Raw genomic sequence first — 57,671 nt, forward strand, 5'->3', positions numbered from 1 at the left:
TTCTTGCTTGGCGTTTTTCTGCCGCCGCAATGGTAGAGAGAAAGATCTTGCGGTGCTGCTTTCAGCGGCCGCCCTGCGCGGCCACCTCAAGCGATCGGTCCGGGCATGCGACGGGGTGGCGTGGTGCCTAGTTGGAAGATCTGCTTGGCCGCGAGTGAGACTTGCGGCGATGATGCGTAGCGCAGGTTTTCTGGCTGCGTATCCGTAGCATGCCCGTGCTCTGGGTCAGAGTTCATCGCCGCGGACGTGATTTGCGCTCATCCTGATGGCGCTACAACGAGTGCCATGCGTGGCATTACGTCAATGTGACTCGAGAGATCTTTTGCCCGGCAACGGTGCCACAGCCGTTGCATGCAGATCCCGAACGCGATTCACGGGTGTGCAGGGCACCCGTGAATCGCAGCCCTGCAAGATCTTTCTCTTCACCCAGGCTGATGCAGAAAAATGCCAAGCAAAAAAACCGTGCCAGCGATGTGACGAGCTTGAGTTACTGCGAGTCGATGCGGGGCAGTGGCTGCGTGGGGGCGCCTCGTGGCCGAGTGGAGCGGACACCGTAGGGAGCGCGCAGGCGCGGACGAGGTGAGCGAACACGGTGTCCGGCGCGCAGGGCGCCGGACCGGCCACGTGAAGCCCCCACGCAGCCACTGCCCCGCATCGACGTCCATAAGTACCAAACCTTCCCCCTCAATCTGCCCCCCCTGATCACCCCGATCAGCAACCGCCAAGGCCAGCCCGAATCACAGCGTCTCGGGCCCTACAAATAAGATTCCCTATTTGCCGCTACGTCTACTCGCTGTAGACCGACGCCGTGGTGTTGCGGTGCGCGTGGAGGCGCGGTTGGCTGTGGAGGTGTCCGCCGATACCGTGTCAACGTTTTCCGCAGCCGCCTGAGCCGCCGCAACTGCAACGGATTTCGCGGCCTTTCTTGTGGCCGGGGCCGTGGCTGACTTGACCGACTTAGCCGCGGGTTTTGTTGCTCGCTTGGCGACAGCCTTGCTATCCGATTTCGCCTTGACCGCCTTTTCCTCATGCGCCAACGCCCGCTGTGCGGCTTCGCGGAAAATGGCTTCGACTTCTTCGAGGCAGGCGCGAGCCCGCTCGCTCAGCGGACCTGTGGCTTCCAGTACGTTGCGCATGGTGCCAAATGCATTGCGGATCTCGTCTGCCGACGCGCCTTCGAGCAGCTTCGGCATGGCTTGCAAGGCGCCTTGGCGGTCCAAACGCATCATCAGAGCTTGGTCGCGAGCGAGATCTTTGAATTCCTGCAAAGCCAGATCGGAATCGGTGTCTGCTCGCAACTTGCGCAGCATGGCAAAACTGCGCTCGTCAAAGCTGCCTTCGGCGCTGGAGACATACAGCATCATGCGGATGGCGGCTTCGGATACGCCGCCCTGATCCAACTGGCTGCGTAATTCGTTTGCCCGTTGTTCCATGAACGCCCGATGTTCGGGAGAAACACCCGGATGATTGCGCGGGGCAACGCCTTTCTTGGCGCCCAGGCCCGCCCAGTCCTGCACTACGGGCGATCCATAGATGTTCATGAACATCTGTTCCCCGGCCGCATCACGCAACTCTTGCCACATATTCAGGCCGGTCACGATGTTCCTGGACACCATGCGCTCCATCATGACAAAGGGATTCGTGGAATCGGCCGGACGGCGATGTTCGCGCGCTCGTTCCGCTATCTGCGCTATCGGCGCGATCCAGGGGTTGGCGTCGGAAATCAGCTCGTAGGGCAGGCGTAGCGGATGCATGCGTTGCATCCATTCGGCGGATTGGGGTGTCACAGCCGCCCGGACCCAGGGCTGGACAAAGCTGCGATACAGGCCCAGATTGATATCCGAAATCCGCGCTACGGCGGCAAAGCGGCGGTCGTCTTCTTCGTTGCGCTGCACGATGGCACGCACGTCGTCGAGCTTGCGGCGCGCGAACGATACGACATAATCGCCCTCGGCGAGGTCCGCATTGAGCGTCTCGGGCGTCTTGTCTGCGATCTCGGCCTGGTAAATGCCAGCAGGCAAGACATCGATCAAGTCGATGTTGGCTGTGAACTCCTGGTGTTCTTTGCGGGCGACGGCGCCCGACACAAAAATGCCCAAGTGCCCGATGCTCTCGTGTACGGCGTACACAATGGTTTGGCCATGCGCCAGCACTTCGGCATCATCCTGGTACAAGTCGGGAATCCAGCCCAGCGCCTGAGGCGGAGGCGTGATGTTGTCGCCCTTGGAGCAGAACACAATGATGGGCGACCGAATATTGCGCAGGTCGATGCGGATGCCATCCGAGGTCACTAGACCCGCCGTCGCCAAGCGATTGCCGATGAACAGGTTATCGACGATGTATTGGATTTCCGGCGCGTTCAGAAAAACGTGGCCGCCCCACCAGCGTTCAAAATCCAGATAGCGCGAGGCCTCGGTATCGACCTTGGCATACAGGTTGTACTGCTTGCTCCACAGCGTATTGGCGGGATTGAGATTCTCGAAATTCTGCACCAGCCAGGCGCCGTCAAAGCGTCCTTGGCCCAGATCGCTGGCCATTTCAGTCAGCCAGCTGCCGCCCAGCAGTCCGCCGCTGTAGCGCATGGGGTTCATGCCACGCCAGCCTGCCCAGTACGATAACGGAGCACCGGCGACGATGATAGGGCCGAACAGTTCGGGCCGCATGGCGGCCGTCATCATGATTTGCCACCCGGCCTGGCAATTGCCGATCACTACCGGTTTGCCTTCGGACTCGGGATGACGCGCGATGATTTCCTCTAGGAACCGTGCCTCGGCGCGCATGACGTCTTCGACGGTTTGCGTGTTGGTGGGCTGCGGCAGAAACGAGGCGAAATAGCACGGGTGGCCGGCACGCAAAGCCACGCCGATCTCACTTTCGGGTTTGAACCCTCCGATACCGGGCCCGTGGCCAGCACGTGGATCCACGACTAGAAAAGGCCGTTTTTGCGGGTCAACTGGCACATCTGCGGGTGGCAGGATGCGCAGCAGGCCATAGTTGACCGGCCGGTCGAGCTCGCGGCCATCGAGTATCAGCTCGGATTTCATGCTGAGTACGTTCGGATGGCGCTTGGCCATGTGACGGTGATACTGGTTGCCCCGCTGACGCATGACGTCGGCGTACAGCACGCTGCGTTGCAGGGTATCAACGGCGTAGTCGTAAGCAGCCGTCCAAGGGGTGGATGGCACAGAAGCGGGGGCGTTGCGATCGTTGGCAGGTTTGGCCACGGCGATCTCCGGTAAAGCAGCTAGCCGGGCGCGGCTGCGCTGACGAGATTGGGTTATCAATGATCCAATTACAGCGCATTAAATGTTGCAACGCAACATCGGTTTGCATTCGTTTGCAGGTATCCCCCGAGGCACGTCGGTGAATATCAATCGCACACAAAAAAGGGACAGGTCAATCTGTCCCGAATGCGTGAAATTCCGGTCGCTGCGGGCGCAATTCACTGATCCTGCCCCGACAGGCGGAAGCTCAATTCGTCATCAATCCCGCGCGTCTTGATTGAATTGCAGCCAAGTTTGAACCGCGGGTCGCTGCCATTGTGCGTCCGCATAGGCTTGCAGGGCGGTAGGCAGCTCATCGGCGCCTGCCAGCCGACGCAGCATCAGGGCGAGTTCGGTGTCTGCTATGGTCCACGAGCCGAATAACAGTGTCTGCCCTTCTGGCAACAGGGTCTGCGCGACACGCAGCAGCTTTGCGGCTGCCGCCTGAGCGGCATCGCTGAGAGGGGCAGGGTGTGCGCCATGAAACACGACATCCGTCGGCCGTGCATCGCGCAGGGCCGCCAGATCGCTGCGCAACCACGCTTGAACCTGCCGCGCGCGCGCCCGCAACTGGGGCGTGTCGGGGTAGAGCGCCGGATACTCGGGTGCGGGAAAAACGTCTTCCAGATATTCGATGATGGCGCTGGATTCGGTCAGGTGAAACGCATCGTGTGTCAGGGCGGGGACGCGACAGGTTGGGGCGCGGCTCGTATAAGGCGCCATGCGCTGTTCGCCCGCCTGCAAATCCACCAGCCGTAGTTCGACAGGCAGGCCTTTTTCCCTCAGCGCGACATAGGCCGACATGGCATAGGGGCTCAGGAACTGGGCGTCGACGTAGAGCGTCAAGGGCGAGGCAAGCGTATCCGACAAGATAAAGTTTCCGTGGCGGCAAACCAGTCAAACTGCAGTGCTGTAGCGGGCCGCTTCCACTATCGAGCACAGTTCACAGCGTAACGCAATCACGCCGTTACGGCATCCGGGTGCCGCTGAGGGCGGGGCGAGCGTTGTGTTCCGCCCACGCCGTGCGGCTGCCGTTCGTCAATCGACGATAAACAGCCGCGCCCCGATGGGCGTGGACGAGCGATGCGCCTCGGCCTGATCGGCGACCTGATAGCTCATGCCCGGGGTCAAGACAAAGCGCCGGCCGTCTTCCAATTCCGTGTGCAGCTCGCCTTCCAGGCAGAGCAGGATATGCCCCTTGCTACACCAATGATCGGCCAGATAACCCGCCGAATAGTCAACCATGCGCACTCGGATATCGCCAAATTGGCAAGTGCGCCAATAAGCCATGCCAGTATCGCCGGGATGTTCGGTAGGTTCGATCGTTTGCCAATCGGTGGTGCCGAACGGGATATCGTGCATTTTCATGTTGCGATCGCTCTCGTTATCGGTGCTATGCCGCTATTTTCTTTTGCCAGAACATGGCTTGGCCGGTGTCGCTGGCCAATTCGTAGCCTTGGTAACCGGTCTTGCGATAAAGCGCTTTGGCAGCCTCATTGCCTTGCAATACCTCGAGCGTGATCTTGCAGCAGCCGCGCGCAAGCGCGGTCTGATCCAGGGCCGCCAACAGCTGTTGCGCAATTCCCTGTCCGCGAAATCGCTCGGACACCATGAAATCATGCAGATTCAATAGCGGTTTACAGGCAAAGGTGGAAAAACCTTCCAGGTAGATTGCCAGGCCGGCTGGCTGGTCGTCTTTCAGAGCAATTAACGCGCCTGCTGTAGGGCGCTTTGCCAGCTCGGAAATCAGGTTGGCGCGCGTGTAGTCGGATAGCGGCTCATTGCCCCCCATGGGACCTTCGGCGTATTCGTTCAGCAGCGAGACGACCATGTCGCCATGAGCGGGGTTGTTGAAATCAGCATTGATGATGGTTAGCACGGTGACATCCAATATCGGCGGCTGCAGGCTAATGATGCAGCTCAGAACAGGTACAGAAGCACATTATGCCGTGTGCCGCTGCAGCGGTCTTTTTGTCCGAAATTGCCGGCAGCCACGCTCCCCCGCCTCGCGAGGGGCTGTGAACTGGATGATGCACCGTGTTCGGCCGTCGAGTAGGTAAACTGCCGGCATACGTTGACTTGCTGCGATTGGAGTTTTCCCATGCCCCATTCATCCGTCCCAGAGCCGCATCTGGCTTTGCCGGGTGGGAATGGCTGGGCGGGCTTAAAGGCCTGCCTGCCCATCATGATCGGTTATTTTCCCGTAGCCGTGACGTTTGGCGTGGCCGGGTTGTCTACCGGGCTGTCTCCTGTACAAGTCGTGTTGATTTCGGTCTTGGTCTATGCAGGGGCCAGCCAGTTTCTGCTGCTGGCCTCGATCAAGGCCGGTACGCCGTGGCTATGGGTTGTCGCCCTTTGCTCGCTGCTGAATGCGCGCCATCTGCTGTATGGTCCGTTGCTCTCGCGCTTTCTGCCCGAGCGGCTCGGAACGCGCTTGAGGCTCGCGTTTTTGCTGACTGACGAAGTATTTGCCACGGCCTTGAATCGTATTGGACCTGTCTCTCCCGAGCACCGAAACCGATGGATGACGTTGCTCGGTTTGGGCGCCTGGTTGACCTGGATTGCGGGCACTGCCGTGGGCGTCTATGCCGGTGATGGTCTGGAGCATCACTTTCCCATGTTGTCCCAGGTCATGCGTTTTGCCCTGCCGGCGCTGTTCCTGGCCCTGGTCTGTCAAAGCGTTACGCGTCCTCTGAGAGGCGCCATCATTGCTGCGCTGCTTGTCGGCGCGGCATGTTCCGCCCTGGGCCATACGACTCTCGCGATCTTGGCCGCCGCTGTGGTGGGGTGCGTGACTCATCGATTGCAGAGCGCATGATGATAGGCAGCCAACTTGACTTCTGGGTGGCCGTTATTGCGATGGCTGTCATTACCTACCTGACGCGCGCGTTGCCGTTTTTGCTCTCGAGCCGTAGTCGATGGCTGCGGCGGCTGACAGAGGGGTCGTCTTTGGCCGCTTTAGGGCCTGCTTTGCTGGCGGGCATTGCGACGGCTGTCATCATGCCTGATGTGATGGCGTTGTCGGGGGTGTCCGAGATTTTGCCTTATGCGGGAGGATTACTGGCGACGGCCCTATCTGCGCGTCGGTTGGGGAATGCTGGGGTGGCGGTGATCGTGGGGGTGGTTGTGTATGGGGGGTTGTTGTTGGTGGTGGGGCGGTAGGCGTTTGATTGTTGGGAGGGTGGGGTTCTTGAGACGCCGGACATCGCTGGACAAAGGCCATGCCGGCCCTATCGCCCGGTCTGGCCGCCTGCGCGGCCAGACTTCCCTTCACCTGCCTAGTCAGGCGGGGCGGCTGGGCAAACTCGCTCCGCTACGCTCCACTCAAACATGCCCAGCCGACTACCCCCCGCCTGACTAGGCAGGTTCGGCGGGCTCTACGGGCCGGCATGGCCTTTGTCCAGCGATGCCCGGCTCGCGTAATCTTCAAGCCACGTTCAAAGCAGTCGGCATCCGAGGCCAGCCGTTGCTGTGAGTTCCTGTCGCGTACCGGAGTGCCGTGCCGGGCCGTTGAGCGCGGATTTAGCCTCGCGTAGCGAGGCCGAGCCCCCTGCTCATGGGGCGAGTCCGTGCGATAGGCCCGGCACGGCACTCCGGTACGCGGCAGGAACGCCTTAAAAGAGATGCTCTGTACTGAACGTACTGAACGAAACCCTGAACATTTCCCTAGCGTACTTCTCGGTTACCCCGAAATCTGCACGCCAATCCAGAATAACGCCGCCGCCAACAGCATCGAAGCCGGCAAGGTCAGCACCCAGGCCAGCAGGATATTGCGCACGGTGCTGCCCTGCAGGCCGCTTCTGTTGGCAATCATCGTCCCCGCCACGCCGGACGACAGCACGTGTGTCGTGGAAACAGGCAAACTGAAAACGTTAGCCATGCCGATGGCCGCCACGGCCGTGAGCTGTGCCGACATGCCCTGCGCGTAGGTCATGCCTTGTTTGCCGATCTTTTCGCCGACGGTCAGCACTACGCGACGCCAGCCCACCATGGTGCCGATGCCCAGGGCCAGGGCGACTGCCACGATGACCCAGAACGGTGCATATTCGGTGGTGGCGGTGAGGTCCGCACGTAGCCGATGCAAGTCTGCGCGATCACGGCTTTCCAGGCCATCGAGGGCCGCGACTTTCTTGGCCGTGTCGTCCAGGCACAGCAGATAGCGGCGCACCGTGATGCGTTTTTCGGGCGAGAGCTCGTCGTAGTGTGTGACACCCTGCAGGTCGTTTTGCAAAGCGTCAATCGTGGCCAGCGTCAGCTGCGGATGGCAGTGAAATTGTTCGGGCAGATCCGTGCTCTCGTTCCTGTTCTTGGAGATGGCCAGGAAGTCGTCCAGGGTGGGCTGGTGCCGCATATAGAACGCGCTCAGGTGTGTCGCGGCATCGCGTGTGCGGTCGATCTGATAGGAGGTGCTGTTTTCGTTCAGCACAAACTGCGCGGGCACGATGCCGATCAGCACCAGCATGATCAGGCCTATCCCTTTCTGGCCGTCATTCGATCCGTGGACAAAGCTCACTCCCATGGCCGACAGTACCAAAATCAGACGATTCCAGAAGGGAGGGTGCTTTTTTGAGTCGAGTTCGCGGCGCTGTTCCGGGGTCTTGTGCATTTTGGAGGCAGGCCACCAGCGCTTGAATAGCAGCAACAAGCATCCCGCTGCCAGAAAGCCGGCAATCGGCGAGGCGACGAGCGACAGGCCTATGTCGATGGCCTTGCCCCAATTGACGCCCGCGGCGAGCGGCAGATCGGTCATCAGGGCATTGGCCAGACCCACACCCAGGATCGAGCCGATCAAGGTATGCGAACTGGAGGCAGGGATGCCGAAATACCATGTGCCCAGATTCCAGGCGATGGCGGCTGCCAGCATGGCAAACACCATGGCGAGCCCGCGGCCGGTGTCGACATTGATCAGCAATTCGACCGGCAGCAAGTGGACGATGGCATAGGCAACGCCGACCCCGCCCAGTAATACGCCTAGAAAATTGAAAATTCCCGACAGCATCACAGCCAGATGCGGCGGCATGGCCTTGGTGTAGATGACGGTGGCGACGGCATTGGCGGTGTCGTGAAAGCCATTGATGAATTCGAAGGCCAACACGAATGTCAGGGCCAGAACCAGGCTGACGCCAATCCAGAAATCCAGACCAGAGAAGAGATGAAACATGGGAGGGGAGGGGGTAAGAGGCGGTGAGCGTAGGCGCAATTATTGCAGATTTGTGACCTGTCACTGGCCGCGCCCTGGGGTGTCCATAATGCGATAGCATCACTTTTTCCATCCATCCTTCATGCTTGCCGCCATGTCTACCTCTGCCCAGCCTCTCGCCCGCCGCCATCCCGATGACCTCCTTGTGGGTCTGGTCTCGATTTCCGATCGCGCCTCGTCCGGGGTGTACCAGGACGAGGGCCTGCCGGCCTTGCGAGATTGGCTGGGGACTGCGCTGTCCTCATCCTGGCAGGCGTCTGAGCGCCTGGTGCCCGACGATGCCGCAGCCATTTCCGCCGCGCTGATTGAGTTGGTGGATGTGGTGGGCTGCGATCTGGTCCTTACGACAGGCGGCACTGGTCCGGCGCGCCGTGATGTGACCCCTGAGGCCACGCTGGCGGTGGCCACCAAGGAAATGCCGGGTTTTGGCGAGCAAATGCGTCAAGTCAGCCTGAAATTCGTTCCCACTGCGATTCTGTCACGGCAGGTCGCTGTCATCCGGGAGACGGCGGATCATGCCGCATTGATCATCAATCTGCCCGGCCAGCCCAAAGCCATTCGAGAGACCCTCGAGGGGCTGCGCGATGCCTCCGGCGGCGTGGTCGTGCAGGGCGTTTTCGCCGCTGTGCCGTATTGCATCGATCTGATCGGCGGGCCGTATTCAGAAACGCACGAATCTGTGGTGAAAGTCTTTCGGCCCAAGTCAGCATTGCGCAAGCCTGCTGCCTGAACCCTGCAAAGCGAACCGGGGCGCGGTCGTCGGCGGTGTGGGCTCGGCCAGGCAGCCTGCTTTGCGGCTCGACGATTGGCCAGTCGATGCGGCACACCATGATCTTGCGGACATACTCGACGCGTCATCTACCGACAGCACGCAGACCATGCGTCATGTGGTGCGCTATAGTTGCCCGGGTCCTGCTTTTTTCTTGGAATACAGTGTCATGAATTTGAAAGTCCCTGCGCTCTTGGTTTGTGTCGGCGCCCTGGCGGGTTGTGCTTCCGTAAAAGACATCACCGCACGCGAGCCCGTGTTTTATGGATCGACGTCGCGTCCCGCAGAGGAATACGTGCAATGCGTGGCGTCTGCCTGGAAGGGGCAGGGCACGGACGCCGTGCGGCAGCCGGTGCGTAATGGCTACGAGTTGGTCGTGCACGGCAGCATGGGCGTCGAGGCCGTGCTGACGGCAACGACATGGAAAGGCAAGACCGACGCGAGTCTCTCGACACGTATTCAACGCTCGAGCACCGCGTTGGCCGAGGCTGCAAACCTGTGCCTGTAAACATGGTGAATTACCGCACGATGATGCAAGCGATGGTTGGACATAAGATGAGCCGCGTAACGCCGACGCGGGCGACTCGTCCGCTGACAGGCCGCCGCACTATCCTGCAAAGGTGTGCTCGTTTGGCGAGCCAGGTGGCGTTGTTGGCTGCGGCTTGCTGCGCGGCGGTTGCTCAGGCGCAGGGCTACATCAGCCGTACGCTCGACGTGCCTGTGCCGGGCGGCGTGGCTGTGGTGCCCTTGGGGGCTGCAGATAAAGCGCCCCAGGCTAGCTTCAACGGCCATCGCGTCATGGTCATTCGAGACAGCGATCAACAATGGATTGCCGTGGTCGGAATTCCTCTGGGCACCAAAACCGGGACACAAACGTTGCAAGTGCAGGGCCGTCCCGCGGCTCAGTTCAATGTCGGCACCAAGGAATATGCTGCGCAGCACATCACGCTGAAAAACAAGCGACAGGTGTCTCCCAATCCCGACGATCTGAAACGCATTGAGCGCGAGCTCGAAGAGCAAGTTTCCGCCTATCGCATCTATCGCGATGGTGTGACACCGAGCAATGTGATTCTGGATCGCCCGGTGGACGGAGGACGTTTGTCCAGCCCCTTTGGGTTGCGGCGATTTTTCAATGGCGAAGAGCGCAATCCCCATTCGGGCCTGGATTTTGCCGTGCCTACCGGAACGCCGGTGAAAGCACCCGCAGCCGGGCGTGTCGTTCTTGTCGGGAATTTTTTCTTTAACGGCAACACGGTTTTTGTCGATCATGGACAGGGCTTTATCAGCATGTTCTGCCATTTGTCGGCGATCGACGTCAAGGTGGGCGATGAGGTCGCACGCGGCGCCGTGGTCGGTAAAGTCGGTTCTACAGGGCGCGCGACAGGGCCTCACCTGCATTGGAACGTCAGTTTGAACGATGCGCGGGTCGATCCTGCTATCTTCATCGGCGCGGCGAACAAGCGCTGAGCACGGCGTACAACTGGTACGTTCCCGACCGCGCCGTGCGCCGCTCAGGGCAATGGCACAGTGAGCCGCGGCGCTCCGGCTCGCATGGTGGTCATCAGGGGCTGTGGCGATACGCCGGTGTTTCAGTGCGTACTCTCTTGCAATGCGGTATCCAGAAAGCGCCTGAGCAACGGCGCCTGATCGTCCGCACGATAGGCCAGCAATACCCGGCTGGCGGCATCGGGCGTGGCGAGCTCGCAATAGGCGACGCCGGGAATGCCGGTTTTCATATAGGTCTCTGGCAATACAGAGACTCCCATTCCGGCAGCGACCAGACCCACAATGGTGGCGCCTTCGCGCGCCTCTTGCCGGACGTGCGGCGCAAAGCCGGCCCGGCTGGCCAGGACCGTCACGTGTTCAAACAGCCCGCATCCCAGGCCGCGGGGGAACAAGATAAATGACTCATCAGCCAACGCGGACATAGGCAGCGGTCGGCACGGCCGGGCCAACGGATGATCGCTCGGCAGCACGGCCACCAGCCGGTCTTGCCAGAGTTGCGACACCGCAATATTGGCGGGCGGTTCGAACAATGGCGACGGGCGCAAAAAGCCAATATCCACCGTTTTCTCTGCCAGCGCCCGCAATTGTTGGCCGGTAGACATATGCGTCAGGTCGGCGCGCGCACCAGGGTGACGTCCGCGAAATGTCTGCACGATGTGCGGAAAGGCCTCGAACATCGGGACCGAGGCTGTGAACGAGATCCGCAACTCGCCCGCCTCGCCACGAGCGGCTTGACGCACCACATCGCCGGCGCGGTCCAGATAGCTCAGCGCATGTCGGGCTTGTTCCAGAAACAGTGATCCGGCCTCAGTCAGCTCGACTTTGCGATTGGTGCGGTTCAGCAGCGCCGAACCCAATTCCTCTTCCAGCGCTTTGACCTGCAGGCTGAGGGGCGGTTGGCTGACGTGCAGGCGGCGTGCCGCGCCGCTGAAGCTGAGTTCTTCGGCGACGGCGACGAAATAGCGAAGCTGGCGAAAATCCATGGCTATTTGATTTCCAAATAAATAGATGGAAAAAACGGTATTGGACGATATTAATGGGCCAGGCGATCATGTTTCAACCCGGTGCCAGTCGGCAATAGACCGCGACAGCAACCTCCATCGCCACATTGACGTGCGGCGCCATGAAATCACGTCATAAAATCAGGAGACTCACATGATTGAGCCATATTCAGACCAGATCGCCGTGCGCATTGCCATGCCTGCGGGGCGTGTTGCCCGAGGGCTTGGCAGGATGTGGAGCGGATCCTTTGCCAAAATCGCGCTTACCTCTGCCTGCCGCAGCGTCGCGGCAGTGCTTGGGCTTGCTGCGGTGTTATCTAGCGGCCCCGTTTACGCCGCCGATTTTCCGGATAAACCGATTCGTATCGTCGTGCCCTATGCCGCTGGCGGCGGCGTGGATATCGTGACGCGGCTGGTCAGTGAAAAAATGGGCGCAGCCCTGGGCCAGCCCATCATCGTGGACAACCGTCCCGGCGCAGCCACCAATATCGGCATGGCCGCCGTCGCGCAGGCTGATGCCGATGGCTATACCTTGCTCACCGCTTCGAACACCTTGGCGAGCAACGCAGCGCTGTTCTCGAATCTGACCTTCGATCCGGCGCACGATTTTGCGCCGGTCGGCAGCATCGGCTACGCGCCGCTGGTGGTGGTAGTGCCCGAGGCGTCGCCCAACAAAACCCTCAAGGATCTGATCGCCTATGGGAAATCCCATCCGGGCAAGCTGACGTACGCCTCGGCGGGCAGCGGCAGTTCCGGCCATCTGGCCAGCGAGCTGGTCAAAGCCGAAGGCGGATTTGACGCGCTGCATGTGCCGTACAAGGGCGGTGCACCGGCGATTACGGATCTGCTGGGACAGCGCATTGATTTCATGTCGATCAACCCGCTGGAGGTGGTTTCGCATATTCAATCCGGCAAGTTGCGTCCCTTGGCGGTATTGAATGCACAGCCGACGGCCTTGTTGCCTCAGGTACCGACAACGGCGTCTTTGGGCCTGCCCGAGGCTGTTGCCACAGTATGGTGGGGCCTGGTAGGTCCGAAAGACATGCCGGAGCCCGTTGTGAAACAGTTAAACGCGGCCCTGCAGCAAGCCTTGCAGGATCCCGGCGTGCAAAAACGTCTGGCGGACCTGGGTGCGACGGCAACGCCAGGCAGCGCGTCGGCCTTTGGAACATTCGTGGCCGACGAAACTGCGAAATGGACCAAGGTCATCAAGCAGGCCGGCATCAAGGCAGATTAATGAGAAACGCGGCCACTGTCTTTACGCACGGTCAATGCTGTGAGCCTCGGGCACGGTCTTTTATGAATGATCGGCGCAGCCAGCGCCGATCACAGTCTTTACACATGAGCAATAGCGAGAGTCTGTCATGGAAACATCGAAACAAGGATTAGTCGTCAGCGCGCACTCCGCGGATTTTGTCTGGCGGGCGGGAGGAGCGATTGCGCTATATGCCAAGCGCGGCTGGACGATGACGGTCGTATGTCTGTCGTTCGGCGAACGGGGCGAATCGGCCAAGCTGTGGAAACAGCCTGGAATGACCATGGCGCGCGTCAAAGAAGACCGCCGCCGCGAGGCAGAGCGCGCCGCGGAAATCCTGGGTGCGAACATTCGCTTTATGGATCTGGGAGACTATCCCTTGCGCGTATCCGACGAGGCCTTGTTTCAGCTGGCAGATATCTATCGCGAGCTGCGTCCGGAATTCGTGCTGACACACTCGCAGCGCGATCCGTACAACTTCGACCATCCGCTGGCCACGCATGTGGCCCAGGAGGCTCGCGTCATCGCGCAGGCGCATGGCCATGAGCCGGACACGCCCGTATTGGGCGCGCCACCCGTATTTCTATTCGAGCCTCATCAGCCCGAGCAATGCGAGTGGAAACCGCAAGTACTGCTGGATATCTCTGAAGTCTGGGAAAAAAAGCGCCAGGCTTTTGAATTGATGGCGGCGCAGGAGCACCTGTGGGAATACTACACACGCGTGGCATTGCAGCGTGGTGCGCAGGCCTCGCGGAACTCCGATCGGAAGATCCGCTATGCCGAGGCGTATCAGCGCGTGTTCCCGCAAGTGACTGAGGAACTGGCCTGAGCGTAGGGCTCAGGGTCGGGAATTAACGATGGTTGCGTTGCGGGGGACGGGGCGTGCTGGGCGCGCGCTCGTCCTTATGACGGAAATTGATGCGGCCCTTGGTCAGGTCGTAGGGCGACATTTCCAGGGTGACGCGATCGCCAGCCAGAATGCGGATGCGGTGTTTGCGAATACGGCCGGAGGCGTAAGCGCCAACTTCGATACCGTTGTCCAGGGTGACGCGATAGCGGCTGTCAGGCAGCACTTCGTCAACAATGCCGTCGAGTTCGATCAGTTCTTCTTTTGCCATATATGACTCTCCTAGGTCGATGCGCGCGCAGGCCGGTGAGGGCATACGCGCCGCCCGCAGGCGGCAAACGCGGGGGCCCAAGTCTGCTTGGGCCGCGATGGAACATAAACATGTCCCGGCGGGTTCGGGTACAGGCCGGATTTCCTGGCGGAACCCGGGATGGGTACTCATGCCACTGGGGCAACATGCGCGCGAGGCGCGGCTTGGTCGCGATGCCGCGCAAGGTGCGCGCCACCGGAAGAAGCGGGGTAGTACGGGCCGTGCTCAATAATACCGATGCCTGATCGGGGCCTTACCCGGGCAGGGACTTTATGCACAGAACAACTAGACATAATACGCCAATCCTGGCTATTTGACCAGGGTTTTCCCGTATTTCGTTTCCGGCTACGCAGGGCCAGCTTCCGGGTATTGCGGCAAATCGTCCTTGATGTCGTGCCACGGCGCCTTGCTAGCGACGTACACATGGCTCGTGGCCTTGATGCCGGGATCATCGTCCAGCGCGCCCAGCGGCAATCCATAAGTCTCCGGCGTCAGGTCAAGGCGCGACAAGAGCGGCGTGCCGCAGGCGCTGCAAAAACCTCGGTAGCTGCCTGGTGACGAGCTATACCACGTGACATGGTTCTCTCCACGAGTCCAGGCAAAGTCTTTGGCTTGTACGGTGGCGCGGGTGAGAAAGGCCGAACCATGGGCCTTGCGGCACATGACGCAGTGGCAATTCACGGCTTGAGTCAGCGGGCCGGTAATTTCGTAGGCAACACGGCTGCACAAGCAGGAACCTTTCAACATGGAACGCTCCGGGATGAGTAGGAACCCTAATATATACCGGGGCCTGGATCGGGATGCCAGAGGCGCGGCCGTTGCTACATGACGATTTGGTTGCATAGGCCCTCTACGTCACTGTTTTAGGGGCCTCGGCAGTCTTTCTCCAGTCATCACCCTGTCACCGCCGCTGCACAGAATGCCGCCAATGGTTCGACAAGGGGATTTCCTATGACCTACGCGATCGAGGTGCGCGGCCTCAGCAAGTCTTTCCGCGAGGGCGTCAAGGCGCTGGACGACGTCAATCTGACCGTTGCGCCTGGCGAGATGGTGGCATTACTAGGGGCCTCGGGCTCGGGCAAATCGACATTGCTGCGCCATGTGGCCGGTTTCGTGGCGGCTGATCGCGGCCACAACCATGTCATTGTCAACGGGCAGGCCGTGCAGCGCGATGGCCGGATCAATACGCGGGTGCGCGGCGTGCGTGCCGGTATCGGGTTTGTGTTCCAACAATTCAATCTGGTGGGCCGTTTGCCGGTGATCACCAATGTGTTGACCGGCATGCTGCCGCGTGTGCCCATGTGGCGCAGCCTGTTGCGCTATTTCCGCCGCGATGAAGTACAGGCCGGACTCGATGCGCTGGCTCAAGTTGGTATAGACGACTATGCGTTTCAGCGCGCATCGACGCTGTCCGGCGGACAGCAGCAGCGCGCCGCGATTGCCCGCACCTTGGTGCAGAACGCCCGCATCATTCTGGCCGACGAGCCGATTGCTTCGCTCGATCCAGAATCCTCGCGCCGCGTGATGGACACGCTCGCTCATATCAACCGCACGCGCAAGGTGGCCGTGGTGGTGTCGTTGCACCAGGTCGATGTGGCTTTGCGTTATTGCCCGCGCGTCGTGGCACTGCGTCATGGCCGCGTGGTGTATGACGGCCCTGCCGCGGCGCTGACGGAAACCATGCTGCATCAGTTGTATGGCGCCGACGCAGCGGAATTGCTGCCGCAAGAAAACGAGCGTCCCGTTGCGCAGCCCGCTTTGATTACGCCACGGCCCCTGGCGGCCGCGGCCTGAGTTGCCCCTATTCCCTCACGGAGTTTTTACTCATGCTACGCAGAACTTTCCTTGCTCTCGCCGCGACGGCGGCACTGTCGTCGGGCGCGTGGGCGCAAGACGTCAAGACGCTGAACTTCGGGTTCATTTCCACCGAATCGTCCACCAATCTGAAAGCCGCCTGGCAGCCGTTGATCGACGATCTGAGCAAGGCTATCGGTGTGCCCGTCAAACCGTTTTTCGCCTCGGATTACGCAGGCATCATCGAAGGCATGCGCTTTAACAAAGTGCAGCTGGGCTGGTTCGGCAACAAGTCGGCCATGGAGGCAGTAGACCGCGCGCAGGGCGAGGTATTCGCCTCGGTCGTCGACAAAGACGGCAACCCGGGTTATTGGTCCTTGCTGCTGGTCAACAAAGACAGCAACCTGCAGACGCTGGACGACGTGCTGAAAAATGGCAAACAACTGAGCTACGGCGCAGGGGATCCCAACTCGACTTCGGGTACGCTGGTGCCGGGTTATTTCTTGTGGGGCGCCAATCACATCGAGCCCAAGACATTCTTCAAGTCAGTGCGTGCCGCCAACCACGAAGCCAACCTGCTGTCGGTGATCAACAAGCAGGTCGATGTGGCCATCAACAACACCGAGATGCTTGAGCGTTATCGCCGCAATACCGGCAAAGATGCCACCGAGTCGGTGCGTATCCTGTGGAAGTCGCCGTTGATTCCCGCCGATCCCATGGTCGTGCGTAGCGACGTCCCCGCGGACATCAAACAGCGTATTCAGACGTTCTTCGTGAACTACGGCACGGGCCCCGATGCCGAGCGCCAGCAGAAGATTCTGGCCAACCTGACCTACAAGGGTTTCCGTGCATCCAGCAATGCGCAACTGGTGCCGATCCGTCAGATGGAGTTGGCCAAAACCAAGCTCGGCATCGAACGCGACACCACGTTGAGCGAGGCCGACAAGAAAGCCAAGGTAGCCGAGTTGGATCGTCAATTGGCTGAACTGGACAAGCTGGTCGCTAAGCAACAGTAACAGGTATCACGTGCACCGGCCTGTAAATGCGGGCTCGGTGCATGCCAGGGAGTACGGCGATGCGGTCTGACGGTATCGCGCAGGCCGATGCGCCCGATTCGCGGATTTCGCGAATAGCTGTTGCGGCGTGCCCGCCTATAAGAGTCGATTGACTCAATTTTCTCGTGTACGGATTTATTACCGGATATTCTTCTTATGAGCGCTGTCTTGTCCTCTGCCCGTCATCGCGCTGCCGCGCGGTCTTCTTTGCCCAGTCTGTTGGTGTGGGCGGTGGTGTTGGCGCTATTGATGCTGTCATGGCGCGGCGCGGACATGCGCCCGATGGACCTGGTGACGCAATCCAGCAATATGGCGGCCTATGCTGCCGATTTCTTTCCGCCGAATTTCCGCGATTGGCGCATGTATTTGAGCGAGATGCTGATCACGGTGCAGATTGCCTTGTGGGGAACCTTTCTCGCCATCGTGGTCGCGGTGCCGCTTGGCCTGCTGTGTTCGGCCAATATTGTGCCGGCCTGGGTTTACCAGCCTATGCGGCGCCTGATGGATGCTTGCCGCGCGATCAACGAAATGGTGTTCGCCATGCTGTTCATCGTGGCGGTGGGACTGGGGCCTTTTGCCGGGGTGCTGGCGTTGTGGGTGCATACGACGGGCGTGTTGGCAAAACTGTTTGCATAGGCCGTCGAAGCCATTGATCCACGCCCTGTAGAAGGCGTGCGCGCGACGGGCGCCAACGCGGTCGAGGAAGTCGTCTACGGCGTGATCCCTCAGGTCTTGCCGCTGTGGATTTCGTTTGCGTTGTACCGATTCGAATCGAATGTACGTTCGGCTTCGGTGGTGGGCATTGTCGGTGCAGGAGGCATCGGCACGGTATTGTGGGAAATCATCCGCAGTTTTCAATATGCGGAGACCTGCGCAGTGATGATCATCATTGTGGTCTTTGTTGTGGTGATCGACCTGCTGTCGGCGCGGATTCGAAAGGCGCTGATTTAGTTGGGGTGCGAGCCTTACAGGCAAAAGCCGATACTTGTCAATAAAGAAAATCTCAAAATACCCGTCGTTCGCTGGCGTCCGCGCTGTGCGTATCCCGGCGGGTACACGTTTTTGTAAATAGGACGGAACTACACAAAACCCATTGTTACCTATGCTGACGGAACGGGGAACGGATCTCTCGTGCCGTACTGTGCAACTGGAGATGACAAATGGGTTCTAAGTTCCCCGCAGGCGTGCGTATGCGGCCACTGGCTGTACTGATCGGTGTGGCGTTGGCAAGCGGAATGTTTAGCCGGCAGGCAAGCGCGAATTGTGACGCGAATGGAAACGACATAAATTGCACTGGCACGACCACGACGACGGTCCAGGTCGGGTCCGGCGGCAACTTGAACGTCGCCACTGGTGCGAGCATCTCGGTCACGGGCCAGCAAGCAAAAGCGATCAACATAATCGGTGGCGGTAATACCATCGCCAATAGCGGTACGATCTCCAGTGACGAGATGCCGGCGATTTGGTTTGATACCGGGTCAGGCTCGACAAAGAACGTAATCAACAACAGCGGCACAATACAGACGAACGTTATCAACGGCGATGGCTCCCTTGGAAGCGTTATCGGCAGCTCGCATGACCTTGCATTGGAGTTCACGAATAACTCCACTGGGATCGTCACCGGCAGCTTGGTCTTCGCAGGAGGTGACGACGCTCTCATTTTCAATTCAGGCTCAAAAATCACCGGAAATATAGACGGGGGCGCGGGCAATAATGGGTTGCATCTAGACTCGAGCGTCGGCTCTCAAGACACCTTGACGAGCAACGTAAAGAATTTTCAAACGCTCTTCGCCAAGGGGCCGGGGACGTGGACGATGTCGGGGGATATCGTCCAGAATGACGATGGCTCTCTGATATCGATTGAGGTGGGGCCGGGGACTCTGGTACTGACCGGGGCCAGCAAAGCCGTCGGTTCGGTGCAAATCGACGCAAGCGCCACGTTCGAAACAAGCGCGCAGGGCTTGCTGGGTGATATTACTATGGTCGAGGACCTGGGAGTCACCGGCGGAAAAATGATCTTTGCGCAGCCGGACGACGCTACGTACCAGGGCAAGGTGAGCGGCGCCGGATCGGTGACAAAAACCGGCGCCGGCACTCTCACGCTGGAGGGCGACAACACCCATACCGGCGGTACGACGATCTCGGGCGGTACGATTGCGATTAACAAAGATAACGCGCTAGGCGCGAACACCGGTGCGCTCACGCTAGATGGCGGCACGCTGCAGTTAACGAGCAGTGTCGATTTGTCGGCGAACCGTGCAATCAATGTGACCGCGAACAACGGCACGATTGAAACCGCGGCCGGCGTAACCAGCACGGTGAGCCAGGGAATCGGCGGCGACGGTGCGTTCATTAAAAGCGGCGCAGGCACGCTGACGCTTACCGCCGATAGCACCTATATCGGTGGCACAACGGTCGCAGGCGGCACGTTGCAACTCGGCAACGGCGGTAACACGGGCAGCGTCCAGGGCGATGTCTCCATCAACGCTGGCGCGGAGCTCGCTTTCAATCGATCCGACACGGTCACTTTTAATCGCTTGATCACCGGTGATGGGTCGTTGACTCAACAGGGCAGCGGCACAACTATTTTGACCAATGCCAATTCCTATATCGGCGGAACCACTATCTCGGGCGGTACGCTGCAATTGGGCGACGGCACCGAGGCGGCTGGCGGCATTGTCGGTAACGTGACCAATAACAGCAAGCTGGTTTTCAACCGATCCAATGCGGTGACATTTGACGGTGTCATCAGTGGCAGCGGCTCGGTGACCCAGCTGGGTGCTGGCACCACGACGCTGACTGGCAGCAATAGCTATCGCGGCGGCACGACCATCTCGAACGGCGCGATCGCAATCAATGCAGACAGCGCGCTGGGCGACGTGGCAGGAGCGCTCACACTGGACGGCGGCGCGTTGGAATTAAACAGCAGTATCGGCCTATCGCCGACCCGCGCCATCAGCATTACTGCGCGCAACGGAACGATCGCAACGGTGGCGGGCACGAGCAGTATCGTGAACCATGCGATCAATGGCGATGGCGCGCTTACCAAAAGCGGTGCAGGCACGCTGACGCTTGCTGGCCAGAACCAATATAGAGGCACTACGATTACCGGTGGCACATTGCAGCTGGGCAATGGCGGTGCGACAGGTCATATCAAGGGGCACGTGGATATCAAGGCCGGCAGTATGCTGGCCTTCAACCGATCGGATGATGCGTTCGAGCTTGATGGCGTGATCAGCGGCAGCGGTATGGTGGTCCAGCGAGGCACTGGTACCTCTACTCTGACAGGCGTCAATACCTATACCGGCGGAACGGCGATCAATGCTGGCACACTGAGCGTCGCGGCCGATGACAATCTCGGCGCGGCGGCGGGCAGCCTGACATTCGACGGCGGGACGTTATTAAATACAGCGGGCTTCACCACCGCGCGTGATGTCATCCTGTCTGCGGGAGGTGGTACGTTCAATACCACCGCGGCGTTGGTCCATACCGGCTCGCTTTCGGGCAGCGGTCCTTTGACGAAGGTTGGCGATAGCACGCTCACGCTGGCCGGTAATAACAACTACAGCGGCGATGCGCGTGTGCAGGCCGGGACGTTGATGGTCAATAGCACCCTGGGTGGAACGGCGGCCGTCGCTTCCGGCGGTGCGCTGGGCGGCGTGGGGACTGTGGCGGGAGCGGCCACGATCAATGGCACGCTGCTCGGACGCCAGGGGCAAGTGTTGACGTTCGGCAGCGATCTTACGCTGGGCAGTGACGCATTGATAAATGCCGGGCTGGGGGCGCCCGAGGCTACCGGTTTGTTCGAGGTAAAGGGCGACCTCGTTCTGGATGGCCAGTTGAACATCTCTGATCTTGGCGGCTTCAGCGCGGGCGTTTATCGGCTGATCAACTACGACGGTGAATTGACCAACAATGTGCTGAATGTCGGTACTGCCCCGACAGGCCAGGAGGCCGCACAGCTCCAAGTGCAGACAGCAGTGGCCAACCAGGTCAATTTGATCAACGAGACGGGGGTGACGCTGAACTTCTGGGATGGCTCGGCCGTGTCCAACGAGGACAACGGCGTGGTCAATGGCGGTGACGGGACGTGGACCACATCGGATAAGAATTGGACCGCCGCGGATGGCCTCGTCAACGGGTATTGGGAAAACGGCCATTTCGCGATATTCCAAGGCCAGCCCGGCACAGTCACGGTCAACGAAAGTAACGGTATTGCCGTGACCGGTATGCAGTTTGCGGCTGACGGCTATCGCATCCAGGGCAACCCCATTAACCTTTCCGCTGCACCGGCCACGATCCGTGTCGGCGACGGCAGTACTCAGGCAGCCAACTTCACGGCCACCATAGATTCCTTGCTGTCAGGGTCCGGAGGCCTGAGCAAAACCGATTTGGGCACCTTGGTGCTGACCGGCAACAATGCCTATAGCGGCGGTACGACCATTTCGAGCGGCACGCTGCAATTGGGCAATGGCGGTGCAACCGGCATCATCGCCGGCGATGTGGTCAATAACGGCGTGCTGGCTTTCAACCGTTCCGACAATGTCACGTTCGACGGCGCCATCAGCGGCAGCGGTTCGGTGGTGCAACTGGGCAGCGGCACAACAACGCTGACAAGCGGCAATAGTTATCTCGGCGGTACGACCATTTCGAACGGCGCGATCGCGATTAGCGCAGATACCGCGAACACAGACAGCGCGCTAGGCGACGCCGCCGGAGCGCTTACGCTGGACGGCGGTACGCTTCAGTTCAATAGCGGCGTCACGCTATCGCCGAATCGTGCGGTCAGCATTACCGCACGCAACGGTACGATTTCGACCGACGAAGGCACTATCAGCACGGTGGCGCAGGCCATTAAAGGCGATGGCGCGCTGACAAAAAGCGGCGCCGGCACGCTTACGCTGAGCGGCGCAAACACTTATAGCGGCGGCACGATTATTTCAGGCGGCACGCTGCAACTCGGGACAGGGGGAACGACGGGCAGTATTGCGGGCAATGTCGCCAATAACGGTGCACTCGCCTTTAACCGATCCGATAACGTTTCCTTTGATAATGAAATCAGCGGCACCGGTTCGGTAGTTCTGCGGGGTGCAGGTACCGTCACTCTGACTGGAGCCAACACATACAGTGGGGGTACGACCGTCAACGCGGGAACACTGGCCGTTGGGTCCGACGCCAATCTTGGCGCATCTGCCGGCACGCTGACATTGAACGGCGGTACGTTTGTGAACACCGAAAGCTTCATGACGGGACGCGGCGTGACGCTGTCTGCCGGGGGCGGCACATTCAATACCGGCACTGCATTCACCCTCGGTGGTTCGCTTTCCGGCAGCGGTGCGTTGACCAAAATCGGCGGCAGCGTCCTGACGCTGGCTGGCAATAACGACTATAACGGAGACGTACACGTTCAGGCGGGTACACTGATGGTCAACAGCACGCTTGGTGGAACGATGAATGTCGCCACCGGCGCCTCGCTGGGAGGCACGGGCACGGTGGGAGGCGCTACCACGATAGCGGCGAATGCCACCTTGCTCGGGCGGCAAGGACAAATGCTGACATTCCGCGACGACCTTGCGCTTGCCGACGGCTCGTTAATTAACGTTGAGCTCGGTGCCCCCGAGAGCGCCGGGTTGTTCGATGTGACCGGCAATCTGGTCCTCGATGGCCAACTGAACATTTCTGATCTCGGCGGCTTTGGCCCCGGCATTTATCGATTGTTCAACTACGGCGGCAATCTCACCGACAACGGTTTGGATATCAGCACCATTCCGACGGGGATCGACCCCGCGGGTATCACCGTGCAGACGGCACAGGCCAATGAGGTGAATCTGGTCAACACTACGGGAGTGACGCTGCATTTCTGGGACGGTGGAGCGCAGGCGAACCAGGATAACGACGTCGTGGACGGCGGCGATGGGACGTGGAGTACAGGGAATTCGGCTTGGACTGACGCGGATGGCGGCGAGAACGGCGAGTGGATCAACGGCAATTTCGCGGTATTTCAGGGCCGGGCCGGTACGGTGTCTGTCGACAACGATGGCGTTTCTGTTTCCGGGATGCAGTTTTCCACTGACGGTTATCGCGTACAGGGCGGCCCCATCACGCTGGCGCGGCAGGAAACCATTATTCGCACGGGGGCAGGCGCTGCGCATGGTGTTGGTGTGACGACGACGATCGCGTCGGCGTTGACGGGGACTGGCGGTTTGACCAAAACCGATCTCGGCACGCTGGTGCTGACTGGCAGCAACACTTACACGGGCAACACCGCCATACGGGGAGGCACGCTGCAATTAGGCGATGGTGGCGAGGCCGGCAGTATCACGGGTGACGTAGCGATCGCCCGCAATGCCGGACTCGTTTTCAATCGTTCTGATGACGCCTTTGTGCTCGACGGCGCGATCAGTGGCGAGGGATCAGTGACGCAGCAAGGCAGCGGCACGACGACGCTCACCGGCGACAACACCTATAGCGGCGGCACCCACATTTCTAAAGGCGTCCTGCAACTCGGCGACGGTGGGGAGCGCGGCAGCATCACCGGCAAGGTGACAACGGCTAATGACGCGGCGCTTGCTTTTAATCGTTCTAATGATGTGAAGTTCAATGGCGCGATTAGCGGCACCGGGTCGGTCATCCAGCGGGGGAATGGCACGACCATTCTCACGGGCCTCAATACCTACACAGGAGGTACGAACGTCACGCACGGCACATTGCAACTGGGTGATGGCGGCACCGCCGGCAGCATCCAGGGGAATGTCAGCATTGCCGATGGCGCTGCGCTGGCGTTTAAGCGTTCAGATACCCAACGCTTTGACGGCGTGATTTCCGGGGCGGGGCAGATCCGGCATCTCGGCTCAGGCCAAACTACGCTGACTGCAAACAGCGCTGCGTTCGCCGGCACGACGATGATCGAGCGCGGCACGCTGGCGGTCAACGGCAGCCTTTGCGGCGGTATGAACGTCGGTGCGGGCGGACGGCTGCAAGGCACCGGCACGGTGTGCAACACGACCAACAGCGGTACGGTGGCGCCGGGCAATTCGATCGGCACGTTGACGGTCGCTGGCAACTACGTGGGTGCCGGTGGCACGCTGGAGATGGAAACGGCGCTGGGCGGTGACAACTCGCCAACGGACAAGCTCGTGATCACGGGCGACACGTCGGGCGCCACCAACGTGCGGGTGATCAACGACGGCGGCGTGGGTGCGCAGACCGTCGAGGGCATCAAGCTGATCGATGTGGGGGGAAACTCCGCTGGCGATTTCTCACTGGTGGGCGACTACGTCATACAGGGACAACAGGCCGTCGTTGCGGGCGCGTACGCCTATACCTTGCAGAAAGACGGCGTAAGCACGCCTGGTGATGGCGATTGGTACCTGCGCTCGTCGTTGTTGCCCTCTGGGGGCGGCAATGAGCCGCAACCGCCGTCCTCGGGCCCGCTGTATCAGCCCGGTGTGCCGGTTTACGAGGCGTATCCATCCGTGCTGCTCGGCTTGAACGGCTTGTCGACCCTGCAGGAGCGCTTGGGTAACCAGTATGGATATTCGGACAAGGGTACGACGCCGTCCGAGACCGCAGGCCAGTACACGCGGTCTGGTCCGGTAGACGGTGCGTGGGCGCGCGTGGAGGGCGTGAACAGCCGCTTCGAGCCCAAACATTCCGCGACTGGAATAACCACCCATACGGATCAGTACAAAATTCAGGTGGGCGTGGATCAGTCATTGGCCGAGAACACGAGTGGGCGTCTGGTGGGTGGCGTCAATGCGCAGTATGGCAATGCGTCATCCAGTGTCGATTCGTTCTATGGCCGGGGCCGAATCAACGCCGACGCCTACAGTTTAGGCACGTCGCTGACATGGTACGGCGATAATGGTGCTTACGTGGATGGTCAGGCGAAACTGAGCTGGTTCAGCAGCACCTTGTCATCCCGCACCTTGGGCCGCGGCCTGGCCAAGGATAACGACGGCTTTGGCTATGCGTTGGGTGTGGAGACCGGAAAACGTATTGGGTTCGGCAACGGATGGGGCGTGACGCCGCAAGCGCAATTGCAGTATTCGTCGGTGGACTTCGACAGCTTTACCGATCCCTACGGTGCGCGGGTTTCGTTAGAGAGCGGCGACAGCCTGCTGGGACGTGTAGGCGTGGCAGCAGATCATCAGGATGTGGTGCGAGACACGATGGGCAAGGTCGTCCATCGACGCAGTGTCTACGGCATTGCCAACCTCTACTACGAAATGCTGGACGGTACGGCTGTCCGGGTGGCCGGTGACCGGATTGCCAGTTCCGATGATCGAGCGGCCGCAGGATTGGGAGCAGGCGGGACGTATAGCTGGGCCGACGACAAGTATGCCGTGTATGGCGAAGTGATGGCCAAGACCAGCTTGGCGAATTTCGGCGAAAGCTACAGCTATAGCGGTACCGTCGGTCTGCGGATGCGATATTGATGCGAGAGGATTAGCCGTGGTGGCCCGCATGTCATTCGACATGCGGGTTTTTTTCGCCAGTGCGCCTCGCATTGGCGTACTGACGCAGTCTCAGGCCGGCAGCAGACCGCGCGCTATTTTCAGTAATTCACCGGCAGCATCTTCAGGCGCGGTATTGTTGGGCAGCGAGTTGACGCAGCAGGTGGCCGGGATGCGATAGGGTTGCATCGCTTTTTCCAGGCGCGCCTGGATCTGTGCCGACGTTTCGCGGCCGCGTTGACGCAGACGCGCGGCCAATACGTCGGGATGGGTCGTGACCTCGATGGCTGTCAGACGGGGATAGCGCGCGTGAGCCAAGGCCAGATGCGCGCGCGAACCGTTGATGATGACGACGGCGTTACCCGCCATCCACGTATCGATCTCGACGCCGATCCCGTAATGCAAGCCATGGCTATGCCAGTGCAGGGCGAAACAACCCAGGTCGATGCGGCGTTGGAATTCGGCGTTGCTCAATGCGACCGAGGATTCGTCGGCACTGCTGGGCCGGGTGATATAACGGTGCGCGACCAGTACAGGCTCGTCAGGTTGCAAGGTGGTGCGCAGATGGCGCAGCAGCGTGTCTTTTCCGCTGCCGGAAGCACCCATGAGGTAAATCAGCCGTCGTCCGCGCTGTGCCTCTGTTGTGGCCGGGGCCGTAGCCGCTGGTGTGATGAGGATAGGGTCCATGGTCGTTCATGTCTGCTGGGGGCGGAGTTCGCATTACGTGCCGGTTGCTGAGCAGGTGCGGATGCGCTGCGGCAGAGTTGGCGCACTCACGCGTACTGCGCATCAACCTGCGTCGTGAGGAACCGTGCACCCGCCCCGTCACGCGTTGTGCCATCAAATCCGTAGTGGCGCGCCACCACAAAGTCCGCGCCCGGCTCCGGCTCTACGTAGAGGCTGACGGCATTGACGGGCATGGGGCATTGCAAGGCTGCATTTTCCAATGCGTCGAGTTGGGCCTGCGCTTCGCGCATTGCCGCGTCGTCCAATTGCCCCGTCAGCGTGATGTGAAAGGTAAAGGTATCGAATGCATACGGATAGCCCCAGCGAGCGAGCATCTCGCGTTGTGCGGGGCTGAGGCGTTGCGGTTGGCGGCGCGCCAGCTCGGCAGGCTCGGGCGGTGCACGAAACGCATCGAGATCGGCAACGGCGGCGCTGGCCAGCGCGTTCATGCGGGACAGGGCATGTTTATCGTCGATGCACCAGGCCAGAAAACCGCGCAGGGATTCGCGTCGCAGCGGGATGCCGAATGGCGCTTGTTTTGCGGCGAATGCGCGCACCGCCTGATCCAACGCGGCAGCGCTGTGCCCATCGCGCAATCGAAACGGAGCCTTTAGGGTGGCGTGCAGTCCATAGCGGCGTGGCGCACGGGTCCATTCATCCACGCGCGAATCGACGCTGTTCGCGCGTGGCAAGAGCGCGCCGGTGTCTTCGCAACGACCGAGCCAAGTACGGCCTAAGTCGCGCCACGCGCCCACTGGGGCCAGATACAAGGCATAACGATAAGCTGGGATCATGACTAAGTTCGTGCTCGGATGATGAAACGCTGGTGGTTCATGTGCATCGAACGCGCCTGATTTACAGGTATCGCCGCTCGGTGCATGGCTGATCGTGTTTACGCTGCGAGGCGCTCAGCCTCGATAGAGCCAAAGCTACGTGCCGCATAGCGCAACACCCCCCCGACAATCGCCGCGCAGACACGGGGCAGCCCCGGTACGCTGTCATCCACAATGATGGCGTCGGCCGCTTGTCCCGTTGCCAGCGATCCCCGATCAGTCAATCCCGCCGCACGCGCTGGATTGGCCGAGACGAGGTTCCAGGCTTTTTCCAGAGGAAGAATGTTTTGTTCAACCAGGCGCAGCGCGGCGGTCAAGGGGGCGGGATAGTAGTAGTCAGAGGTGAGGATGTCGCACAGGTCAGCGCGTATCATCTCGGTGGCATTGGGCGCGTTGGTATGGCTGCGGCCACGGACGACGTTGGGCGCGCCAAATACCGTGGCATCACCCAGGTCACGCGCCAGGCGCGCGACATCGGCTGTCAGCGGAAACTCAGCAACGCGGCAACCCAGCTGATGGTAATAGCGGCGCGTGGTCGGGTCGGGATCATCATGAGAGGCCACACTCAAACCCGCCGCACGCGCGCACTGCGTCAGATCGCGCATCGCGTCGGCTACCTCGTTGGCGCACGACAGCGCCTGGCGAATGCGCGCCTGAAACGTATCCAGATCGCACTCCGCGCGGTCGGCATATTGCAGAAGCTTACGATCATCTCCCAGGCGGCGCGCCATGCCGGGCAGGTGATCGTTGAGCGCCAGAAACTGAACGCGGCCGGCACGTATCCATTGCTGCGCGATGTCGACACCGCCAATATGATGCGTCTCAAAACGCAAGTGCACGTGATGCCTGGCTCCCATTGCGCGCTGCATGCGTTCCAACGACTCAAACATCCGCTCTGCATAAGGCTCGCCGCGCAAACCGCCTTCCCACGACAGGGTGACACCGTGAAACTCGGTCGTGATGCCGTTGGCCAGCAATTGCCGATCTACGTCGTGAAGCGCGGCATCATAGGGAAAGGTGACGCCAGGCCGGGGCATGATGGCGCGCTCAAAAGCATCGCCATGCAGGTCAATGATGCCGGGCAAGACCAATAGATTGCCGGCATCCAGCCACGACGCGCCCGTGGCGGGCGAATCGCTCGCGTCGGCGATGCGGCCGTCGTGAAAAGTGAGCCGGCCGCGGGCCAAGCCAGCGGGTGTCAGTAGGCGCTGTCCGGAAATGCCCGTCAGCGCTGTGCAAGAGGTGGGTATCGAGTTCATGCCCATACCTTATCGACCGACTATGACAACTGGATGTCTAGATGAATTTTTTGCGGGCGAGGATCATGGCGTTTGCCGGACGAGGCTCAAGCCGTGTCGTTGGCTATCACCAGTTGCACCGAGTCGCCGCCGAAACGCGTGAGGCTGTACTGCAACGGCGTGCCGTCGCTATCCACATTCAACGACTCGACTTGCAGGATCGGGCGGGTTTTGGGCTGGCTCAGCAACCGTGCGACTTCGACGGAGGGCAATATCGCCGTAATGCGCGACCATTTGCGCGTGTAGTCGGTTACTCCGTAATGCGCGTACGCGCGCGAGATGGAACGCAGCGTGCGCAGCCGATCGGCAAAATCGGGAAAACGATTTTCGTCGATGTAGTGGTCCGAGACGTCAATACAACGATTTTCGGCTTTGCCCAGGGACTGCACGCGCAGCAGCGGGGCAGTGCGCGGCAGTTCGAGGTGGCGGGCGATGTCCGCGGCGCGCAGGCTTTGGCAGCCTATGACCTCGATATGGCCGAGCACGCCTTGATTCAACAGGTTTTCGGAAAAACGCGTGCGGCGGCCGATGGCATAGTCGATCGCATGTTCTTGCACAAAGGTCCCGCGGCCCTGTTCAATGCGCACCAATCCGCCTTGCTCCAATTCGCTCATGGCGCGGCGGATGGTATGGCGGTTGACCGAAAATTTGGCGGCCAGCTCCGGCTCGGTCGGCAGGCGTTCACCCGGAGCATAGAGTTTCTTGCGGATGTCCTCCGCCAGCAGTTCGCCGATTTGTCGCCACACAGCGACGCCTGAGCCTCGTTCGACCATATTAAAAATCCGTTCCGGTAATGGCAGCTTCATGTTGCACGGCCATGATTGTGCATCAGCCGCGAGCCGATGTAATGCCAGCGTCGTATCGGGGCAGCGTGTCATAAAAAATTCACGCGCCGGTGTTTAACTGAGCGCTGTTCCAGATTATATTTCATCCAGTCATCTAGACGTATAGATAACAAGTGCATGCCATTTCGCCTTTTCTATTCGTTATCCCCAACACGTCTGCTCTCACTGGAAACCCCTACCTATGTCTGCATCGACTCAATCTTCTACGACCACTCCGCCGCCCGACGCGGCTGCCAGCCGCGCCGCCTGGATGCGGGTTCTGGCGCTGGCTGAGCCTGCCGCGTTGGACCAGGCTGTCAAAACACTGGGGCCCTTGCCCCCGCATCGCCCATTACGGGCGCCGGAGCGCGGCATGGCGATGGTTCGTGCGCGCAGCGGCGGTACCGGCGCGCAGTTCAATCTGGGTGAAATGAGCGTCACGCGCTGTGCGGTCACGCTCGAGGGCGGCATCATGGGCGTGGCGTATGTCCAGGGGCGGGAACGTCAACATGCCGAGCAGGCAGCGGTGCTGGATGCCCTGCTGCAGCGGGATGATTGGCACGATCGCATTCAGTCGCAGGTGATTGCGCCGTTGGCGCAGGCGCATCATGAACGCGCGCAGCATCGCGCGCGTGTTGCCGCTCAAACGCAAGTGGAGTTCTTCACGATGGTGCGGGGGGAAGACTGACATGTTGACGATACCGAATCCTGTACCGAGCGCGCCGCCCGCCGCCGGCTTTGCCGATGCGGTGATGCAGTCGCAGCAGACGTTCCGCGCGGCCCTGCAGGCTCTGGCTCATCCTGGCAGCATTCACGAGATTGCCGTCGAATGCGGTGTGCCGCCTGGGCTATCGCTGGGGATGACGGCCATGTTGCTGGCGTTGACCGACGTGGACACTCCGGTATGGCTGCCTGCCGACACAGACGAATCCGTACGCCACTATTTACGGTTTCATTGCGGATGCCCGCTGGTGAACGAGCCGATGCAGGCGCGTTTTGTCGTGGTGCCTGAGGGTCACAGGGCCCCAAGCCTGGCGCAATGTGATCCCGGCGATCCCGCCTATCCCGATACGTCTACGACATTGCTGCTCGAGGTCGAATCGCTGACCCAAGACGCGGGTACGGCCTCGGTCGTATTGAGCGGGCCCGGGATTGCGACTCAGCAAACGCTGTCGGTGACTGGCCTGCCGGCGGATTTCTGGACGCAGTGGCGGGCCAATCATCAGTTGTTCCCCTTGGGGGTGGACGCATTCTTGATTCAGGGCAGCCTGCTGTGTGGCCTGCCTCGTACTGTAATGGCGGAGGGCTGACATGTACGTCGCTGTCAAGGGAGGCGAACGCGCCATCCTGAATTCCTATCGCATGCTCGATGCCTATCGGCGAGGCGACACCAGCATTCCCGAATTGAGCCTGGCGCAGATTCGCGAGCAGATGCCGTTGGCCGTGTCGCGCGTGATGGCCGAGGGCGCACTTTACGATCCGCACTTGGCCGCACTGGCGATCAAGCAGGCCGCCGGCGATGTGCTCGAGGCCGTCTTCCTGCTCAGAGCCTATCGCACTACGTTGCCGCGCTTTGGCTATACGCAACCGGCAGATACCGCACGGATGCGTTTATCGCGGCGCATATCGTCCACGTTCAAGGATGTGCCGGGCGGGCAGATTCTCGGGCCTACTTACGACTACACCCAACGTTTGCTGGATTTTTCGTTGGAGGCCGACGGCGACGAGGCGCGTGATGAACCCTTGCTTCCCGCCGAACAGCCTGTCGCGGCCTCCATGCCGCGCGTGACGGATCTGCTGCAGCACGACGATCTGATTGATCAAGAGCCTATTCCGCCCGGCGACCCGGCACCGTTCGATTTGACACGCCAGCCGTTGAGCTTTCCCGCCGGCCGCGATGCGCGTTTGCAGAATCTGGCTCGCGCGGATGAGGGGTTCCTGTTGTCGATGGGGTATTCGACGCAACGTGGCTACGGCAATACGCATCCCTTTGCTGCCGAGATCCGCTACGGGTCGCTGGAAGTCGACATGTTCATCGAAGAGCTGGGATTCGCGGTAGCGATAGGCGAGATCGAATTGACCGAATGCCAGATGGTCAGCCAGTTCAGCGGCAATGCTCATGAGGCGCCCAAGTTCACCCGCGGCTATGGATTGACCTTTGGTTACGGCGAACGCAAAGCGATGTCGATGGCCCTGGTCGATCGCGCGCTCAAAGCCGAGGAACTCGGCGAGGCCGCTACGGCGCCTGCCAACGATCACGAGTTTGTGCTGTATCACAGCGATAACGTCGAGGCGTCGGGTTTCGTTCAACACTTGAAATTGCCGCATTACGTGGATTTTCAAGCCAATCTCGAATTGCTGCGCCACATGCGCGACGAGCAAGCCGTGGCGCAGGCTGCCGAGATGTCCCATGTCCTGGCCGATGAGGCGGTTTCATCATGAACGCAGTCAACACCACGGTCGCCCGCGACGACCATTACAACTTCGCGTATCTGGACGAATCCACCAAGCGCATGCTGCGCCGGGCCTTGCTCAAGGCAGTCGCCATTCCGGGTTATCAGGTGCCGTTCGGCAGCCGCGAGATGCCGTTGCCGTATGGCTGGGGCACGGGCGGTATCCAAGTGACGGCGGCGATCATCGGTACGGATGATGTGTTGAAAGTCATTGACCAGGGCTCTGACGACACGACCAACGCGATCAACATCCGCCGATTCTTTGGCCGCGTGACAGGCGTGCGTACAACTGAGTCCACGCGCGAGGCCACCATCGTGCAGACGCGCCACCGTATTCCCGAGACACCGTTGAGCGAGGGGCAGATCATGGTGTATCAAGTGCCGATCCCCGAGCCTTTGCGTTGGCTGGAGCCCAGCGAAACCGAGACACGCACCATGCACGCGTTGGCGGAGTATGGCGGTATGCATGTGAAGCTATACGAAGACATCGCGCAGCATGGGCATATCGCGACGACGTACGACTATCCCGTGATCGTCAACGGCCGCTACATGATGCGTCCTTCGCCGATTCCGAAATTCGATAATCCCAAACTCGACAACAATCCGGCCTTGATGCTGTTCGGTGCGGGCCGCGAGAAACGCGTTTATGCGGTGCCGCCTTATACCCGCGTGAAAAGCCTGGATTTTGAGGATCATCCCTTTCGTGTCGAGCAATGGGATCAATGTTGTGATCTCTGCGGTTCGACGCACACCTATCTGGATGAAATCATTCTGGATGATCAGGGCACGCGGCGCTTCGTTTGCTCGGACACTGAATATTGTGCCGACCGTCAGGCCAACGGCCACACGGGACCGGCTTTTACGGCAGACGCGGAGACCTCGGTATGAATCCCCAACCTTTGCTTTCCGTACGCGACATGACATGTACCTGGGATGGCGTGCACGGTTGCCGCGATATCAGTTTTGACCTGCACCCCGGTGAGGTGCTGTGCGTGGTGGGAGAGTCGGGCTCGGGCAAGAGCACCTTGCTGCAAGCCGTGTCGTGGCAGATGCAGCCCGAATCCGGCAGTGTCTGGTACGACATGCGCAATCGCGGTTTCGTAGACCTGGCGTCTCTGTCTGCCGCGCATTTGCGATTGCTCGCGCGCACGGACTGGGGGTTTGTACGTCAAAACGCCCGTGATGGTTTACGCATGCAGGTCAGTGCAGGCGCCAATATTGCCGAACGCCTGATGGCAGTGGGCGAACGTCACTACGGCGACCTGCGCAGCACGGCAGGCGCCTGGCTTGAAAAAATGGAAATCGATGCGAGCCGGTTGGACGATGCGCCTGCCGCTTTCTCGGGCGGGATGCAGCAGCGCCTGCAGATTGCCCGCAACCTGGTTACGTATCCGCGCATGGTCTTTATGGACGAGCCGACGGCGTCGCTGGATGTTTCGGTGCAGGCGCGATTGCTGGATTTGCTGCGTCAACTCGTTGCCGACCTGAAGCTCGCGGCGATTGTCGTGACGCATGATCTGGCCGTGGCGCGTCTGCTCGCGCATCGCACGCTGGTCATGCGGGGCGGCCGTGTCGTCGAAAGCGGCCTGACCGACCAGATTCTGGATGATCCCCAGCACCCGTATACGCAGTTGCTGGTGTCCTCCATTTTGCAGAGCTGATTCACTATGAACACATCACATGTACCGTCGTCTGCATCAGCGGCAGCGCAATTGGAGTCGAATGCCTCAGCTGCAACCTTGGCGGGCAATGCCGAGGCCATTGAACAGGGCGGGCAGACACAATCAAATTCGCCAGACACGGCCTTGGTCCAGGTGCGCGGGCTGGGAAAAATGTTCACCCTGCATAACCAGGGAGGCGTGCGCCTGCCGGTCCTGCAAAACGTCGATTTCGATGCCGGCCCCGGCGACTGCCTGGTGTTGTCCGGCCCATCCGGCACGGGAAAAAGCACGTTGCTGCGTTGCCTCTATGGCAATTATTTGGCCACCGAGGGCAGCATTCGTATGCGCGATGGCGAACGCTGGGTCGAATTGACTCGTGCACCCGAGCAGCAGATCCTGCGGCTGCGACGCGACGTCATTGGTTATGTCAGCCAGTTCTTGCGCGTGATTCCGCGGGTGTCCACATTGGATGTCGTGGCTGAGCCCTTGCGCGAGCGAGGTCAGGATGCCGAGGCGGCGCGTGAGCAGGCGGCAGCGTTGCTGCACCGTTTGAACGTGCCGCAGCGGTTATGGGGCCTGCCTCCCGCAACCTTTTCCGGCGGAGAGCAGCAACGCGTGAATATCGCACGCGGTTTTATCGGCGGCCATCCGGTATTGCTGCTCGACGAGCCTACGGCATCGCTGGATGCGGATAACCGTGCCGTCGTTGTCGCGCTGATCCGCGAAGCGGTTGCCGCGGGCCGGTGTCTCATTGGCATCTTTCACGACGAAGCGGTACGCGACGAAGTCGCCACGCGTATTTTGCCCATTCAGCCGGCCGTGCCTGCCGGCGCCTCGGAGTAATCCATGTCAGCCCAGTATCTCACCCATGCCCGCATCGTGTTGCCGGACACCGTACTGACCGACAGCGCCATTTTGATCCAAGACGGTGTCATCGCCGCCATCGAGCCCCAGGGGGTGCGCGATGCCGAGATGGTCGATTTGCAAGGCCAGACCTTGCTGCCGGGTCTGATCGACGTGCATTGCGATGCCATCGAGAAAGAAGCCGAGCCGCGCTCGCGTGTGTTGTTTCCGCTGGACTTTGCGGTGGCGCAGGTGGACCGGCGTAACGCGGCGGCGGGCATCACCACTCCTTACCATGCGCTGTCGTTTTCCAATAGCGAATGGGGTGTGCGCAATAACGAGACGGCGTCCAGGCTGGCTCGCGCCGTGCAGGCATTCCGTTCGCACAGCCTGGTGGATAACCGGGTGCACTGCCGCTACGAGATCACCGACGCAGCAGCGATGCCCGTATTGCAGGCGCTGCTGGAGGAGGGCGCTGTCGATCTGCTGTCCGTGATGGACCATTCGCCGGGCCAGGGCCAGTTCAAAACCCTGGAAGCCTATCTGCAATACATGATGGGCAACCACGCAATGAGCCGCGACGAGGCCGAAGAGGTGGCGCGCGCCAAATTGCAGGCGCGCGACGGCGCTGCGCAGCGTGTGGAGACCCTGCTGGCACACGCGCATCGTCTCGGTGTCCCCACAGCCAGCCATGACGATGATTCGGTGCAGCGTATTGCGACCATGCGCAATCTGGGCGTGTCGATGAGCGAGTTCCCGATTAATCTGGATACTGCCACGGCGGCTGTTTCTTGCGGCCTGCCCACGATTTTGGGGGCGCCCAACATCTTGCGCGGCCAAAGCCAGAGCGGATCCATGCGCGCTATTGACGCGGTGCGGGCGGGCGTAGCCGGGTGTTTGTGCTCCGATTACCAGCCGTCGACCTTGATCGCCGCCGCCTTTGCCGTGGCTGCGCAGACTGATCTGACCTTGCCCCAGGCCATTGCCCTGGTGACTGCCAATCCGGCAGACGCTTGCAAACTGAGCGACCGCGGCCGCTTGGTCGAGGGCCTGCGCGCGGATATGGTGGCGGTGACGCTGCTGGGCGACTTACCGATGGTGACACATGCCTGGTCTGCCGGGCGGCTGGTGTTCTCGTCGCATTATCGAGTCACCTCGCCCCGGCACGAGCGGGAAGCGGTCGCCGCCTGAGGAAATCACGCCTAATCGGCAACAAATTGAAAGGTTTGGGGCGGTCTGACACCTCCCGTGACACGCGTCACACAGTGCTTGCCATAATCCCAGCTAAAATCCCGGTATTCAGCAAGGCTCCAACCTATCATTCATCACTCAGGAGGACCACCTCATGGCCCTAGTCTCCATGCGCCAGCTGCTCGACCACGCTGCTGAGCACGGTTACGGCATTCCCGCTTTTAACGTCAATAACCTGGAACAAGTCCAGGCCATCATGGAAGCCGCTGCCGAAACCGACAGCCCGGTGATCATGCAGGCCTCGGCTGGCGCGCGGAAATACGCGGGCGAGGGCTTCCTGAAATACCTGATCCAGGCTGCGGTCGAGTCGTACCCCCATATCCCTGTGGTCATGCACCAGGATCACGGCCAATCCCCCAAGATCTGCCAAGGCGCCATCGACCTGGGATTTTCCAGCGTCATGATGGACGGCTCCCTGAAAGAAGACGGCAAGACCATCGCTGACTACGACTACAACGTCAACGTCACCAAAACCGTCGTCGACGCCGCGCACAAGCTGGGCGTGACCGTCGAAGGCGAACTGGGCTGCCTGGGCTCGCTCGAAACCATGATGGGCGACAAGGAAGACGGTCACGGCGCCGAGGGCACCATGACCCGCGACCAATTGTTGACCGATCCCGAGCAAGCCGCCGACTTCGTGCGCAAGACCCAGCTGGACGCCCTGGCGATCGCCATCGGTACCAGCCACGGCGCGTACAAGTTCACCCGCAAGCCCACCGGCGACATCCTGTCGATCTCCCGCATCAAGGAAATCCACGCCCGCCTGCCGAACACCCACCTGGTGATGCACGGCAGCTCCAGCGTGCCGCAAGACCTGTTGGCCGAAATCCGCGAATTCGGCGGCGACATGAAGGAAACCTACGGCGTGCCCGTCGAGGAAATCCAGGAAGCCATCAAGTACGGCGTGCGCAAGATCAACATCGACACCGACATCCGTCTGGCCATGACCGGCGCGATCCGTCGCTTCTTTGCTGAAAACCCCAGCAAATTCGACCCGCGCGAATACCTGAAGCCGGCCCGTGCCGCTGCCAAGTCGATCTGCGTCCAGCGCTACACCGAATTCGGCACCGCCGGTAACGCGAGCAAGATCAAGCCCATCCCCTTGACCGAGATCGCCCAGCAGTACGCCTCGGGCAAGCTGACGCAAGTCGTACAATAAGGCCTGTTTCTTATTGTCTGTTGCAGACGCCGCCCACCGGGGCGGCGTCTGCATTTGCAGTAATCTATGCTTCTTTTGCGATAGGCCGATCCGTGACTTCCGCTCTGCACCAATCCAGCATCAAATCTCTGCCGCTACTGGGTCGCGGCAAGGTCCGCGACATGTACGCCGTGGGTGACGACAAACTGTTGATCGTCGCGTCCGACCGCATTTCCGCGTTCGATGTCATTCTCGACGACCCCATTCCCGGCAAAGGCCAGGTCCTGACCGAGCTGACGGAGTTTTGGCTGAGCAAGCTCGCGCACATTCTGCCGAACCATTCCACGGGCGTGAAACCCGAGGACGTGGTTGCCCCTGACGAACTGGACCAGGTGCGTGGCCGCGCCGTCGTCGTCAAGCGCCTGAAACCCATCCTGGTCGAGGCCGTAGCGCGCGGCTATTTGATCGGATCGGGCTGGAAAGACTACCAAGCTACCGGCTCTGTGTGCGGGATCAAGCTGCCAGCAGGCCTGAACCAGGCCAGCAAGCTGCCCGAGCCGATTTTCACGCCCGCGGCCAAAGCCGAGTTCGGCACGCACGACGAAAACGTCGATTTCTCCCATGTGGTGAACGAAGTCGGCCAGGAAATGGCCGAGCGTATTCGTGACGTGACCCTGCGTTTGTACGCCGAGGCGTCCGCTTTTGCCGCGACCAAGGGCATCATCATTGCCGACACCAAATTCGAATTCGGCTTGGACGACGACGGCCAGCTGTACCTGATGGACGAGGTCTTGACGCCCGATTCGTCGCGTTTCTGGCCCGCCGACGGCTATCGCGAGGGCATCAGCCCCCCGTCGTTCGACAAGCAATTCGTGCGCGACTGGCTGGAAACCCAGACCTGGGACAAAACCCCGCCGGCCCCGCGCCTGCCCCAAGAAGTCCTGGAAAAAACCGCCGCGAAATACTGCGAGGCGCTGGATCGCCTGATGGTGTAATGTCGGCCGCCTGTGGCGCTGCTATAGCGCCACAGGGCAGGGTTATCGCTGAATACGAGGCTCTGTTTTTGGCGGTTTGATACCCCTCTGTAGCGTTGAACAGTGAGGCTTGGCATGGTACCCCGCCTTGACGAGAGCTTAGGCTCTCGTGCGCTCAGTTCGTGCTGCGGCCCGTAGTACGCGCTGCTGCGGGCTTGCCTGCGGCCAAGTGATCGATGACCACGGGGGGACGGTTCGGAAACTTTGCGACGAGTTCGAGCTTGCCGCCCATGCCTTCTATATAACGCCGCAGCGTTGAGAGCAGCATGTCGCTGCGCTGTTCAAGCCGAGAAATCGTGTCTTGTCCGACATTCAGGGCTTTAGCCAGGTCAATCTGAGTCTTTTCAACGGCCTGGCGCAGGTCTTTGAGGGAGGCAAGTTCCTGGGCACGTTGCTCGATCTTGGCGCGCCGTTGGGCAGGCAGAGACGCCATCACATCATCAAGTTTTTTGGTCATGTTTGCGCTCCTTTTCCTTTTGCGCCGCGAGCGTTGCCAAGTGTTCATCTAAACGCTCGTCGGCAACTGCTATTAGCCGTTTGTAAAACCGTTTCTGGTCCACACCGCCTTTGTCACCGCTCACTAGCAAGATGGCCCGCCGCTTGGGGTCAAAGGCGAAGGCAACGCGCCAGACACCACTCTCCCACCCAAACCGTAGTTCCTTCAGATTCGCATGCTTGGAGCCTTTCAGGCTATCGACAGTAGGTCTGCCTAGATTTGGTCCAAATTCGCTCAATAATTTGGCATGGGCTAACAATTCGTCCTGCAAACTTTCGGGCAGCTCTTGAAGCTCGGCATCGAAAGCATCATGAAAAAGTACAGTCCAGTTCATTTTTCATATGAGTTATTATGGTTTAAAATCCATATGTATTCAAGGCCATATTTTTGCTATCAATTACGGTGTGCATATCGACTGCCTTGGATTTCGTGAGGCTGAATCCTACTTCGACTGATTATCGGAGTTGAGCTTGTGTCAGTATTTGGACAAATGTCAGACCAAGCGCTGTTCGATCTTGCGAAGACAGTGAGAGGCGGAAACTGGCGACTCCAGCGTTGCCTGTTCAAACCGATGCATGACGGCATGCGTGTTGGCGTCGATTTGACGTTACCGCCTAGGGCTCCAGGCTGCCCTGGGCAGTCCGCAGGCAAAGGCCGGGTAAAATACCCGGTTTCCCGCTCGTCGCGCCCTGGCGCGGCGCCTTCTTGCCTTGCGATCTAGCTATGACGACGACTTCTTCTGCCTCTGCGCCGGCTACCCCTGTGGTGGGCGTGATCATGGGTTCTTCCAGTGATTGGGACATCATGAAAAACGCCGTAGACATGCTGGAGGCATTTTGCGTGCCGTATGAGGCGCGCGTCATCTCGGCGCATCGCATGCCGCAGGACATGGCGGAATATGGCGCGGCGGCGCGTTCCCGCGGCCTGCGCGGCATTATTGCCGGGGCAGGGGGCGCTGCCCATCTGCCTGGCATGATGGCTGCGCTGACCGAGGTTCCCGTGTTCGGCGTCCCTGTCCCATCGCGCTACTTGCGCGGCGAGGATTCCCTCTTGTCCATCGTGCAAATGCCCAAGGGCGTGCCGGTCGCGACCTTTGCCATTGGCGAGGCCGGCGCCGCGAACGCCGCCTTGCACGTGATCGCCACCTTGGCCACGACCGACGACGCCTTGCACCGCCAACTGACGGCATTCCGTGCCCGCCAGACCGAGGCGGCACGCAACATGATCGTTCCCCCGCAGCCCTGAACTTGCCAAGAGCCCGCGTGGCGGGCCGCTCATGCGTATGACTTCCTCTACTGATTCTTTCACGATTGCACCTGGCGGCTGGCTGGGTATGCTGGGCGGCGGCCAATTGGGCCGGATGTTCTGCCACGCTGCACAAAGCCTGGGTTACCGGGTCGTCGTACTGGACCCAGACGCCGAGGGTCCTGCTGCCGTGGTGGCAGATCGTCATATTCGAGCGGCCTATGACGACGCGGACGGTTTGGCCGAACTGGCTCGCAGCTGCCGTGCAGTGACGACCGAGTTCGAAAACGTGCCTGCAGACAGCCTGCGCGCATTGGCTGCAGCGCAATGCCGCGTCAGTCCCACAGGCGATGCCGTGGCCATTGTGCAGGATCGCATTGCCGAAAAAACCTTCATCGCCTCGCAGGGCATTCCTGTCGCGCCGCATGCTGCGATCCGCACACAACAGGATTTGCTTGATGCGCCCGATATGCTGTTTCCGGGCATCCTGAAAGTCGCCCGCTTGGGTTACGACGGCAAAGGCCAGGCACGCGTGGCCTCGCGTGCCGAGGCTCAGGCCGCTTTTGCCGAGTTCGACGGTGTGCCGTGTGTACTTGAAGCATTGATGCCGCTGGACTACGAAATTTCCGTCGTTCTGGCGCGCGGTTTTGACGGCGCGGATGTCGTATTCCCGGTCGCGCGTAATCTGCATCGCGATGGGATTCTGGCCGTATCGACAGTGGCGGCTACGGATAGCGATCCCGCACATGCTCAACGGCAAGCCAAGGCTACCGAGGCTGCGCGTGCCATCGCGCAGGGGCTCGGTTATCACGGCGTGTTGTGCGTCGAGTTTTTCGTATTGACCGACGGCAGTCTGATCGTCAACGAAATCGCACCGCGTCCGCACAACAGCGGCCACTACACCATCGATGCGTGTGTCAGCAGCCAATTCGAACAGCAAGCTCGCGTCATGGCGGGTTTGCCCCTGGGCAGCACTGCCTTGCTGGCGCCCGCTGTCATGTTGAATATCCTGGGCGATATCTGGTTCGAGCCTGGCGCGACGACGCCCCGTGAGCCCAACTGGTCGGCTGCGCTGGCCGTGCCATCCGCCAAACTGCATCTGTACGGCAAACACGAAGCCCGCCGGGGCCGCAAAATGGGTCACGTGACCGTAGTCGCCGCGACCCTGGATCAAGCGCGTGCCGATGCCGCGCGCGTTGCCGCTGCGCTGGGCATGGCTGCGCCCGAATAACATCATGTCGACGCGATCGTCTTTTTCGTCCGAGGTGCCTGCTGGTGCCAATGTCGGCCGCGGTGCGGGCAGCGGTAGTTCTGTCGACGAGGTATCGATTTCGCGCGCAGCAGATCGGCTGTTGGCGGGCGAACTGGTCGCGTTCCCCACGGAAACGGTTTATGGCTTGGGCGCCGACGCGGAAAATCCCCATGCCGTCGCACGCATTTATGCCGCGAAGGGACGTCCCTCCAATCATCCCGTGATCGTGCACGTCGCGCCTGGCGCGGATCTGCACTATTGGGCTCGCGAGATTCCCCCGCAGGCCCAACGTTTGATCGAGGCCTTTTGGCCCGGTCCGTTGACGCTGATCCTGCCGCGTGTGGCCGAGCGCGGCGAGGTCGTCAGTGGCGGGCAGGACAGCATCGGGCTGCGTTGCCCCTCGCATCCGGTCGCACAGGCCTTGCTGAGCGCTTTTGCCGCCGGCAAGCCCAATGGACAGGGTGGGGTGGCGGCGCCATCGGCCAATAAATTCGGTCAGGTGTCGCCCACGCATGCGAATCATGTGCGCAGCGAATTTCCGGCAGAGGTGGCCCAGGGCATGCCGGTCCTGGATGGTGGACCATCCGAGGTGGGTATCGAGTCTACGATTCTGGATCTGTCCCGATTGGCGCAGGGCGCAGGGCCGGTCTTGCTGCGTCCCGGGCACATTACGCCCGCGCAGATCGAGGCCGTGCTTGGCGAGCCGGTCGGCATGCCCGATGCCGCTGCGCCACGTGCGTCCGGCACGTTAAAAGCGCATTACGCCCCGCATACTCCGCTGGAACTGGTCACGCTGCAACGTCTGGCCGAGGTGGCGAATGGCCAGGCGCTACCCGCTGGCCAGGTCGCCGTTGTCGCGTTCGATACTGCCCCCCAGGCGTTGGACGATCGCATCATCTGGCATACCGTGGCCAACGATCCCGCCAGCTACGCGCAATCCCTCTACGCCATGTTGCGCGAACTCGATAGCGGCCGTTATGCCCGTATTTTGGTGCAGACGCCGCCGCAGGATGCCTCATGGCGCGCCGTCAATGATCGCATCGGCCGTGCTGCGGCAGCATTTTCGCTGGATACGACAGATCTGTCTGAAACGTGATGCTGCAGGCAGGCGGGGCGCAATCATTCGCTGATGTTTGCAACCCCTTGCCACCCCGATGACCGGCCTTCTCCGTCATCAGCTCTCCGATAGCAGCAACTGCTGCTACGCTTGCCGGCAACGCTGCACAACGACCTTCACTTTGCTCCGCGCCGACTTCAGTTCACGGTGATATGGGCTTCTTTAATGATTTTCGCGTAGCGCTCCGAATCGGTCCGCATCAGTTCCGCAAAAGCCGCTGGCGTGCTGCCAGTCGGTAAAAAGCCCGCATCCAGGAATTTCTGCGTCACGTCAGGCTCGTGGACAATCTCGCTGATCTCCTTGGCCATGCGAGCAATAATGGGTTGCGGCGTGCCGGTCGGCGCCAATAGTCCCGCCCAAGATCCCGTCACGAAACCGGGGATGCCTGCTTCTTCCATGGTGGGCACATCGGGCTCGGTGGGCCAGCGTTTTTTCCCGGTGAACGCCAGCACCTTGAGCTTGTCCTGTTTCACGTACTGCATGGGGACGAGAATCGGGTCGAACACCATGGACACGCGGCCGGCCAGCAGATCGGTCAAGATCGGCGCGCTGCCCTTGTAGGCGACATGTGTCATTTTGACCTTGGATTGCAGGGCAAAATCCGCCCCTGTCAGATGCGCGCTGGATCCCGTGCCGCTGGACGCATAGGTCAACGTGTCGGGATGGGCGCGTCCGTATTCAATCAGCTCGGCCAGTGTTTTGACCGGCAAATCCTTGCTGACAAACAGGAATAGCGGCAGGTCGGCCATGTGGACGACGGGTTCGAGCTGCTTGGGGGAAAACGTGAGCTCGTACAGATGGGTGTTGATGACGTAAGCCGGCAGAATGCTCAAAAAGGTATAGCCATCGGGCTCGGCTTTCGCGGCGATGGCAGAGCCTAGCGTACTGTTGGCGCCCGGCCGGTTCTCGATGATGATGGCCTGGCCCAGTCGCGACGAGAGTTTTTCCATCACGATGCGCGTGACGGTATCGGTAGCGCCGCCCGGGGTATACGGCACGATGACTTTGATCTGCTTGTTGGGCCAGGCATCCGCGGCCTGGACCGGATGGCTCTGCCAGGCGGTGCCGGCGAAGATCACCGAGAGCAGCGTCGTCAGGAGGGCGCGGCGCACCGGCCGTTTACTGCCGCTGCGGGAAAAATGAAATGCCATAAGCTTGTCTCCGCCAGTGAGGTTGGTCTAAGTGTTATGGATCGTGGACCCTGCACAGAGTGCCTGGAAAGTCGCGCGCGCACGACCGGGGTTTCCCCTGAGTGGCTCACACGCCCAGATAGCGCGCCAACTGTTCGGGCTGCGACGCCAGGGCGGGGCTGGCGCCCTGATACACGATACGGCCTTTTTCCATGACCAGACATCGATCGGTGTGCGCCAGTACGGCCCGGTAGTTGCGATCGACGATCAATGTCGACATGCCCGTGGCGCGAATCGCGGCAACGATCTTCCAGATTTCGGCCACAATCAGCGGCGCCAGTCCTTCTGTGGCTTCGTCCAAGATCAGCAGATCGGGGTTCGTGGTCAAGGCGCGGCCGATGGCCAGCATCTGCTGTTCTCCGCCAGACAATTGCTGGCCGCCGTGATGCAGGCGTTCGGCCAGGCGCGGAAACGTGGCGAGTACGCGGTCATAGGTCCAGTCCGTTTGTCCCCGCGTGCCGGGGCGCGCCGCGACAAGCAGGTTTTCGCGCACGCTGAGATTCGCGAACACACCGCGGCCCTCCGGCACATAAGCCAGACCTAGCCGCGCAATCGCGTGCGGCTGCGCACGGGTGCAGTCGCGGCCGGCCACCGCGAATTGCCCCTGCCGGCTGCGTACGTGCCCCATCAGGGTGCGAATGAGGGTGGTCTTGCCCATGCCGTTACGTCCAACCAGGCCGACGGATTCGCCCGCATTGATATGCAGATCGACACCGCGCAGCACGTGGCTGGCACCGTAGTAACTATGCAGGCCGCTCGCGTCGATCAGTGCGTGCATGAGCCGTCTCCCAGATAGGCGTCCTGGACTTGCGCATTGGCCCGAATCTCTGTGGGGCTACCGCTGGCGATGACGCAGCCGTTGACCATCACGGTGATACGGTCGGCGTTGCCGAATACCGCATCCATGTCGTGTTCCACGAGCAAAATCGCGTGGTCGGTCTTCAGGCTTTGCAGTAATGCGAGGATGCGTTCGGTTTCCTCTGGACCCATGCCTGCCAGCGGCTCGTCCAGCAACAGGACTTGAGGTTCGCCGGCCAGGCACATGGCGATTTCCAATTGGCGTTTGTGGCCATGCGGCAGCAGGCCTGCAGCGGTCCCGGCATGGTCGGCCAGACCTGTGCGTTGCAGCGCATGGTGGGCGAGTTCGCGGCTGCGCGCGCAGCCATCGGCTCGCCGCCACCAGTGCCAGAACCGCGGATTGCCAGCTTGCGCCGCGAGCCTGCAGTTCTCGAATGCGCTGAGCGCGGGAAAAATCGTTGAGCGCTGATAGCTGCGGCCCAGGCCTTGGCGCGCCCGCTGAGGTTGTGGCCAGGCGGTAATGTCCTCGCCATTCATCAAGACCTGGCCCGCGCTGGCTGGCAATTCGCCGGACAGAATATTGATGAGCGTGGACTTGCCTGCGCCATTGGTTCCGATCACGGCGTGTACGGTGCCACGGTGCAAATCCAACGACACCTCATTGACGGCGACCAATCCGCCAAAACGGCGCGTGATGCCGCGTGCGGCCAGCATGGTCTCAGGCATGAGGGCCTCCAGGAATGGATAGGGACTGAGCTGCAGCCGCGTTGTTCGACGTGCCTGTTGGCGAGGCGATAGCAAACGAAGAGCTTGCTGTGCGAGAGCGTGAGGCGTCAGCGCGAGGACCTGTGCCGGCACTCACCGACGAGGGGACTGTAGACGCACTGGAATGGGGGGCGGCTGAGGTGCCGGGGCGTGTTTCACGGCGCTCGCGCCACTGAGCAGGCAGCCCTGCCAGGCCATTGGGCAACAGTGCGACCAGCGCGATGATGGTCAGTCCCAAGGGCAGATGCCAATGCTTGGCATAATCGCCAAACAGCGCTTGAGATTGAAAGAGCTCTTGCAACAGGATCAGCGTCACAGTGCCTAACACTGCGCCGCCGAGGCGATGCATGCCACCCAGAATGACCATCAGCAAAACCAATCCAGACTGTTCCCAAGTCAGGAGTTCCGGGGTTACGAAGCCGTCTTTCAACGCATAGAGAAACCCCGCCAGTCCCGCCAACGTGGCGCCAATGACATAAGCCGTCAGCTTGTACGGAAAGGTGGAATAACCGGCGGCGCGCATGCGTTGTTCGTTCAAGCGGATGCCCGTGAGCGCCGCACCGAAAGGCGAGCGTCCGAGCATGGCCAGAAAGCCCCACGTCAATGCCAGACAGACGAGGACAAACAGGTAATAGACACCTGGGTTTTCGAGATCAAAAGGCATCCAGCCTGCCAATGACATCTGTGGGCGGAAATACAGATAAATCCCGTCGCTGCCGCCGCCGATATCCGTGTCGTGAAACACGTAATAGGCCATCTGCGAAAAGGCCAAGGTCACCATGATGAAATAGATCCCGCGCGTGCGCAACGCGAGAGCCCCCGTGATCAATGCATAGATCGCCGCACTGCCCAGCGCTGCCGCCAGCAGCCACAACAGTCCGCCGGCCTCCGATTCCGGCGACAACAATGCTGCGGCATATGCGCCGATGCCAAAGAATGCCGCATGGCCCAGACTGATCAATCCCGCACCGCCTACGAGCAATTGCAGGCTGAGCGCAAAGATCGCATAGATCATGATCTTGATCGCCAGTCCGATGTAGTAGTCATTACCCGACAGCGGAAAAGCAGCCAGTGCGAGCAATACCGCAATGGGGATCAGTTTGCGTGCATAGTTCATCCGTTGCCCCATGTTCAACCTTGTTTGAACAGCCCTTCGGGCTTGCACAAGAGAATGACGGCCATCAGCACGTACACCAGAATGCCGGCCGCCGATGGAAATAACACTTGGCCAAAGGTCTCGACTGTCCCGACCAGCATGGCCGCCAGAAACGCCCCGCGTATCGAGCCGATGCCGCCGATCACCACCACGACAAAGCACATGATCAACACGCTATTGCCCATGCCGGGGTAGACCGACGACACCGGGGCTGCAATCGTGCCCGCCAACGCCGCCAGCGCGACACCTGCCGCGAATACGATGCGGTACAGACGATTGATGTCGATGCCGAGCGAACCGATCATTTCCCGGTTGCTGGCGCCTGCCCGCACCATCATGCCCAGGCGCGTGCGCGTCAGGACCCAGTAAAGCAATATCGCTACGCCGATGCCGATCGCCGAGATGAACAATCGATAAACGGGATACGTGAGAATGTCGCCCAGGGGAACGCTGCCGGCGAGCCAGACGGGTACGGACACGCCATGCACATCATTGCCTACCAGCAGACTGCGGATCTCCTCGAATACCAGGATCAACCCATAGGTCATCAAGACTTGCTGCAGGTGGTCGCGCCGATATAAATAGCTGAAAAAAGCCGCCTCCAACACATAGCCCAGCACGATAGCTACTACGATGCACAGCACGAGCGTGGTGACAAAGCCGCCGCCCAGCCACCGCTCGACCAGCGGATTCAGCGCGAATGCCATATAGGCGCCGATCATGTAAAAACTGCCATGCGCCAGATTGATGATACCCATGATGCCAAAGATCAATGTCAGGCCGCTGGCAACCAGAAACAGCAGCAGACCGTGCTGCAGGGCATTGAGACACTGGATGAGAAAGGTGCTGGTATCCATGATGGCATTCGCGCCCGGTCGTCAGAGCTTGCAACCCTTCGCGGGATCGGCCAGCTGCTTGACTGCGACGTCAACGACTTTGTTTTCTTTGCCGGAGACTTCACGCAGATAGAAATCCTGCACCGGATTGCCGGCTGCTGACAGCGTGAATTTGCCGCGCGGGCTGTCTATCGTGGCGCTGCGTATGGCATCGCGGAACTTGGCCTTATCCGAGATATCGCCCTGTACGGCGGTCAAGCCGCTTTGCATGAGTTGCGCGGCATCGTAGCCCTGCACCGCGTAGACATCGGGTTGCAGGTTGTTATAGGCTTTGGCGTAGGCCGCGCGGAAAGCATTGTCGCGCGGCGTGTTCAGGCCATCGGCATAATGCAGCGTGGTGAGCAGGCCTTGTGCGGCATCGCCCTGGGCGGGCAGCGTGCCATCGGTGAGAAAGCCTGTGCCATAGAGCGGGATGGATTTCTGCAGGCCGGACGCATGGTAGTCCTGGACGAACTTTACCGCGCCGCCGCCGGCAAAAAAGGCAAACACCATGTCGGGCTTGATCGATGCGATTTCCGTCAAGAGCGATTGGAACTCCACATTGGGAAAAGGCAGCGTCAGGTCCTTGACGATCGTGCCGCCGGCTTTTTCAAAGCTCTCGCGAAATCCCGCCATTTGTTCTTCGCCGGAGGCGTATTTCCAGGTGATCGTCACCGCCTTCTTGTGGCCTTTGGCAGCTGCCACCGGACCCATGGCATACCCAGGTTGCCAGTTCGAAAACGAGGTGCGGAAAATGCCAGGGCCGCACATCGCGCCGGTGATTGCATCAGCACCGGCGTTCGTGACGATCAGGGTGGTATCGCTGCTCTTGGCCGCTTTGGCCAACGCCATGGCGACACCCGAATGCACTGTGCCGATCACCACATCGACCTGGTCTCGCTTGATCAGGCGGTTGGCGTTTTCAGATGCCTTGGCCGGATTGGACTCGTCATCGACCTTGAAATACTCCAACTCTCGCCCGCCAAGCTTGCCGCCCTGTTCGGCGACATAGAGCTTGAATCCATTTTCAATGGCGGTGCCCAGCGCGGCATAGGTGCCGCTATAGGGCAGCATGAATCCCACTTTGATCTTGTCCGCGGCCAGTACATGGCTGGTGGTCAACGCGAGTGCACTGGCAATCAGGGCACGATTGAGGGCGCGATGCATCATGGTTTGTCTCCTGGTTATTGTTGGCAGGCTCGCGAGCTCAGCCGTGCTTGTTCAGGCCGCCGATGAAATCAGCGACAGCCCTGATGACCACATCGGGTTGGTCTATATGCGGGGAATGACGGCAATCAGGGATTTTCAGTAATTGTGTCTGTGCTGCCGCTTCGCGAATACTGTGAATCTGCGCCATCGTGCCGTACTCATCGTCCTGGCCCTGTATCGCTAATAGGGGGCATTCGATCCGCGGCAAATATTCCTGAATATTCCAGGCGCGAAAGGCAGGATTCAGCCAGATATCGTTCCATCCCCAGAATGCTGAGTCTGCATCGGCGTGATAGCGCGCCAGTTTGGTAGGCAAGTCTGTGTGTAAATATGCCTGGCGCGCTTGCTCGATATGGGCGATGGTGACGTCTTCGACGAACACGTGAGGGGCTGCCACGACCAGGCCGGCGATGGCATGCGGATGCATGGCGGCATAGAGCAATGCAATCGAGCCGCCATCGCTGTGGCCAAACAAGATAGGACGATCGCGGTCGGCATCGATATGCAGCGCCTTCAATAGTGCCGGCAGGACTTCGCGTGCCTGATCGTGCATGAATGTCACGGGCCATTTTTCTGCCGGGGGGCGCGGCGTGGATTGCCCGTAGCCATAGCGTGAAAACACCAGGCCACGGCACGCGGCCGCATCGCATACGCGTTGCGGCCAGTCTTTCCACATAGCGACCGAGCCCAAGCCTTCGTGCAGAAATATCAACAACGGCGCATCCTGCCGTTTGGGTGACAGCCAGCGATATTCCAGGCGTATTGTGCGTCCTTGCACATTCAGATTCGCCCAGGCAGTCTGCGTTTCTGGTGTGTCGAGGACCTTGAGGGTGGCGGCCGTATTCATGCAATGCCCCGGGAAATCTCGCTGCTTTCCAATTGGCGCAACCGGAATCGTTGTATTTTCCCTGTCGCCGTTTTGGGCAGGTCCTCGGTGAAGTTGATTTGCCTTGGGTATTTGAACGGCGCCAGATGCTGCTTCACATATTGCTGCAGCGCCTCACCGGTATCGGCGTTGGGTTGAAAGCCCGGGCGCAGTACCACATAGGCCTTGGTTTTGATCAGGCCGTCGTGATCCGGAACGCCGATCACTGCGGCCTCCAGCACAGCTTCGTGTTGAACCAGCACGTTCTCGACTTCTACCGGCGAGACGTACTGGCCGCTGACCTTGATCATGTCGTCGCTGCGGCCCGCATAGGTGTAATAGCCATCCGCATCGCACAGATACTTGTCGCCGCTTTTCAGCCATTCTCCCTGAAAGCACTGCCGCGTTTTATCGCGGTTGTTCCAGTACATCAGCGCCGTGCTGGGCCCTTTGATATACAGATCGCCGATCGTATTGGCGGCGACGATCCGGCCGTCCTCATCGCGTAATTGCACCTCATATCCCGGTACCGGTTTGCCCGTGGTGCCATAGCGCAAACTGCCCGGCTGATTGGACAAGAAAATATGCAGCATTTCGGTCGAGCCGATACCATCCAAAATCTCGCAACCGAAATGGCGCGTAAAACGTTCGCCGATATCGCGCGGCAAGGCTTCGCCGGCAGAGGTACAGATGCGTAAGGCGACTTGTTCACGCGCCGGCAGGTCAGGGCTGGCGAGCATACTGGCGTAGAGCGTGGGCACACCGTAAAACACGGTGGGACGATGTTCGGTCAGCCGCTTGAATACTGCCTGGGGCGTGGGGCGTTCACTCATGACGACCACTGTCGCGCCGACAGCCAACGGAAAGCTCAGCCCATTGCCCAGCCCATAGGCGAAAAACAGCTTCGCTGCTGAAAACACGATATCGTCTTCACGTATGCCCAATACTGGTTTGGCATAGAGCTCTACCGTGTGCCAGAGATTGCCATGAGTATGGACCACGCCTTTTGGCTTGCCGGTCGATCCCGATGAGTACAGCCAGAAGGCAATTTCGTCGGATAGGGTGCGTACGGCAGGCGCAAGCGGCGCATCAGCCAGCCATTGCTCGAAATCCAGGCTGCCCGCCGGCAACACGCCTGTGGGACGGGATACGATGATGTGTTCGATCTCGTGCGGGCCTTTGCCTAAAGCGGTCTGCAATGTGCCCAGCAGCTCGCCCGACACCAATGCCGCGCGCGCACGGCAGTGGCTGGCAATGTAGGCATAATCCTCAGGCGTCAGCAGCGTGTTGACCGCGACCGGCACGATGCCTGCGTGTAGTGCTCCAAGAAACGCGACAGGCCAGTCCACGCTGTCATGCATCAGGAGCAGCACGCGCTCTTCGCGGCGCAATCCCAGTTGCCGCAATGCGCCCGCACATCGAGCGACACGCTCGGCCAATTCGCCATAGGTAATGCGCCGCGAGTCGTCGATATAGGCCAGTTTGGCAGCGCGGGGGGCATTCAATGCGGCCAGATGACTGGCGAAATTCAATTCGGTGGGGCAGGGGTTCATGGGGCGTCTCCGTATTTTTTATGGGCAGTTCTGACGTTGTCGCTTCGCCTGCACGGCATGTATCCAGGCCGCGCGCCGCAGATCGATCAAGCCGCCGTGAATTCAATCTCGCCATTGGGCAACAGATACAGGACGAGCGCCTGCCCATCGCTGACCGTAGGCCGATGCGCGCTACCCGGGCCATAGACCAGCCAGCCGGCACCATGTCCATCGAATTTCGCGCTGTCATCGAGCGGCATGATCAGATCGATCTCGCCTCGCGGATGGACGTGGTGCGGGCCAGCCAGGCGGTTCATGTCCACCACATCCACCGAGAACCCGTCCAGCTCCGTATCGGGCTTGATCACGCGGCCATAGCGGATGCCACCGCCTTCCCGGCTGCACATCCAGCCGTCGGCGACGCCCTGCTTACAGGCGGCAAAGACGGCCTGATAAAGCTCGCTGTCCGGGCCCATCTCCTGATTCAAGCGGGCCTGCAGCGCGTCGTCCAGCGGCAGCCCTGCAATGGGAGAGGTAATACGGCGCATCAAATCGTGGAAGGAAGCTGGCGTACTCATGCTTTGTCTCGTCCTTTACACTGTGGCGCTTCGGCTGCAGCGTATGCAATGAATTGCTTTTTTTGGCGGGCATGCGTGCCGGTTGCGAGCCGGATTAATGGAAAAATAGTGCTTCACACTAATCAAGTCAAGCACTATAGTGCATAAAACTGCAGGTATCAGGGTTTCCTCGGAGCTCAATCAATATGGTTCACCCGCTAGACAAGGAATCCTCGGAATTGCGCCGAGAGCCGTTTTTGATCGCACTGGGCGAGAGAGTGCGGCGCCTGCGCGCCATCCGAGGTATGACGCGCAAAAGCTTGTCGCAAGTCACCGGCGTATCCGAGCGCCATCTGGCAAATCTAGAGCACGGTGTCGGTAACGCGTCGATCCTGGTGTTGCTGCAAATCGCCAAGGCGTTTAATTGCGCCTTGGCAGAGTTAGTGGGCGACGTCACTACCGAGTCGCCGGATTGGTTGTTGATCCGCGAGTTGCTCAGCGGTCGTACCGAATCCGATTTGCAGCGGGCCCGCGAGGCGCTCACGCAGCTGTTCGGCGTGGGCGCCGGGGCGCAACGCCCCAATCGTTTTCAGCGTGTGGCGCTGATCGGCTTGCGTGGCGCGGGCAAATCGACGCTCGGGCCGATGCTGGCAGACGACCTGGGTTATCCGTTTGTGGAACTCAACCGCGAAATCGAGCGCGTTGCAGGTTGCGGCATTCTTGAGATTCACAATCTCTATGGCCCTAACGCGTATCGCCGCTATGAGCGGCGAGCGCTGGAGGAAGCCGTACAGCTTTATCCGGAAATGGTGCTTGCCACGCCTGGCGGTCTGGTGTCCGAGCCGGCGACTCTGAACCTATTGCTGACGCATTGCTACACCATCTGGCTGCGCGCCACCCCGGACGAACATATGTCGCGCGTCATGGCGCAGGGCGACTTCCGCCCCATGTCTGGCAACAGCGAGGCCATGGCGGATTTGAAACGCATTCTGGCGGGGCGCGAGGCCTTTTATGCCAAGGCGGACATGACCTGGATGACGAGCGGCCTGAGTTTGCAAGAAAGCTTTGGAGGGCTGCGCGCGCAGGTTCGCAAGGCTTGCGGGTTGCCCCTTTAAGGCGCGCGATGCTCGCTTCGGTGGGCGCGCCCATTACGCCGTTTTTACTGCTTGTTAGCCCCGAGACGATAAGAAAGACCGCTCGGGGTGTGCGCACCGTCTTCTGTCGAGACGACCCCGGCTAGCGTCTATCTGGATCCTCTGGTGGACCCCCAAGCTGCATTTTTGTGCATCTTTCTCTTGACGCGATTTTTTTTGTGCACTAATCTGCATTTTAATGCATCTGATGCAGTATTATTCCTATCAGGCCCCTCAGGAGACAGAACCATGAGCAGCCCCGAATCCCGCGTGGATTTTCAGACAGACCCCACCCAATACCGCCACTGGAAACTCAGTTTCGAGGGTGCGGTGGCCACTCTGGCCATGGATGTGGCCGAGGACGGCGGGCTGCGGCCAGGCTACAAGCTCAAGCTCAATTCCTATGATCTCGGGGTCGATATCGAACTGCACGACGCCTTGCAGCGCATCCGTTTCGAGCACCCCGAGGTGCGCACCGTCGTGGTCACCAGCATGAAAGACCGGATTTTCTGTTCCGGCGCCAACATCTTCATGCTGGGCTTGTCGTCTCATGCGTGGAAAGTGAATTTCTGCAAATTCACCAACGAAACTCGCAACGGTATCGAAGACTCCAGCCGGCATAGCGGCTTGAAATTCATCGCGGCGCTCAATGGCGCCTGCGCCGGGGGCGGGTATGAGTTGGCCTTGGCGTGCGACGAGATTTTCCTGGTGGATGACCGTTCCTCGGCCGTGGCCCTGCCCGAGGTCCCTTTGCTAGGCGTGCTGCCCGGCACAGGGGGGCTGACGCGCGTGACGGATAAACGCAAGGTGCGGCACGATCATGCCGACATTTTTTGCACCCTGGTCGAGGGCGTGCGCGGTCAGCGTGCAAAGGACTGGCGCCTGGTCGATCAGGTCGTCAAACCCGCGCAATTCCAGGACGCGGTACAGGCGCGTGCCCTCGAATTGGCCGCCGCTAGCGACCGTCCTGCGCAAGCGCAAGGCATCGCCCTGACACCGCTGTCGCGTAGCGAAACGGCGAGCCGATTGTCCTATCAATACGTGGACGTCGCCTACGATCGTGAAAAGCGCCTGGCCACTTGGACGATCCGCGGCCCGCAGGCGTCTGTCGAGCAGGAAATCGAGGCCATCGTAGCCGCGGGTGCTGCCTGGTGGCCGCTACAGATGGCTCGCGAGCTGGATGATGCGATTCTCAATCTGCGCACCAATGAACCCGACCTGGGTACGTGGGTGCTGAAAACCGAGGGCGATATTGCTTCGGTGCTCGCTGCCGATGCCGCCTTGCAGCAGCATGCCGACCACTGGTTCGTGCGCGAAACCGCGGGCATGCTGCGCCGTACTCTGGCGCGTCTGGACGTGACGTCGCGCTCGCTCTTTGCATTGATCGAACCGGGCTCGTGCTTTGCCGGCACCTTGTTTGAATTGGCCTTGGCCGCCGACCGCATCTACATGCTGGATGACGAGGATGCCGATGTGCCTGCCCAGATCGTTGTGGGCGAACGTAATTTCGGTGCGTATCCGCTGGTCAACGGCCAAAGCCGCTTGCAGCGCCGCTTTTACGAAGAAACCCTGCCGCTCGAGGCCGTGCGCGCAGTAGGGGGGCAGTTGTTGCCTGCCACACGTGCCTTGGAACTGGGGCTGGTGACGTTTGCGCCCGATAGCATTGATTGGGATGACGAGGTCCGTCTCGCGCTCGAGGAACGCCGCGCCTTGTCTCCCGATGCATTGACGGGGCTGGAAGCGAACCTGCGCTTTGGCGGACGTGAAACGATGGAGACCCGCATATTCGGTCGTCTCACTGCCTGGCAGAACTGGATTTTCAATCGCCCCAATGCGGCGGGAGAAAAGGGCGCGCTGAAGCTTTACGGCAAAGGCGAACAAGCCACGTTCGATTGGAACCGCGTGTAGCAGCAGCGGGCATTGGCCCGTTCATGGGATCGCGCCGATCGGCCGAATGATTGCGTGTTCACGCCAATGACAGGCGTGAGCACACAGTCAGCGTAACGGTCCGGTACGTTTTCCGGCTATGCGAAAACACCCTTATAACGACTCGGCAGCATCACTACGCCGACCTGGAGAGCAGACATGTCAGGCATCAACTACGGTGAAAAAATCCCCAACAACGTCAACCTGTCCAGCGACCGTGCGCTGCAACGCGCACTCGAACACTGGCAGCCCAACTACCTGCAATGGTGGCAGGACATGGGCCCGGACGGGTCGCATGGTTTTGACGTATACCTGCGCACAGCAGTCAGCGTCGAGCCCGATGGCTGGGCGCATTTCGATCATGTGAAGATGCCTGACTATCGTTGGGGCATTTTCCTCGCACCGCAGGATGGCCAGCGCAAAATTCATTTTGGTGAAAACCTCGGCCGCGATGTCTGGCAAGACGTGCCGGGCGAACACCGCGCCAACCTGCGCCGCATCATCGTGACGCAGGGCGATACCGAGCCGGCGTCGATCGAGCAGCAACGCCATCTGGGCATGACCGCGCCGTCGCAATACGACCTGCGCAACCTATTTCAGATCAACGTCGAAGAGGGCCGCCATCTGTGGGCGATGGTGTATCTGCTGCATCGCTATTTCGGCCGCGATGGCCGCGAAGAAGCCGACGCCTTGCTGCAGCGCAGTTCCGGTGATGCAGACAATCCGCGCATCCTGGGAGCGTTCAACGAAAAGACGCCCGATTGGCTGGCCTTTTATATGTTCACCTATTTCACCGACCGCGATGGGAAATTCCAGTTGTGCGCGTTGGCGGAATCGGGCTTTGATCCCTTGGCCCGCACGACCAAATTCATGCTGACCGAAGAAGCCCATCACATGTTTGTCGGCGAGTCGGGCGTCTCGCGCATCATTCAACGCACCTGCGAAGTCATGCGCGAACTGAAAACTGATGACCCCGCCACGATACGCGCCGCCGGTGTGATCGACCTGCCTACCATTCAGCGCTATCTGAATTTCCACTACAGCGTCACCATCGATTTGTTCGGCGCGGATCAGTCCTCGAACGCCGCCATCTTTTACAGCGCGGGTCTGAAGGGCCGCTACGAAGAAGGCAAGCGCACGGACGATCATCAACTGAAGAACGATACCTATCGCGTGTTGACGGTCGATGGAGGCAAACTGCGCGAAACCGAAGTGCCGATGTTGAACGCTCTGAATGAAGTCCTGCGTGATGATTTCATCAAGGACTCCATGGCGGGTGTGGGACGCTGGAACAAGGTCATCGAGAAAAGCGGATTGCCATATCGTCTATCTGTGCCTCACAAAGCATTCAACCGTCAGATCGGCACGCTGGCCGGCATCCGCGTAGCGCCCGATGGCGAGGTGCTCTCTGAGGCGCAATGGCAGGCCAATCAACACAAATGGCTGCCCACGCCAGAAGACCGCGCATTCGTGGCCTCGCTGATGGGCCGTGTCGTCGAGACCGGCAAGTTCGCCAACTGGATTGCGCCGCCTGTCATGGGCGTGAATCGACAGGCCGTGAACTTCGAGTATGTCCGTTTTAACTGAATCCCGACGCCCGGCATTCATGCCGGGATCTCTCGGAGCAAAAGATGAACGCACCTTTGCCGCCCGAGGTGTTGAAGCAGCACTTGATCGATCCCGAGATCTGCATACGCTGCAACACCTGTGAGGAAACCTGCCCCATCGACGCTATCACGCATGACGGCACCAACTACGTGGTGGATCCCGCCATTTGCAATGGCTGCATGGCTTGCGTGCCGCCTTGTCCGACGGGGTCAATTGACAATTGGCGGCTGGTGCTGAAAACCGAGGCCTATAGTGTCGAGGAGCAATTCGGCTGGGACGAATTGCCAGGCGAAAAAGCGCTGCCCGATACGGTGTCGGCGAATTCCGCATCCGATGCTGAAGAGATCGTTTCCGTGGTGTCCAACGGCGGCGAAGATGCCGATTCCGCAAGCGCGCCCACTCCCGTTTTTTCTCCCTCGGGCGCAACGATTCCTCCCTGGTCCGCGGCGCATCCCTATGTCAATCTCTACGGTCACAAGACGCCTGCTGTCGCAACGGTCGTCGGCAATTATCGCGTGACCGATGAGGATACCGACAGTGATATCCATCACATCGTGCTGGATTTCGGCAATGTGCCGTTTCCCGTGTTGGAAGGCCAGTCCATTGGGATATTGCCGCCCGGCACCGACGCGCAGGGCCGTCCGCATCACGCGCGTCAATATTCGCTGGCCAGCCCACGCGATGGCGAGCGCGCAGGCTACAACAATCTGTCGCTGACGGTGAAGCGTGTCACCGAGGACCATCAAGGGCAGCCGGCACGCGGCGTATGTTCCAACTATCTCTGCGACCTGGCCAGGAACGATACGGTGCAAGTCATCGGGCCGTTTGGGAATACCTTTTTAATGCCTAATCATGCACACGCCAATCTGATGATGATCTGCACGGGAACGGGATCGGCGCCCATGCGTGCGATGACAGAGCGTTATCGGCGCCGGATCGCACGTGGCACGAATGGCCGCCTGATGTTGTTCTTTGGTGCTCGTACGCAACGAGAGCTGCCGTACTTTGGGCCTTTGATGAAGCTTCCGCGCGATTTCATCGATATCAACCTGGCCCTGTCGCGCGATGCAGCACAGCCGCGCCGTTACGTCCAGGACTTGATCCGCGAGCGCGCCGCCGACGTGTTGACGTTGTTGCAGGACCCAAATACCTGTATTTACGTTTGCGGGCTAAAGGGGATGGAAACCGGCGTTTTGGACGCTTTGCGCGATGTGGTCGTGCAATCTGGCGAGGATTGGACTATCCTGCATGATGTGTTGCGCCGCGAGGGGCGGCTGCATTTCGAGACGTACTAGCTGGCAGGGGCTCGGAGCACATCATAGGTAGGGTGCTCTGCATCGCGTCATTTGGCGTAGGCGCTCTGCCTGTCTTGTACTCAAACTACCGGCGTACTCAGGTGCGCCGGTTTTTGCTGAAGACGCCAAAAAAATGAAATTCGCAGAATTCAAGGAAGGCATGTTGATCCATGGTGGTCCGGTCACGGTCACCGAGGCCGAGATCCTGACATTTGCCCGCCAATATGATCCGCAATGGTTTCACACGGATGTGGAACGGGCCGCTCAAGGGCGCTGGGGTGGTTTGATCGCCAGTGGCTGGCATACCTGTGCGCTCGCGATGCGTATGGCGGTTGAGGCAGCGTTGCATGATTCCGAATCGTTTGGTTCGCCCGGGCTGGGAGAAGTCCGTTGGCGAGTGCCGGTGCGGCCGGGGGATACGTTGCGGTTGGATGCGCGTGTGCAAGCTGTGAGGCGGTCTACTTCTCGCGATGATCTAGGGATCATTACGTGGAATTGGACGATTTTGAATCAGCACGATGAGGCGGTGCTGGAGTTGGACGCGACTAGCTTGTTTGACTTGGGGCAGGTTGGTTAGCGCTTGGTTTTCTCGCCGATGCTGGATGGTGTTGGCTTGGGTTGGGCGCCAGGTTTTGTGGGACGTCGGGGGCTTTCGTTTGCTGGCCTTGGGCGTCTCTATTTAGGCGTCCCGGCCGCGTGCCCGAGGGGCGCGCCGGGCCTATCGCACGGACTCGCCCCACGAGCAGGGGGCTCGGCCTCGCTACGCGAGGCTGAATCCGCGCTCTACGGCCCGGCACACCCCTCGGGCACGCGGCCGGGACTCGCAGAGGGGACTCGCCTCCATCTTGATGCAAGTGGGGCCGTGGTCGCTAATTGCGATGTGAGGCACTACGCCGCCTTGTCGGCGCGGTTCCGCTGTCGTCGAGATAGTGGCCCAGACCGACGACGAAACCTGCGGTGGCAGCGTACCTCAGATGGGCCTGTGCGGGTTTATCTGGACGGAAGGTAGTCGTGACGGCTGCTGTGGCGAGGGGTATGGCCCACCCGTATGTGTCTACGGATTTTGCCAAAGACATCGGTGTGCCTGTCATCAGCTCGCCAGTGATACGGCCCAGGGTGTTCGCCGCAGCGCCTA

At 60.4% G+C, this 57,671-nt stretch carries 51 protein-coding genes and 1 pseudogene (1 of these 52 running past the window's edge); 28 read left to right on the top strand and 24 right to left on the bottom strand.

Features of this window, described 5'->3' with window-relative positions; genetic code table 11:
• Positions 1–770: 770 nt before the first annotated feature.
• From CAL20_RS06740 to CAL20_RS06755, 4 genes are all read right to left on the bottom strand, one after another.
• Positions 771–3,224: a DUF3141 domain-containing protein gene (locus CAL20_RS06740; RefSeq protein WP_094821529.1), complete on the bottom strand. Its 2,454-nt coding sequence runs from the start codon at positions 3,222–3,224 to the stop codon at positions 771–773.
• 258 nt (positions 3,225–3,482) lie between these two features.
• Positions 3,483–4,133, bottom strand: coding sequence for a glutathione transferase (yfcF, locus tag CAL20_RS06745; protein ID WP_094837494.1), 651 nt, complete (start codon positions 4,131–4,133; stop codon positions 3,483–3,485).
• 168 nt (positions 4,134–4,301) lie between these two features.
• Positions 4,302–4,631 (bottom strand): DHCW motif cupin fold protein, encoded by a 330-nt coding sequence (locus CAL20_RS06750; protein ID WP_094821527.1) that lies wholly within the window; start codon positions 4,629–4,631, stop codon positions 4,302–4,304.
• 25 nt (positions 4,632–4,656) lie between these two features.
• Complete coding sequence (locus CAL20_RS06755; RefSeq protein WP_094822090.1) at positions 4,657–5,142, bottom strand: GNAT family N-acetyltransferase; 486 nt, start codon at positions 5,140–5,142, stop codon at positions 4,657–4,659.
• Between the two features lie 222 nt (positions 5,143–5,364).
• Between CAL20_RS06755 and CAL20_RS06760 the strand changes: the two genes are divergently transcribed.
• On the top strand, positions 5,365–6,081 hold the full coding sequence (locus CAL20_RS06760) for an AzlC family ABC transporter permease (protein WP_094837495.1): 717 nt from the start codon (positions 5,365–5,367) through the stop codon (positions 6,079–6,081).
• Entirely contained in the window at positions 6,081–6,425 is a 345-nt protein-coding gene (locus CAL20_RS06765) for an AzlD domain-containing protein (RefSeq protein ID WP_094822089.1), read from the top strand. Before CAL20_RS06760 ends, CAL20_RS06765 begins: the two co-directional genes overlap by 1 nt.
• A gap of 520 nt (positions 6,426–6,945) precedes the next feature.
• Here the strand turns inward: CAL20_RS06765 and CAL20_RS06770 are convergent.
• The gene (locus tag CAL20_RS06770; RefSeq protein WP_094821525.1) at positions 6,946–8,424 is read right to left on the bottom strand and encodes an inorganic phosphate transporter; all 1,479 of its coding nucleotides are present in this window, start codon (positions 8,422–8,424) and stop codon (positions 6,946–6,948) included.
• 133 nt (positions 8,425–8,557) lie between these two features.
• On the opposite strand from CAL20_RS06770, the gene mog reads away from it, so the two are divergent.
• The 3 genes from mog to CAL20_RS06785 all read left to right on the top strand — a co-directional run bounded on the left by mog (position 8,558) and on the right by CAL20_RS06785 (position 10,699).
• Positions 8,558–9,193, top strand: a complete 636-nt coding sequence (mog, locus tag CAL20_RS06775; protein WP_094837528.1) for a molybdopterin adenylyltransferase — start codon at positions 8,558–8,560, stop codon at positions 9,191–9,193.
• 208 nt (positions 9,194–9,401) lie between these two features.
• Positions 9,402–9,740 (top strand): hypothetical protein, encoded by a 339-nt coding sequence (locus CAL20_RS06780; RefSeq protein ID WP_094821524.1) that lies wholly within the window; start codon positions 9,402–9,404, stop codon positions 9,738–9,740.
• Between the two features lie 47 nt (positions 9,741–9,787).
• Positions 9,788–10,699 carry a M23 family metallopeptidase gene (locus tag CAL20_RS06785; protein WP_094822087.1) on the top strand — a complete coding sequence of 304 codons (912 nt, stop codon included), beginning with the start codon at positions 9,788–9,790 and terminating at the stop codon, positions 10,697–10,699.
• A 122-nt stretch (positions 10,700–10,821) separates the two neighbouring features.
• On the opposite strand, the gene CAL20_RS06790 is transcribed toward CAL20_RS06785, so the two are convergent.
• Positions 10,822–11,721 carry a LysR family transcriptional regulator gene (locus tag CAL20_RS06790; protein ID WP_094821523.1) on the bottom strand — a complete coding sequence of 300 codons (900 nt, stop codon included), beginning with the start codon at positions 11,719–11,721 and terminating at the stop codon, positions 10,822–10,824.
• A 250-nt stretch (positions 11,722–11,971) separates the two neighbouring features.
• On the opposite strand from CAL20_RS06790, the gene CAL20_RS06795 reads away from it, so the two are divergent.
• Both CAL20_RS06795 and CAL20_RS06800 read left to right on the top strand, forming a co-directional pair.
• Positions 11,972–12,976, top strand: coding sequence for a Bug family tripartite tricarboxylate transporter substrate binding protein (locus CAL20_RS06795; protein WP_094822086.1), 1,005 nt, complete (start codon positions 11,972–11,974; stop codon positions 12,974–12,976).
• A 127-nt stretch (positions 12,977–13,103) separates the two neighbouring features.
• A complete protein-coding gene (locus CAL20_RS06800) occupies positions 13,104–13,823 on the top strand; it encodes a PIG-L deacetylase family protein (RefSeq protein ID WP_094837496.1) in 720 nt (239 codons plus the stop codon).
• 22 nt (positions 13,824–13,845) lie between these two features.
• Here CAL20_RS06800 and infA read toward each other — a convergent pair whose 3' ends face one another.
• Positions 13,846–14,112, bottom strand: a complete 267-nt coding sequence (gene infA, locus CAL20_RS06805; protein WP_094821521.1) for a translation initiation factor IF-1 — start codon at positions 14,110–14,112, stop codon at positions 13,846–13,848.
• A gap of 384 nt (positions 14,113–14,496) precedes the next feature.
• The gene (locus CAL20_RS06810) at positions 14,497–14,898 is read right to left on the bottom strand and encodes a GFA family protein (RefSeq protein WP_094821520.1); all 402 of its coding nucleotides are present in this window, start codon (positions 14,896–14,898) and stop codon (positions 14,497–14,499) included.
• Between the two features lie 204 nt (positions 14,899–15,102).
• Between CAL20_RS06810 and phnC the strand changes: the two genes are divergently transcribed.
• The 4 genes and pseudogenes from phnC to CAL20_RS06830 all read left to right on the top strand — a co-directional run bounded on the left by phnC (position 15,103) and on the right by CAL20_RS06830 (position 25,438).
• Positions 15,103–15,945: a phosphonate ABC transporter ATP-binding protein gene (gene phnC, locus CAL20_RS06815; protein WP_094837497.1), complete on the top strand. Its 843-nt coding sequence runs from the start codon at positions 15,103–15,105 to the stop codon at positions 15,943–15,945.
• 32 nt (positions 15,946–15,977) lie between these two features.
• Positions 15,978–16,961: a phosphonate ABC transporter substrate-binding protein gene (gene phnD, locus CAL20_RS06820; RefSeq protein ID WP_094821518.1), complete on the top strand. Its 984-nt coding sequence runs from the start codon at positions 15,978–15,980 to the stop codon at positions 16,959–16,961.
• A gap of 195 nt (positions 16,962–17,156) precedes the next feature.
• Positions 17,157–17,951: pseudogene (phnE, locus tag CAL20_RS06825) on the top strand (phosphonate ABC transporter, permease protein PhnE).
• A 209-nt stretch (positions 17,952–18,160) separates the two neighbouring features.
• A complete protein-coding gene (locus tag CAL20_RS06830) occupies positions 18,161–25,438 on the top strand; it encodes an autotransporter-associated beta strand repeat-containing protein (RefSeq protein ID WP_094837498.1) in 7,278 nt (2,425 codons plus the stop codon).
• A 90-nt stretch (positions 25,439–25,528) separates the two neighbouring features.
• Here CAL20_RS06830 and phnN read toward each other — a convergent pair whose 3' ends face one another.
• The 4 genes from phnN to phnF form a co-directional block, all read right to left on the bottom strand.
• Positions 25,529–26,143 (bottom strand): phosphonate metabolism protein/1,5-bisphosphokinase (PRPP-forming) PhnN, encoded by a 615-nt coding sequence (gene phnN, locus CAL20_RS06835; RefSeq protein WP_094821515.1) that lies wholly within the window; start codon positions 26,141–26,143, stop codon positions 25,529–25,531.
• A gap of 86 nt (positions 26,144–26,229) precedes the next feature.
• Complete coding sequence (locus CAL20_RS06840) at positions 26,230–26,976, bottom strand: DUF1045 domain-containing protein (protein WP_094821514.1); 747 nt, start codon at positions 26,974–26,976, stop codon at positions 26,230–26,232.
• Positions 26,977–27,074: 98 nt separating this feature from the next.
• On the bottom strand, positions 27,075–28,274 hold the full coding sequence (locus CAL20_RS06845; protein ID WP_094822085.1) for an alpha-D-ribose 1-methylphosphonate 5-triphosphate diphosphatase: 1,200 nt from the start codon (positions 28,272–28,274) through the stop codon (positions 27,075–27,077).
• Between the two features lie 86 nt (positions 28,275–28,360).
• Positions 28,361–29,086 (bottom strand): phosphonate metabolism transcriptional regulator PhnF, encoded by a 726-nt coding sequence (gene phnF, locus CAL20_RS06850; protein WP_094822084.1) that lies wholly within the window; start codon positions 29,084–29,086, stop codon positions 28,361–28,363.
• Positions 29,087–29,339: 253 nt separating this feature from the next.
• Here phnF and phnG point away from each other — a divergent pair, with 253 nt between their 5' ends.
• The 9 genes from phnG (at position 29,340) to CAL20_RS06895 (ending at position 37,478) form a co-directional block, all read left to right on the top strand.
• Positions 29,340–29,825, top strand: a complete 486-nt coding sequence (gene phnG / locus CAL20_RS06855; RefSeq protein ID WP_094821513.1) for a phosphonate C-P lyase system protein PhnG — start codon at positions 29,340–29,342, stop codon at positions 29,823–29,825.
• Between the two features lies 1 nt (position 29,826).
• The gene (gene phnH, locus CAL20_RS06860; RefSeq protein WP_094821512.1) at positions 29,827–30,447 is read left to right on the top strand and encodes a phosphonate C-P lyase system protein PhnH; all 621 of its coding nucleotides are present in this window, start codon (positions 29,827–29,829) and stop codon (positions 30,445–30,447) included.
• Between the two features lies 1 nt (position 30,448).
• On the top strand, positions 30,449–31,579 hold the full coding sequence (locus CAL20_RS06865) for a carbon-phosphorus lyase complex subunit PhnI (RefSeq protein WP_094821511.1): 1,131 nt from the start codon (positions 30,449–30,451) through the stop codon (positions 31,577–31,579).
• Positions 31,576–32,478, top strand: a complete 903-nt coding sequence (locus CAL20_RS06870) for an alpha-D-ribose 1-methylphosphonate 5-phosphate C-P-lyase PhnJ (protein ID WP_094821510.1) — start codon at positions 31,576–31,578, stop codon at positions 32,476–32,478. The genes CAL20_RS06865 and CAL20_RS06870 overlap by 4 nt, the downstream gene beginning before the upstream one ends.
• Positions 32,475–33,251: a phosphonate C-P lyase system protein PhnK gene (phnK, locus tag CAL20_RS06875; protein WP_094821509.1), complete on the top strand. Its 777-nt coding sequence runs from the start codon at positions 32,475–32,477 to the stop codon at positions 33,249–33,251. Before CAL20_RS06870 ends, phnK begins: the two co-directional genes overlap by 4 nt.
• Before the next feature lie 6 nt (positions 33,252–33,257).
• A complete protein-coding gene (gene phnL / locus CAL20_RS06880; protein ID WP_094821508.1) occupies positions 33,258–34,094 on the top strand; it encodes a phosphonate C-P lyase system protein PhnL in 837 nt (278 codons plus the stop codon).
• Positions 34,095–34,097: 3 nt separating this feature from the next.
• Positions 34,098–35,285 (top strand): alpha-D-ribose 1-methylphosphonate 5-triphosphate diphosphatase, encoded by a 1,188-nt coding sequence (locus tag CAL20_RS06885; protein ID WP_094821507.1) that lies wholly within the window; start codon positions 34,098–34,100, stop codon positions 35,283–35,285.
• Positions 35,286–35,439: 154 nt separating this feature from the next.
• On the top strand, positions 35,440–36,504 hold the full coding sequence (gene fba / locus CAL20_RS06890; RefSeq protein WP_094821506.1) for a class II fructose-bisphosphate aldolase: 1,065 nt from the start codon (positions 35,440–35,442) through the stop codon (positions 36,502–36,504).
• 92 nt (positions 36,505–36,596) lie between these two features.
• Positions 36,597–37,478: a phosphoribosylaminoimidazolesuccinocarboxamide synthase gene (locus tag CAL20_RS06895; RefSeq protein ID WP_094837529.1), complete on the top strand. Its 882-nt coding sequence runs from the start codon at positions 36,597–36,599 to the stop codon at positions 37,476–37,478.
• Positions 37,479–37,632: 154 nt separating this feature from the next.
• Here the strand turns inward: CAL20_RS06895 and CAL20_RS06900 are convergent, their stop codons facing one another.
• Positions 37,633–37,974, bottom strand: coding sequence for a helix-turn-helix domain-containing protein (locus CAL20_RS06900; RefSeq protein WP_094821505.1), 342 nt, complete (start codon positions 37,972–37,974; stop codon positions 37,633–37,635).
• Complete coding sequence (locus tag CAL20_RS06905; RefSeq protein WP_094821504.1) at positions 37,958–38,347, bottom strand: type II toxin-antitoxin system RelE/ParE family toxin; 390 nt, start codon at positions 38,345–38,347, stop codon at positions 37,958–37,960. Before CAL20_RS06905 ends, CAL20_RS06900 begins: the two co-directional genes overlap by 17 nt.
• A gap of 389 nt (positions 38,348–38,736) precedes the next feature.
• On the opposite strand from CAL20_RS06905, the gene purE reads away from it, so the two are divergent.
• Genes purE through CAL20_RS06920 form a run of 3 tightly spaced genes read left to right on the top strand, consistent with a single transcriptional unit; the run spans position 38,737 to position 41,606 of the window.
• A complete protein-coding gene (gene purE, locus CAL20_RS06910) occupies positions 38,737–39,258 on the top strand; it encodes a 5-(carboxyamino)imidazole ribonucleotide mutase (protein ID WP_176456515.1) in 522 nt (173 codons plus the stop codon).
• 37 nt (positions 39,259–39,295) lie between these two features.
• Positions 39,296–40,489: a 5-(carboxyamino)imidazole ribonucleotide synthase gene (locus CAL20_RS06915; protein WP_094837530.1), complete on the top strand. Its 1,194-nt coding sequence runs from the start codon at positions 39,296–39,298 to the stop codon at positions 40,487–40,489.
• 4 nt (positions 40,490–40,493) lie between these two features.
• Complete coding sequence (locus tag CAL20_RS06920) at positions 40,494–41,606, top strand: L-threonylcarbamoyladenylate synthase (protein ID WP_094837531.1); 1,113 nt, start codon at positions 40,494–40,496, stop codon at positions 41,604–41,606.
• A 158-nt stretch (positions 41,607–41,764) separates the two neighbouring features.
• On the opposite strand, the gene CAL20_RS06925 is transcribed toward CAL20_RS06920, so the two are convergent.
• The 9 genes from CAL20_RS06925 to CAL20_RS06965 all read right to left on the bottom strand — a co-directional run bounded on the left by CAL20_RS06925 (position 41,765) and on the right by CAL20_RS06965 (position 50,595).
• Positions 41,765–42,778: a Bug family tripartite tricarboxylate transporter substrate binding protein gene (locus tag CAL20_RS06925; RefSeq protein ID WP_094821503.1), complete on the bottom strand. Its 1,014-nt coding sequence runs from the start codon at positions 42,776–42,778 to the stop codon at positions 41,765–41,767.
• Between the two features lie 106 nt (positions 42,779–42,884).
• On the bottom strand, positions 42,885–43,595 hold the full coding sequence (locus CAL20_RS06930) for an ABC transporter ATP-binding protein (protein WP_094821502.1): 711 nt from the start codon (positions 43,593–43,595) through the stop codon (positions 42,885–42,887).
• A complete protein-coding gene (locus CAL20_RS06935; RefSeq protein WP_094821501.1) occupies positions 43,583–44,341 on the bottom strand; it encodes an ABC transporter ATP-binding protein in 759 nt (252 codons plus the stop codon). The genes CAL20_RS06930 and CAL20_RS06935 overlap by 13 nt, the downstream gene beginning before the upstream one ends.
• A complete protein-coding gene (locus tag CAL20_RS06940; RefSeq protein ID WP_094821500.1) occupies positions 44,334–45,497 on the bottom strand; it encodes a branched-chain amino acid ABC transporter permease in 1,164 nt (387 codons plus the stop codon). The genes CAL20_RS06935 and CAL20_RS06940 overlap by 8 nt, the downstream gene beginning before the upstream one ends.
• Before the next feature lie 14 nt (positions 45,498–45,511).
• Entirely contained in the window at positions 45,512–46,393 is an 882-nt protein-coding gene (locus CAL20_RS06945) for a branched-chain amino acid ABC transporter permease (RefSeq protein ID WP_094821499.1), read from the bottom strand.
• 21 nt (positions 46,394–46,414) lie between these two features.
• Complete coding sequence (locus CAL20_RS06950; RefSeq protein WP_094822079.1) at positions 46,415–47,578, bottom strand: ABC transporter substrate-binding protein; 1,164 nt, start codon at positions 47,576–47,578, stop codon at positions 46,415–46,417.
• A gap of 40 nt (positions 47,579–47,618) precedes the next feature.
• Positions 47,619–48,467, bottom strand: coding sequence for an alpha/beta fold hydrolase (locus CAL20_RS06955; RefSeq protein WP_094821498.1), 849 nt, complete (start codon positions 48,465–48,467; stop codon positions 47,619–47,621).
• Positions 48,464–50,038 (bottom strand): benzoate-CoA ligase family protein, encoded by a 1,575-nt coding sequence (locus CAL20_RS06960; RefSeq protein WP_094821497.1) that lies wholly within the window; start codon positions 50,036–50,038, stop codon positions 48,464–48,466. The genes CAL20_RS06955 and CAL20_RS06960 overlap by 4 nt, the downstream gene beginning before the upstream one ends.
• Before the next feature lie 86 nt (positions 50,039–50,124).
• A complete protein-coding gene (locus tag CAL20_RS06965; RefSeq protein ID WP_094821496.1) occupies positions 50,125–50,595 on the bottom strand; it encodes a DUF4863 family protein in 471 nt (156 codons plus the stop codon).
• Between the two features lie 185 nt (positions 50,596–50,780).
• Between CAL20_RS06965 and CAL20_RS06970 the strand changes: the two genes are divergently transcribed.
• From CAL20_RS06970 to CAL20_RS06990, 5 genes are all read left to right on the top strand, one after another.
• Positions 50,781–51,689, top strand: coding sequence for a helix-turn-helix transcriptional regulator (locus CAL20_RS06970; protein WP_094821495.1), 909 nt, complete (start codon positions 50,781–50,783; stop codon positions 51,687–51,689).
• A gap of 267 nt (positions 51,690–51,956) precedes the next feature.
• A complete protein-coding gene (boxC, locus tag CAL20_RS06975) occupies positions 51,957–53,615 on the top strand; it encodes a 2,3-epoxybenzoyl-CoA dihydrolase (protein WP_094821494.1) in 1,659 nt (552 codons plus the stop codon).
• 177 nt (positions 53,616–53,792) lie between these two features.
• Positions 53,793–55,220: a benzoyl-CoA 2,3-epoxidase subunit BoxB gene (gene boxB / locus CAL20_RS06980; protein WP_094821493.1), complete on the top strand. Its 1,428-nt coding sequence runs from the start codon at positions 53,793–53,795 to the stop codon at positions 55,218–55,220.
• Between the two features lie 44 nt (positions 55,221–55,264).
• Positions 55,265–56,536, top strand: a complete 1,272-nt coding sequence (boxA, locus tag CAL20_RS06985; protein WP_094821492.1) for a benzoyl-CoA 2,3-epoxidase subunit BoxA — start codon at positions 55,265–55,267, stop codon at positions 56,534–56,536.
• Positions 56,537–56,669: 133 nt separating this feature from the next.
• A complete protein-coding gene (locus tag CAL20_RS06990) occupies positions 56,670–57,113 on the top strand; it encodes a MaoC family dehydratase (RefSeq protein ID WP_094821491.1) in 444 nt (147 codons plus the stop codon).
• Between the two features lie 292 nt (positions 57,114–57,405).
• Here the strand turns inward: CAL20_RS06990 and CAL20_RS06995 are convergent, their stop codons facing one another.
• Positions 57,406–57,671, bottom strand: the 3' portion of a protein-coding gene (locus CAL20_RS06995) for a hypothetical protein (protein ID WP_094821490.1). Its footprint extends 73 nt past the window's final position; the window shows 266 of its 339 coding nt (coding positions 74–339); its start codon lies beyond the right edge, outside the window; it ends in the stop codon at positions 57,406–57,408.

Source organism: Bordetella genomosp. 4, from assembly GCF_002261185.1.
Lineage (GTDB): Bacteria > Pseudomonadota > Gammaproteobacteria > Burkholderiales > Burkholderiaceae_B > Bordetella_A.

Excerpts from the sequence above, each read along its gene's own strand:
- CAL20_RS06750 (WP_094821527.1), bottom strand. The coding sequence starts at position 4,631 with ATGAAAATGCACGATATCCCGTTCGGCACCACCGATTGGCAAACGATC.
- CAL20_RS06760 (WP_094837495.1), top strand. The coding sequence starts at position 5,365 with ATGCCCCATTCATCCGTCCCAGAGCCGCATCTGGCTTTGCCGGGTGGG.
- CAL20_RS06765 (WP_094822089.1), top strand. The coding sequence starts at position 6,081 with ATGATAGGCAGCCAACTTGACTTCTGGGTGGCCGTTATTGCGATGGCT.
- CAL20_RS06770 (WP_094821525.1), bottom strand. The coding sequence starts at position 8,424 with ATGTTTCATCTCTTCTCTGGTCTGGATTTCTGGATTGGCGTCAGCCTG.
- mog (WP_094837528.1), top strand. The coding sequence starts at position 8,558 with ATGTCTACCTCTGCCCAGCCTCTCGCCCGCCGCCATCCCGATGACCTC.
- CAL20_RS06780 (WP_094821524.1), top strand. The coding sequence starts at position 9,402 with ATGAATTTGAAAGTCCCTGCGCTCTTGGTTTGTGTCGGCGCCCTGGCG.
- CAL20_RS06785 (WP_094822087.1), top strand. The coding sequence starts at position 9,788 with ATGAGCCGCGTAACGCCGACGCGGGCGACTCGTCCGCTGACAGGCCGC.
- CAL20_RS06790 (WP_094821523.1), bottom strand. The coding sequence starts at position 11,721 with ATGGATTTTCGCCAGCTTCGCTATTTCGTCGCCGTCGCCGAAGAACTC.
- CAL20_RS06795 (WP_094822086.1), top strand. The coding sequence starts at position 11,972 with ATGTGGAGCGGATCCTTTGCCAAAATCGCGCTTACCTCTGCCTGCCGC.
- CAL20_RS06800 (WP_094837496.1), top strand. The coding sequence starts at position 13,104 with ATGGAAACATCGAAACAAGGATTAGTCGTCAGCGCGCACTCCGCGGAT.
- infA (WP_094821521.1), bottom strand. The coding sequence starts at position 14,112 with ATGGCAAAAGAAGAACTGATCGAACTCGACGGCATTGTTGACGAAGTG.
- CAL20_RS06810 (WP_094821520.1), bottom strand. The coding sequence starts at position 14,898 with ATGTTGAAAGGTTCCTGCTTGTGCAGCCGTGTTGCCTACGAAATTACC.
- phnC (WP_094837497.1), top strand. The coding sequence starts at position 15,103 with ATGACCTACGCGATCGAGGTGCGCGGCCTCAGCAAGTCTTTCCGCGAG.
- phnD (WP_094821518.1), top strand. The coding sequence starts at position 15,978 with ATGCTACGCAGAACTTTCCTTGCTCTCGCCGCGACGGCGGCACTGTCG.
- CAL20_RS06830 (WP_094837498.1), top strand. The coding sequence starts at position 18,161 with ATGGGTTCTAAGTTCCCCGCAGGCGTGCGTATGCGGCCACTGGCTGTA.
- phnN (WP_094821515.1), bottom strand. The coding sequence starts at position 26,143 with ATGGACCCTATCCTCATCACACCAGCGGCTACGGCCCCGGCCACAACA.
- CAL20_RS06840 (WP_094821514.1), bottom strand. The coding sequence starts at position 26,976 with ATGATCCCAGCTTATCGTTATGCCTTGTATCTGGCCCCAGTGGGCGCG.
- CAL20_RS06845 (WP_094822085.1), bottom strand. The coding sequence starts at position 28,274 with ATGAACTCGATACCCACCTCTTGCACAGCGCTGACGGGCATTTCCGGA.
- phnF (WP_094822084.1), bottom strand. The coding sequence starts at position 29,086 with ATGGTCGAACGAGGCTCAGGCGTCGCTGTGTGGCGACAAATCGGCGAA.
- phnG (WP_094821513.1), top strand. The coding sequence starts at position 29,340 with ATGTCTGCATCGACTCAATCTTCTACGACCACTCCGCCGCCCGACGCG.
- phnH (WP_094821512.1), top strand. The coding sequence starts at position 29,827 with ATGTTGACGATACCGAATCCTGTACCGAGCGCGCCGCCCGCCGCCGGC.
- CAL20_RS06865 (WP_094821511.1), top strand. The coding sequence starts at position 30,449 with ATGTACGTCGCTGTCAAGGGAGGCGAACGCGCCATCCTGAATTCCTAT.
- CAL20_RS06870 (WP_094821510.1), top strand. The coding sequence starts at position 31,576 with ATGAACGCAGTCAACACCACGGTCGCCCGCGACGACCATTACAACTTC.
- phnK (WP_094821509.1), top strand. The coding sequence starts at position 32,475 with ATGAATCCCCAACCTTTGCTTTCCGTACGCGACATGACATGTACCTGG.
- phnL (WP_094821508.1), top strand. The coding sequence starts at position 33,258 with ATGAACACATCACATGTACCGTCGTCTGCATCAGCGGCAGCGCAATTG.
- CAL20_RS06885 (WP_094821507.1), top strand. The coding sequence starts at position 34,098 with ATGTCAGCCCAGTATCTCACCCATGCCCGCATCGTGTTGCCGGACACC.
- fba (WP_094821506.1), top strand. The coding sequence starts at position 35,440 with ATGGCCCTAGTCTCCATGCGCCAGCTGCTCGACCACGCTGCTGAGCAC.
- CAL20_RS06900 (WP_094821505.1), bottom strand. The coding sequence starts at position 37,974 with ATGACCAAAAAACTTGATGATGTGATGGCGTCTCTGCCTGCCCAACGG.
- CAL20_RS06905 (WP_094821504.1), bottom strand. The coding sequence starts at position 38,347 with ATGAACTGGACTGTACTTTTTCATGATGCTTTCGATGCCGAGCTTCAA.
- purE (WP_176456515.1), top strand. The coding sequence starts at position 38,737 with ATGACGACGACTTCTTCTGCCTCTGCGCCGGCTACCCCTGTGGTGGGC.
- CAL20_RS06915 (WP_094837530.1), top strand. The coding sequence starts at position 39,296 with ATGACTTCCTCTACTGATTCTTTCACGATTGCACCTGGCGGCTGGCTG.
- CAL20_RS06920 (WP_094837531.1), top strand. The coding sequence starts at position 40,494 with ATGTCGACGCGATCGTCTTTTTCGTCCGAGGTGCCTGCTGGTGCCAAT.
- CAL20_RS06925 (WP_094821503.1), bottom strand. The coding sequence starts at position 42,778 with ATGGCATTTCATTTTTCCCGCAGCGGCAGTAAACGGCCGGTGCGCCGC.
- CAL20_RS06930 (WP_094821502.1), bottom strand. The coding sequence starts at position 43,595 with ATGCACGCACTGATCGACGCGAGCGGCCTGCATAGTTACTACGGTGCC.
- CAL20_RS06935 (WP_094821501.1), bottom strand. The coding sequence starts at position 44,341 with ATGCCTGAGACCATGCTGGCCGCACGCGGCATCACGCGCCGTTTTGGC.
- CAL20_RS06940 (WP_094821500.1), bottom strand. The coding sequence starts at position 45,497 with ATGAACTATGCACGCAAACTGATCCCCATTGCGGTATTGCTCGCACTG.
- CAL20_RS06945 (WP_094821499.1), bottom strand. The coding sequence starts at position 46,393 with ATGGATACCAGCACCTTTCTCATCCAGTGTCTCAATGCCCTGCAGCAC.
- CAL20_RS06950 (WP_094822079.1), bottom strand. The coding sequence starts at position 47,578 with ATGCATCGCGCCCTCAATCGTGCCCTGATTGCCAGTGCACTCGCGTTG.
- CAL20_RS06955 (WP_094821498.1), bottom strand. The coding sequence starts at position 48,467 with ATGAATACGGCCGCCACCCTCAAGGTCCTCGACACACCAGAAACGCAG.
- CAL20_RS06960 (WP_094821497.1), bottom strand. The coding sequence starts at position 50,038 with ATGAACCCCTGCCCCACCGAATTGAATTTCGCCAGTCATCTGGCCGCA.
- CAL20_RS06965 (WP_094821496.1), bottom strand. The coding sequence starts at position 50,595 with ATGAGTACGCCAGCTTCCTTCCACGATTTGATGCGCCGTATTACCTCT.
- CAL20_RS06970 (WP_094821495.1), top strand. The coding sequence starts at position 50,781 with ATGGTTCACCCGCTAGACAAGGAATCCTCGGAATTGCGCCGAGAGCCG.
- boxC (WP_094821494.1), top strand. The coding sequence starts at position 51,957 with ATGAGCAGCCCCGAATCCCGCGTGGATTTTCAGACAGACCCCACCCAA.
- boxB (WP_094821493.1), top strand. The coding sequence starts at position 53,793 with ATGTCAGGCATCAACTACGGTGAAAAAATCCCCAACAACGTCAACCTG.
- boxA (WP_094821492.1), top strand. The coding sequence starts at position 55,265 with ATGAACGCACCTTTGCCGCCCGAGGTGTTGAAGCAGCACTTGATCGAT.
- CAL20_RS06990 (WP_094821491.1), top strand. The coding sequence starts at position 56,670 with ATGAAATTCGCAGAATTCAAGGAAGGCATGTTGATCCATGGTGGTCCG.